General features: G+C 68.7%; 53 protein-coding genes (2 of these 53 running past the window's edge). 28 read left to right on the top strand and 25 right to left on the bottom strand.

Annotated elements, in window-relative coordinates; genetic code table 11:
- Positions 1-2,674, top strand: partial view of an urea carboxylase gene (uca, locus tag BDD16_RS18185; protein WP_179635239.1) — the 3' portion only. Its footprint begins 935 nt before the window's first position; 2,674 of the gene's 3,609 nt are visible here — the last part of the coding sequence; its start codon lies beyond the left edge, outside the window; it ends in the stop codon at positions 2,672-2,674.
- Between the two features lie 72 nt (positions 2,675-2,746).
- Here the strand turns inward: uca and BDD16_RS18180 are convergent, their stop codons facing one another.
- The 6 genes from BDD16_RS18180 to BDD16_RS18155 form a co-directional block, all read right to left on the bottom strand.
- A complete protein-coding gene (locus BDD16_RS18180) occupies positions 2,747-3,364 on the bottom strand; it encodes a cold shock and DUF1294 domain-containing protein (protein WP_179635238.1) in 618 nt (205 codons plus the stop codon).
- Between the two features lie 719 nt (positions 3,365-4,083).
- Positions 4,084-6,897: an Hsp70 family protein gene (locus BDD16_RS18175; protein WP_179635237.1), complete on the bottom strand. Its 2,814-nt coding sequence runs from the start codon at positions 6,895-6,897 to the stop codon at positions 4,084-4,086.
- A gap of 10 nt (positions 6,898-6,907) precedes the next feature.
- Positions 6,908-8,776: an Hsp70 family protein gene (locus tag BDD16_RS18170; protein WP_310732891.1), complete on the bottom strand. Its 1,869-nt coding sequence runs from the start codon at positions 8,774-8,776 to the stop codon at positions 6,908-6,910.
- A complete protein-coding gene (locus tag BDD16_RS18165; protein WP_179635236.1) occupies positions 8,773-9,396 on the bottom strand; it encodes a DUF2760 domain-containing protein in 624 nt (207 codons plus the stop codon). Before BDD16_RS18165 ends, BDD16_RS18170 begins: the two co-directional genes overlap by 4 nt.
- 129 nt (positions 9,397-9,525) lie before the next feature.
- Positions 9,526-9,750 (bottom strand): hypothetical protein, encoded by a 225-nt coding sequence (locus BDD16_RS22825; protein ID WP_218897865.1) that lies wholly within the window; start codon positions 9,748-9,750, stop codon positions 9,526-9,528.
- A 152-nt stretch (positions 9,751-9,902) separates the two neighbouring features.
- Positions 9,903-10,496, bottom strand: a complete 594-nt coding sequence (locus BDD16_RS18155) for an IMPACT family protein (protein ID WP_179635234.1) — start codon at positions 10,494-10,496, stop codon at positions 9,903-9,905.
- 172 nt (positions 10,497-10,668) lie between these two features.
- Between BDD16_RS18155 and BDD16_RS18150 the strand changes: the two genes are divergently transcribed.
- Positions 10,669-11,322 (top strand): GNAT family N-acetyltransferase, encoded by a 654-nt coding sequence (locus BDD16_RS18150; protein ID WP_179635233.1) that lies wholly within the window; start codon positions 10,669-10,671, stop codon positions 11,320-11,322.
- Between the two features lie 93 nt (positions 11,323-11,415).
- Positions 11,416-13,656, top strand: a complete 2,241-nt coding sequence (locus BDD16_RS18145) for a hypothetical protein (protein WP_179635232.1) — start codon at positions 11,416-11,418, stop codon at positions 13,654-13,656.
- 22 nt (positions 13,657-13,678) lie between these two features.
- Here the strand turns inward: BDD16_RS18145 and BDD16_RS18140 are convergent, their stop codons facing one another.
- On the bottom strand, positions 13,679-14,665 hold the full coding sequence (locus tag BDD16_RS18140; protein ID WP_179635231.1) for a succinylglutamate desuccinylase/aspartoacylase family protein: 987 nt from the start codon (positions 14,663-14,665) through the stop codon (positions 13,679-13,681).
- Between the two features lie 200 nt (positions 14,666-14,865).
- Positions 14,866-15,885: a helix-turn-helix domain-containing protein gene (locus tag BDD16_RS18135; protein ID WP_179635230.1), complete on the bottom strand. Its 1,020-nt coding sequence runs from the start codon at positions 15,883-15,885 to the stop codon at positions 14,866-14,868.
- A 143-nt stretch (positions 15,886-16,028) separates the two neighbouring features.
- On the opposite strand from BDD16_RS18135, the gene eat reads away from it, so the two are divergent.
- The 8 genes from eat to otnI all read left to right on the top strand — a co-directional run bounded on the left by eat (position 16,029) and on the right by otnI (position 24,113).
- Positions 16,029-17,402 (top strand): ethanolamine permease, encoded by a 1,374-nt coding sequence (gene eat, locus BDD16_RS18130; RefSeq protein ID WP_179635229.1) that lies wholly within the window; start codon positions 16,029-16,031, stop codon positions 17,400-17,402.
- Between the two features lie 34 nt (positions 17,403-17,436).
- Complete coding sequence (locus BDD16_RS18125) at positions 17,437-18,813, top strand: ethanolamine ammonia-lyase subunit EutB (protein WP_179635228.1); 1,377 nt, start codon at positions 17,437-17,439, stop codon at positions 18,811-18,813.
- Positions 18,810-19,580 carry an ethanolamine ammonia-lyase subunit EutC gene (gene eutC, locus BDD16_RS18120; protein ID WP_179635227.1) on the top strand — a complete coding sequence of 257 codons (771 nt, stop codon included), beginning with the start codon at positions 18,810-18,812 and terminating at the stop codon, positions 19,578-19,580. The genes BDD16_RS18125 and eutC overlap by 4 nt, the downstream gene beginning before the upstream one ends.
- 61 nt (positions 19,581-19,641) lie before the next feature.
- Complete coding sequence (locus tag BDD16_RS18115) at positions 19,642-20,235, top strand: malonic semialdehyde reductase (RefSeq protein ID WP_179635226.1); 594 nt, start codon at positions 19,642-19,644, stop codon at positions 20,233-20,235.
- A 97-nt stretch (positions 20,236-20,332) separates the two neighbouring features.
- On the top strand, positions 20,333-21,277 hold the full coding sequence (gene ltnD, locus BDD16_RS18110; RefSeq protein WP_179635225.1) for an L-threonate dehydrogenase: 945 nt from the start codon (positions 20,333-20,335) through the stop codon (positions 21,275-21,277).
- Positions 21,274-22,599, top strand: a complete 1,326-nt coding sequence (otnK, locus tag BDD16_RS18105) for a 3-oxo-tetronate kinase (RefSeq protein ID WP_179635224.1) — start codon at positions 21,274-21,276, stop codon at positions 22,597-22,599. Before ltnD ends, otnK begins: the two co-directional genes overlap by 4 nt.
- Entirely contained in the window at positions 22,596-23,249 is a 654-nt protein-coding gene (locus tag BDD16_RS18100; RefSeq protein ID WP_179635223.1) for a class II aldolase/adducin family protein, read from the top strand. Before otnK ends, BDD16_RS18100 begins: the two co-directional genes overlap by 4 nt.
- A gap of 48 nt (positions 23,250-23,297) precedes the next feature.
- Entirely contained in the window at positions 23,298-24,113 is an 816-nt protein-coding gene (otnI, locus tag BDD16_RS18095) for a 2-oxo-tetronate isomerase (protein WP_179635222.1), read from the top strand.
- Between the two features lie 59 nt (positions 24,114-24,172).
- Here otnI and BDD16_RS18090 read toward each other — a convergent pair whose 3' ends face one another.
- Both BDD16_RS18090 and BDD16_RS18085 read right to left on the bottom strand, forming a co-directional pair.
- Positions 24,173-25,045: a pirin family protein gene (locus BDD16_RS18090; RefSeq protein WP_179635221.1), complete on the bottom strand. Its 873-nt coding sequence runs from the start codon at positions 25,043-25,045 to the stop codon at positions 24,173-24,175.
- 43 nt (positions 25,046-25,088) lie between these two features.
- Positions 25,089-25,688: an FMN-dependent NADH-azoreductase gene (locus tag BDD16_RS18085; RefSeq protein ID WP_179635220.1), complete on the bottom strand. Its 600-nt coding sequence runs from the start codon at positions 25,686-25,688 to the stop codon at positions 25,089-25,091.
- Between the two features lie 111 nt (positions 25,689-25,799).
- On the opposite strand from BDD16_RS18085, the gene BDD16_RS18080 reads away from it, so the two are divergent.
- On the top strand, positions 25,800-26,765 hold the full coding sequence (locus BDD16_RS18080) for a LysR family transcriptional regulator (protein ID WP_179635219.1): 966 nt from the start codon (positions 25,800-25,802) through the stop codon (positions 26,763-26,765).
- On the opposite strand, the gene BDD16_RS18075 is transcribed toward BDD16_RS18080, so the two are convergent.
- Entirely contained in the window at positions 26,725-27,231 is a 507-nt protein-coding gene (locus BDD16_RS18075) for a CreA family protein (RefSeq protein WP_179635218.1), read from the bottom strand. The two genes, BDD16_RS18080 and BDD16_RS18075, sit on opposite strands and share 41 nt — an antisense overlap.
- Before the next feature lie 32 nt (positions 27,232-27,263).
- Here BDD16_RS18075 and BDD16_RS18070 point away from each other — a divergent pair, with 32 nt between their 5' ends.
- Entirely contained in the window at positions 27,264-28,265 is a 1,002-nt protein-coding gene (locus BDD16_RS18070; protein WP_179635217.1) for a hydroxymethylglutaryl-CoA lyase, read from the top strand.
- Here BDD16_RS18070 and BDD16_RS18065 read toward each other — a convergent pair.
- The 4 genes from BDD16_RS18065 to BDD16_RS18050 form a co-directional block, all read right to left on the bottom strand.
- On the bottom strand, positions 28,243-28,812 hold the full coding sequence (locus tag BDD16_RS18065; RefSeq protein ID WP_179635216.1) for a TMEM165/GDT1 family protein: 570 nt from the start codon (positions 28,810-28,812) through the stop codon (positions 28,243-28,245). The two genes, BDD16_RS18070 and BDD16_RS18065, sit on opposite strands and share 23 nt — an antisense overlap.
- A gap of 149 nt (positions 28,813-28,961) precedes the next feature.
- Positions 28,962-30,041, bottom strand: coding sequence for an IS5 family transposase (locus tag BDD16_RS18060; RefSeq protein WP_179632875.1), 1,080 nt, complete (start codon positions 30,039-30,041; stop codon positions 28,962-28,964).
- Positions 30,042-30,167: 126 nt separating this feature from the next.
- A complete protein-coding gene (locus BDD16_RS18055) occupies positions 30,168-30,509 on the bottom strand; it encodes a YegP family protein (RefSeq protein ID WP_179635215.1) in 342 nt (113 codons plus the stop codon).
- Positions 30,510-30,639: 130 nt separating this feature from the next.
- On the bottom strand, positions 30,640-31,722 hold the full coding sequence (locus tag BDD16_RS18050) for a MerR family transcriptional regulator (RefSeq protein WP_179635214.1): 1,083 nt from the start codon (positions 31,720-31,722) through the stop codon (positions 30,640-30,642).
- A 104-nt stretch (positions 31,723-31,826) separates the two neighbouring features.
- On the opposite strand from BDD16_RS18050, the gene BDD16_RS18045 reads away from it, so the two are divergent.
- The 3 genes from BDD16_RS18045 to BDD16_RS18035 are packed head-to-tail and all read left to right on the top strand — an operon-like array spanning position 31,827 to position 34,869.
- Entirely contained in the window at positions 31,827-32,900 is a 1,074-nt protein-coding gene (locus BDD16_RS18045) for an NAD(P)/FAD-dependent oxidoreductase (RefSeq protein ID WP_179635213.1), read from the top strand.
- Between the two features lie 15 nt (positions 32,901-32,915).
- Complete coding sequence (locus tag BDD16_RS18040) at positions 32,916-34,181, top strand: FAD-binding domain-containing protein (protein WP_179635212.1); 1,266 nt, start codon at positions 32,916-32,918, stop codon at positions 34,179-34,181.
- Positions 34,117-34,869, top strand: coding sequence for an SDR family NAD(P)-dependent oxidoreductase (locus BDD16_RS18035; protein WP_179635211.1), 753 nt, complete (start codon positions 34,117-34,119; stop codon positions 34,867-34,869). Before BDD16_RS18040 ends, BDD16_RS18035 begins: the two co-directional genes overlap by 65 nt.
- Here BDD16_RS18035 and BDD16_RS18030 read toward each other — a convergent pair whose 3' ends face one another.
- Entirely contained in the window at positions 34,870-35,199 is a 330-nt protein-coding gene (locus BDD16_RS18030; RefSeq protein ID WP_179635210.1) for a hypothetical protein, read from the bottom strand.
- Positions 35,200-35,502: 303 nt separating this feature from the next.
- Between BDD16_RS18030 and BDD16_RS18025 the strand changes: the two genes are divergently transcribed.
- Positions 35,503-35,853 (top strand): hypothetical protein, encoded by a 351-nt coding sequence (locus tag BDD16_RS18025; protein WP_179635209.1) that lies wholly within the window; start codon positions 35,503-35,505, stop codon positions 35,851-35,853.
- Here the strand turns inward: BDD16_RS18025 and BDD16_RS23425 are convergent.
- Positions 35,754-36,005, bottom strand: coding sequence for a DUF2934 domain-containing protein (locus BDD16_RS23425; RefSeq protein ID WP_375139101.1), 252 nt, complete (start codon positions 36,003-36,005; stop codon positions 35,754-35,756). The two genes, BDD16_RS18025 and BDD16_RS23425, sit on opposite strands and share 100 nt — an antisense overlap.
- A 407-nt stretch (positions 36,006-36,412) precedes the next feature.
- On the opposite strand from BDD16_RS23425, the gene BDD16_RS18015 reads away from it, so the two are divergent.
- Both BDD16_RS18015 and BDD16_RS18010 read left to right on the top strand, forming a co-directional pair.
- The gene (locus BDD16_RS18015; RefSeq protein ID WP_179635207.1) at positions 36,413-36,838 is read left to right on the top strand and encodes an Hsp20/alpha crystallin family protein; all 426 of its coding nucleotides are present in this window, start codon (positions 36,413-36,415) and stop codon (positions 36,836-36,838) included.
- Positions 36,839-36,851: 13 nt separating this feature from the next.
- On the top strand, positions 36,852-37,541 hold the full coding sequence (locus tag BDD16_RS18010) for a lipid-binding SYLF domain-containing protein (protein WP_179635206.1): 690 nt from the start codon (positions 36,852-36,854) through the stop codon (positions 37,539-37,541).
- Between the two features lie 6 nt (positions 37,542-37,547).
- Here the strand turns inward: BDD16_RS18010 and BDD16_RS18005 are convergent, their stop codons facing one another.
- Together BDD16_RS18005 and BDD16_RS18000 are read right to left on the bottom strand one after the other, a co-directional pair.
- Complete coding sequence (locus BDD16_RS18005) at positions 37,548-38,219, bottom strand: phosphoribosyltransferase (protein ID WP_179635205.1); 672 nt, start codon at positions 38,217-38,219, stop codon at positions 37,548-37,550.
- Between the two features lie 24 nt (positions 38,220-38,243).
- Positions 38,244-38,705: a CBS domain-containing protein gene (locus BDD16_RS18000; protein WP_246332597.1), complete on the bottom strand. Its 462-nt coding sequence runs from the start codon at positions 38,703-38,705 to the stop codon at positions 38,244-38,246.
- Between the two features lie 152 nt (positions 38,706-38,857).
- Between BDD16_RS18000 and BDD16_RS17995 the strand changes: the two genes are divergently transcribed.
- The 5 genes from BDD16_RS17995 to BDD16_RS17975 all read left to right on the top strand — a co-directional run bounded on the left by BDD16_RS17995 (position 38,858) and on the right by BDD16_RS17975 (position 42,671).
- The gene (locus BDD16_RS17995) at positions 38,858-39,352 is read left to right on the top strand and encodes a host attachment protein (protein WP_179635204.1); all 495 of its coding nucleotides are present in this window, start codon (positions 38,858-38,860) and stop codon (positions 39,350-39,352) included.
- Between the two features lie 16 nt (positions 39,353-39,368).
- Entirely contained in the window at positions 39,369-39,650 is a 282-nt protein-coding gene (locus tag BDD16_RS17990) for a hypothetical protein (protein WP_179635203.1), read from the top strand.
- A complete protein-coding gene (locus tag BDD16_RS17985; protein WP_179635202.1) occupies positions 39,651-40,541 on the top strand; it encodes a CHAD domain-containing protein in 891 nt (296 codons plus the stop codon).
- A gap of 440 nt (positions 40,542-40,981) precedes the next feature.
- The gene (locus BDD16_RS17980; protein ID WP_218897860.1) at positions 40,982-42,256 is read left to right on the top strand and encodes a C1 family peptidase; all 1,275 of its coding nucleotides are present in this window, start codon (positions 40,982-40,984) and stop codon (positions 42,254-42,256) included.
- 91 nt (positions 42,257-42,347) lie between these two features.
- Positions 42,348-42,671, top strand: a complete 324-nt coding sequence (locus BDD16_RS17975; protein ID WP_179635200.1) for a protease inhibitor I42 family protein — start codon at positions 42,348-42,350, stop codon at positions 42,669-42,671.
- A gap of 19 nt (positions 42,672-42,690) precedes the next feature.
- On the opposite strand, the gene BDD16_RS17970 is transcribed toward BDD16_RS17975, so the two are convergent.
- Genes BDD16_RS17970 through puuE form a run of 3 tightly spaced genes read right to left on the bottom strand, consistent with a single transcriptional unit; the run spans position 42,691 to position 46,689 of the window.
- Complete coding sequence (locus BDD16_RS17970; protein ID WP_179635199.1) at positions 42,691-43,950, bottom strand: M20 family metallopeptidase; 1,260 nt, start codon at positions 43,948-43,950, stop codon at positions 42,691-42,693.
- A complete protein-coding gene (gene uraD, locus BDD16_RS17965; RefSeq protein WP_179635198.1) occupies positions 43,947-45,731 on the bottom strand; it encodes a 2-oxo-4-hydroxy-4-carboxy-5-ureidoimidazoline decarboxylase in 1,785 nt (594 codons plus the stop codon). The genes BDD16_RS17970 and uraD overlap by 4 nt, the downstream gene beginning before the upstream one ends.
- Positions 45,732-45,735: 4 nt before the next feature.
- Entirely contained in the window at positions 45,736-46,689 is a 954-nt protein-coding gene (gene puuE, locus BDD16_RS17960) for an allantoinase PuuE (RefSeq protein WP_179635197.1), read from the bottom strand.
- 88 nt (positions 46,690-46,777) lie between these two features.
- Between puuE and uraH the strand changes: the two genes are divergently transcribed.
- From uraH to BDD16_RS17940, 4 genes are all read left to right on the top strand, one after another.
- On the top strand, positions 46,778-47,134 hold the full coding sequence (gene uraH, locus BDD16_RS17955) for a hydroxyisourate hydrolase (RefSeq protein WP_179635196.1): 357 nt from the start codon (positions 46,778-46,780) through the stop codon (positions 47,132-47,134).
- Between the two features lie 91 nt (positions 47,135-47,225).
- A complete protein-coding gene (locus BDD16_RS17950) occupies positions 47,226-48,212 on the top strand; it encodes a porin (protein WP_179635195.1) in 987 nt (328 codons plus the stop codon).
- Between the two features lie 190 nt (positions 48,213-48,402).
- Entirely contained in the window at positions 48,403-49,605 is a 1,203-nt protein-coding gene (locus tag BDD16_RS17945; protein WP_179635194.1) for a urate hydroxylase PuuD, read from the top strand.
- Positions 49,606-49,690: 85 nt separating this feature from the next.
- Entirely contained in the window at positions 49,691-51,169 is a 1,479-nt protein-coding gene (locus BDD16_RS17940) for a nucleobase:cation symporter-2 family protein (RefSeq protein WP_179635193.1), read from the top strand.
- A 214-nt stretch (positions 51,170-51,383) separates the two neighbouring features.
- On the opposite strand, the gene BDD16_RS17935 is transcribed toward BDD16_RS17940, so the two are convergent.
- The 3 genes in view from BDD16_RS17935 to BDD16_RS17925 are tightly spaced (each overlapping or abutting the next) and all read right to left on the bottom strand, a layout consistent with a single transcriptional unit that may run on beyond the window.
- Positions 51,384-53,456 carry an AIPR family protein gene (locus BDD16_RS17935; RefSeq protein WP_179635192.1) on the bottom strand — a complete coding sequence of 691 codons (2,073 nt, stop codon included), beginning with the start codon at positions 53,454-53,456 and terminating at the stop codon, positions 51,384-51,386.
- On the bottom strand, positions 53,443-54,426 hold the full coding sequence (locus BDD16_RS17930) for a PD-(D/E)XK motif protein (protein WP_179635191.1): 984 nt from the start codon (positions 54,424-54,426) through the stop codon (positions 53,443-53,445). Before BDD16_RS17930 ends, BDD16_RS17935 begins: the two co-directional genes overlap by 14 nt.
- Positions 54,413-55,140: the final stretch of a Z1 domain-containing protein gene (locus BDD16_RS17925; RefSeq protein ID WP_218897858.1), read on the bottom strand. Its footprint extends 1,963 nt past the window's final position; only the last 728 of its 2,691 coding nucleotides appear in the window; the start codon falls outside the window, past its right edge — the gene reads right to left on this strand; it ends in the stop codon at positions 54,413-54,415. The genes BDD16_RS17930 and BDD16_RS17925 overlap by 14 nt, the downstream gene beginning before the upstream one ends.

Genomic DNA, 55,140 nt, shown 5'->3' with positions numbered 1-55,140 from the left:
GGTGCGGCTGGCGCGGGGCGAGGCCTTCGAGCTGGCCGCGCCCGAGCCTCGGGGGGCCGCCATCCAGGTGCGCCTCTACGCCGAAGACCCGGCGCGCCAGTTCCAGCCGTCGGCGGGCCTGCTGACCGAGGTGGTCTGGCCGGAGGGCGTGCGGGTGGACGGCTGGGTGGCGCGCGGCACCGACGTGCCCCCGCACTACGACCCGATGCTCGCCAAGCTGATCGCCACCGGCACCGACCGCGCCGACGCCGTGGCGCGGCTGCAGCGGGCGCTGGCCGACACGCGCCTGGGCGGGATCGCCACCAACCTCGACTACCTGCGCGCCCTCAGCCACGCGCCGGTGTTCACCGAAGGCCGCGTGGTCACGGCGACGCTGGCGGATTTCCGGCCGGCGCCGCGGGCGGTCGAGGTGCTGGAGCCGGGCGTGCAGACCAGCGTGCAGGACTGGCCGGGGCGGCTCGGCCACTGGGACGTGGGCGTGCCGCCGTCCGGGCCGATGGACGACCTGGGCCACCGGCTGGCGAACCGGCTGGTGGGCAACCCGGCGGAGGCGGCCACGCTCGAATGCACGCTGTCCGGGCCGACGCTGCGCTTTCACCGGGCGGCCGTGGTCGCGCTGGCCGGTGCGCCGATGCCGGCGACGCTGGAGGCGCCCGACGGCACACGCCAGCCGCTCACCCACGCCGCGGCGCACGCCGTGCCGGCGGGGTCGGTGCTGCGGCTGGGGGCGCTGGCGACGGGGGTGCGCAGCTACCTGGCGGTGCGCGGCGGGCTGGACGTGCCGCATTACCTGGGCAGCCGCGCCACCTTCACGCTCGGCCAGTTCGGCGGTCATGGCGGGCGCACGCTGCTGGCGGGGGACCTGCTGCCGCTGGGGGACGAGGCCGGCTGTGGCGCGCCGACCTTCACGCCGCTGCCGGACACGGTGCAGCCGGTGCCGACCCGCGCCTGGCGCATCGGCGTGCTGCACGGCCCGCACGCCGCGCCCGACTTCTTCACCGCCGACGACATCGCCACCTTCTACGCCACCGACTGGCAGGTCCACCACCACGCCAGCCGCACCGGCGTGCGCCTCATCGGCCCGAAGCCGACCTGGGCGCGCCCGGACGGCGGCGAGGCGGGGCTGCACCCGTCGAACCTGCACGACAACGCCTACGCCATCGGCGCGGTCGACTTCACCGGCGACATGCCCGTCATCCTCGGCCCGGACGGCCCGAGCCTGGGCGGCTTCGTGTGCCCGGCGGTGGTGGTGGCGGGCGAGCGCTGGAAGCTCGGCCAGCTCCGCCCCGGCGACACGCTGCGCTTCGTCCCGATCGCGCACGCCGACGCGCTGCGGCGCACCGAGGCGCTGGACGCGGCCGTCGCGACGCTGGACACGCCCGCCAGCGCGGCGCTGCCCGAGGAATGCGCGGTGCCGGACAGCCCCATGCTGGTGCAGCGCGGCGACCTCGTGATCCGGCAGGCGGGCGACCGCTACGTGCTGCTCGAAGTCGGGCCGCTGGTGCTGGACATCGCGCTACGGCTGCGGGTGCATGTGCTGATGCAGGCCTTGCAGGCACGCGCCCTGCCCGGCGTGGTCGACCTGACACCGGGCATCCGCTCGCTGCAGGTGCATTTCGAGCCGCGCCAGCTCGACCGCGCGGTGCTGGTCGACACGCTGCTCGACCTGGCCGCCACGCTGCCCGACGACGCCGAGCTGGTGGTGGCCTCGCGCACGGTCTGGCTGCCGCTGTCGTGGGACGACCCGAGCACGCGGCTGGCGATCGAGAAGTACCAGCAGTCGGTGCGGCCGGATGCGCCTTGGTGCCCGAGCAACATCGAGTTCATCCGGCGCATCAACGGGCTGGGGTCGGTCGACGACGTGTTCCGCACGGTGTTCGAGGCGCGTTACCTGGTGCTGGGGCTGGGCGATGTCTACCTCGGCGCGCCGGTGGCCACGCCGCTGGACCCGCGCCACCGGCTGGTGACCACCAAGTACAACCCGGCGCGCACCTGGACGCCGGAGAACGCGGTCGGCATCGGCGGCGCGTACCTGTGTGTCTACGGGATGGAAGGTCCGGGCGGTTACCAGTTCGTCGGCCGCACGCTGCAGATGTGGAACCGCTGGCACGACGCCCGCGATGGCGCGACCGATTTCGAGGTGGGCAAGCCTTGGCTGCTGCGCTTCTTCGACCAGATCCGCTTCTACCCGGTGAGCGAGGCCGAGCTGGCGCAGATCCGCCGCGACTTCCCCGTCGGCCGCCACCGGCTGCGCACCGAGGCGGGCACGTTCTCGCTGCGCGACCACGAGGCGTTCCTGGCCCGCGAGGCCGCGTCGATCGAGGCGTTCCGCACCACGCAGCGCCAGGCCTTCGCCGAGGAGCGCACCCGCTGGCAGGTGGCGGGCCAGGCCGATTACGTCGCCGAGCCGGACGGCGCGCCGGCGCAAGGGGCGGACGACGCGTGGCCGGACGCGGCGGTGCGGGTGGCGACGCAGGTGCCCGGGAGCGTCTGGAAGGTGCTCGTCACGCCCGGCGCAGTGGTGCGGGCCGGCGACACGCTGGTCGTGATCGAGAGCATGAAGATGGAGTTTGCGGTCGTGGCGCCGGTGGGCGGCGTGGTGCTGGCCGTCAATTGCGGGGAAGGGAGTTCGGTGCGGGCGGGGCAGTCAGTGGTGGTGCTGATCTCTGAGTGACACCGGAGCGTGGCCACCTGCAGCACACACCGCGCCCGCCTGGCCGCTCAGTTGGACGACGACCCCATTCGCTCAAACTCTGCTGAGTTGCTGCGCATAGGGGCTGGCCAGATACACGAACCCCAGCACGTTCAGCACCACTGTGGTCCAAAAAACCGAGCGAAATTCTTGCTTTGCAGACTTGTGCCTGAGAAATTGCTGGGCGAGCAGCGCACCAGGCCAGCCGCAGAAGAGTGCCAGCATATGAAGCGTTTGCTCGGGGGTTCGCCAAGCACCATTTTTGGCGGCTGATTTGTCCGAGGCGTAGGCAAGAAACGTGATGGCACTGACGCCCAGATAGGCCCACAGCAGCCAGCGCGGCGGGTGCCCCAGGACATAGCCGAGCAGCAAAACGAGGCCGAAGACAGGGATGACAAACAGGGTGGCTTTGCCCCGTTGCGCAACGCTGTTCTGACGGGCTGGTGGCGGGGGCGTTCGCTTGCTGCCGACCAAACCGGCGTTGATCGCTCGCGGCTTGCCTTGCTGACCCTGTTCGACTTCAAAGCTGACCCGTTGACCGGGTTGGGGTCGCTCGCGCAGTCCGCTGAACGCCTTGATGTGCACGAAGATTTCCTGCCCGCCTTGGGTGGGCTCGATGAAGCCGAATCCGCGTTCATCGTTCCAGGATTTTATTGTTCCGTCCAAACGCATAGCTATGAGTTGTCTAACGTTTTAAATCACCAGAATGCGCGGTTTTTTTGCGCAGGTCCGGTGGATGGATTGATTAGCGGCACTTATTTCTGCGCGAGCAAGTGCAGGCGTTTGGTAGTGAAGACACATACTACCCCGCCGTTCGTGTGAATGACCTGGTGAGTGAAGTCGCAGTATGCCGCAGCGGCCATGAGTGGCAATTGTTCATTGCCGAACGTCGCAGGGCGAAAGAATGAAAGTTGGCCAGACTTGCACTGCTTTGCTTGCTCGTCCGTTGAATAGGTGCACAAATTTTCTTGATCAATAGAAGCTGTGTTGGAGCCCCCGCATCCAGAAATAAGAAGTGCGATCAGGAGCAGGTACTTAGAGTTCACGTTGGTCTTCCTTGTGTAACGATTATGGTTGGCATACTGCGTCGCCCAGAAGGGATTTTGCAGTGGCAGTTGACATTTAGTTCAATCTACAAGATTACCTCAATCACTTGTCGCCATTGAATTTTTTGCTCTGCTTGCCGCATTACTTTCCCCTAAAAATAACTCAAAAATCTGCAACAACTCAGTCTAGACGCCACACTGCCTCAACTGCCCACTACGTCACACAATTCACCAGAAATGAAAAAGCGGCGTGAATTTCTCCACGCCGCCAAGGCAAATATTCACCAAGTACCAGTAATTACCGCGAGCCCCGCCTATCCGCAAGCCCGGAAAGTGTCCGGCGCCTTATTCGACCAGCACCAGCCCCACCGGCAGCGACTCCCCGAACAGCGCCTGCTCGTCCGCCGCGTCGAGCTGCACCACCTCGCGCACCATCGCCGACCAGCTCGGCGCCGCGCCGCAGGCGGCCAGCCGTGCCAGCACCTGGGTGCGGCGGTCGGGATCGAGGTCGCGCACGCGGTCGCCGGTCATGCGGGCCAGTTGCGCCGCGGCGAAGGCGGCCATGCGGCGGCGTTTCCAGTCGAGCGCGAGCAGCGTGTCGATCCAGCGCGCCGCGACCTCCGCCGACACCACGCCGTGCGCGCTGCCGTGGAAGGGCTGGCGCGCCCCAAGCCGGCCGACCGCCCACAGGCGCAGCTCGTCGCGCTCGGGCGTGGCGTTCGCGATGACCGCGCCATCCGTGGTGAAAGGTTGCAGCAGCCAGTCGCCGACCTCGGCCTTGTGCTCGGGCGGGATGCGCTCCAGCGCGGCGCCCAGGCGGACCATGTCGTCGTGGCCGCCCTTGACGAGGCCCGGCGGCTTCGGGGGCAGCGGCGCGCCGGGGTGTTCCGCAGCCTGCAGGTTGTAGCCGAAGTCGTCGAGCAGCCGCAGCTGCGCCGCCTCGGGCAGGCCACCCGCCACGCGCCGCCACAGCGTCCACCATTGCGCGGCGACCTGCGGATCGGCGCGGTGTTCTGCGCCGGCGTCGAAGATCGTCCAGACCTGCTCCACCCGCCAAGCATCCAGCGGATCGCCGAAACCGGGCCGCAGGCACCAGCCCGCCAGGTTCAACCACAACCGCTCGTGGTCGGCGGAGCGTCGGCGACCGCGGGCGCGCTGCCACAGCACGTCGAACAGCCGGCGCGCCAGCGGGCGGGACCAGCGGTCGCGGTGGCCGAGCAGGTGTTCGAGCTGCACGCGCAAGCCCTTGATGTCCTTGGACGCGAGCTTCTGCGTCTTGGCACCGAAGACGCGGTCGAGCAGCGCGATCGCCTCGGGCAGGCGCGGGGCGATCTGCGCGTCCGTCTGCACCGAGGCGAGCACCGGCGCATCGCCGGCCGCACCGGCGGCGGGACGGAGCTGGAATTCGAGCTGCCAGTGCTGCGCCGGGTCATCGACGCTGACGCAGCGCACGTCGAGCGTGCCGACCTCGGCGAGCGTGGCTTCCAGCCGGACGGGCAGGTCGCGGCGGCCCGCGGTGGCGGCGGTCGGGGGGATGACGGTGGCGATGGGCGGCAGGGTGTGCAGCGTGTCGGCGTCGAGCGTGCAGACCTCGCCGGCGGCGGGGGGCGCGCCGATGTCGGTGGTCGAGGTCGCGAGGTGGAAGCGCACAGGCTGGCCCAGGCGCAGCGCAAAGGTGCGCTCGGCCAGCGCCAGCGTGCGGCCCGGCTCGCTGCCGCGGGGCAGCAGGCAGACGGCGCGGATGGGGCCGGCCTCGTCGGGCATGGCCTCGTCGAGCAGCAGGAACACGCTGCGCGCCGCCCCACCGCCGATGCGCGGCGCCCTGCCCTGCCGCGCCAGCGCGTGCGCCACCGCGCCGCGGGCGACTGCCACGTCCGGGTTGTCGTTGTGCAGCAGCCGTGGCGCCACGCCGCCGCGCCAGTCGGCCAGCGTCTGCAGCAGCCGCTCGGCCAGTGCGTCGGCGCGGAAGACGCCGCCGTTGAGCAGTACGGTGTCCGGCAGCGCAGTGTCCGGGCGTTCGGCGTCCGGCGCCAGGTGCTGCTGCAGGAAGCTGGCGAGCTGGCGCGTGATGGCCGCGTCGCTCGCGTAGGGCAGGCCGAACTCGACCAAGCCGCCACGCGCCCGCCGCGCCGTCTCGTGCAGCCCGACCCGCGGAAAGAAGCCATCGACCAGAAGTGCCCGCACCTCATCGCGCGACAGGTCGACCGATTGCGCCTTGCCGATCAGCCGCGAGCCGCCGCCGAGCAGCGTCACCGTCACGCGCTCCGGCGCGTCCGCGGCGAGCAACTGCTCCTTGGCGACGCGGCACCGGGCGATGAGCTGCGACAGCCGCGCGCTCGACAGCGGTGTCGCCTTGCCACCCGACGTTGCCCCGCCCGCCGCCTCGGCCAGCCGCCGCTCGACAAGGTGCGCCAGCGCCAGGTCCATGTTGTCGCCGCCGAGCATCAGGTGCTGGCCGACGGCGCTGCGGCGCAACGTCGGCAGGCCGCCGGGCTGGTCCGGCGCGCCGACGTCGATCAGCGAGAAGTCGGTCGTCCCGCCACCCACATCGCACACCAGCACGCGCCGAACGCCGTCCAGCGCCGTGGCCAGCGTCTCGCGGTGGCGGAACAGCCAGTCCTGGAAGGCGGCCTGCGGCTCCTCCACCAGCGTCAGCGTCGGCAAGCCCGCCAGCCGCGCGGCCTGCAGCGTCAGCGCCCGCGCCGCCTCGTCGAAGGACGCAGGCACGGTGAGCACGACGGTCTGCGCGTCGAGCGGGGCGTCGGGATGGGCGTGGTCCCAGGCCGTGCGGACGTGGGCGAGGTAGGACGCGCTGGCCTCGACCGGCGAGACCTTGGCGACGCTGTCGTCTGCGCCCCAGGGGAGGATGGGCGCGAGGCGGTCGGCGCTGGGGTGCGAGAGCCAGCTCTTGGCGCTGCTGACGAGGCGGCCGGGCACCTGCGCCCCCATCTGGCGGGCGTGGTGGCCGACGAAGGGCGCCTCGTCGAGCGGGTGGAAGCGGACCGAGGGCAGCAGCGGGCGGGCGAACCACTCGCCGGGGCCCGTCCACTGGGGGATCTCGAACAGCGTGATCTCGGCGCCACCCGCGCGGGCGCTGGCGACCACGGTGTGCGTGGTGCCCAGGTCGATGCCGACGAGGAACGGCCCGGAAACTGCCATCACCTCGACATCAAGCCGCCGAGGACTGGCCGCGCATGTCGAACTCGACCTTCCAGCGCTCGGTGCCGCCCACCGGCACGGCGGCGAGTTCGAGCGTGCCGGCCTCGGTGACGCCCGCGTGCAGGGTCACGGCGACAACCTCGCCCGGCGTGCGGCCCTGGGCGGGCAGCGTGGCCTGGATGTCGCCGACGTCGTGCAGCTCGTCCGGCGACCAGAAGTCGAGCAGCGTGCCGGCCACGTCCTGCCGGCGCACCGACGAGCCGAGGAAGCGGAACTGCACCGGCGCCCCCACGACCAGCCCGAACGGCTGCGCGTCGATCGCGACATCGCTGCCCTCCTCCATGCCGAAGGGCGCGACGCAGAGCGCCTGCATCGGTGCCTCGAAGCCGGGCACCGCCGGCATCGACGACTCGACCGCGACGTAATACGCCTGCGCCGTACCGCCCCGGATGCGCACGCCGCGGCCACTGCGGACGTGGCCGTAATACGCCGCACCCCGCGCCACCGCCAGATCGAGATCGGCGCCGTCGAGCTGCCGCGCCGCCGGGGCGCCGTCCTCGGCGAGCCAGGCGTTGAGCGTGTCCAGCGTGCGCTGCGCGAGCGGGCCGGCGCGGAAGACGCCGCCGTTGAACAGCACCGCGGTCGGGTGCAGGAAGCTGGCGTCCTCGGGCTGACGGACGGCGAGGCCTTCCAGCTCGGCCAGCGCGCCGACCTGCCGGGCGAGGAAGGCGGCGAGGTGGCGGCTGATCGCGGCGTCCTGCGCATACGGCAGACCGAGCTGCGTCAGGCCGATGCGCGGCTTCTGCACCGGGCGGGCCGAGGCGGGCACCTGCGGGAAGAAGCCTTCCAGGATGATGGCGCTGACCTCGGCGCGGGTCAGCTCGGTACGGATCGTGCCGCCGATCAGCTTCGAGCCGCGGCTGGGCACGACCAGCGGCTGCGCGGGCGCGTCCGGGTCCGACAGCAGCACTTCCTTGGCGGCGCGGCAGGCCAGCGTCAGGGCGCGCATCTGCCAGGCGTCGAGCGACTTGCCCTCCGCGGCGAGCTTGCGCGCGACGGTGTGCGCCAGCGCCAGGTCCATGTTGTCGCCGCCGAGCAGGATGTGGTCGCCGACCGCCACGCGGGTGAGTTCGAGGTTGCCCTCGCGCTCCAGCACCGCCATCAGCGAGAAGTCGCTCGTGCCGCCGCCGACGTCCACCACCAGGATCACGTCGCCCGGTTTCACCGCCTTGCGCCACGCGCCCTGGCTGGTCTGGATCCAGCTGTAGAGCGCCGATTGCGGCTCCTCCAGCAGCGTCACCGCGCCGTAGCCGGCCTCGCGGGCGGCCTCGGCGGTCAGCTCGCGGGCGGCGGGGTCGAACGACGCGGGGATCGTCACGGTGACGGTCTGTTCGTGGAACGGCGCCTCGGGATGGGCGTGGTTCCAGGCTTCGCGCAGGTGCGCCAGATAGCGCCGCGACGCCTCCAGCGGCGAGACACGGGCGATCTCGGCCGGCGCATCGGCGGGCAGGATCGGGCCGCGGCGGTCCACGCCGGGGTGGCAGAGCCAGCTCTTGGCGCTGGAGACGAGGCGGATCGGCGTCGTCGCGCCGCGCTGGCGGGCCATGGTGCCGACCGAGCCGCCCTGCTCCTGGCCCCACGGCAGGCTGAGGTCGCCCGCGGCGAGTTCGTCGGCATGCGGCAGGTAGAGGAAGGACGGCAGCAGGTCGCGCGACTCGACCGTGCCGGGCGCGGTCACCTGCGGCACCGAGAGGATGCCGTGGACGGTCTGGTCACCATCGCAGGCGGCCAAATCGACCCAGGCCAGCGCGCAGTGGGTGGTGCCCAGGTCGATGCCCAGGCTGTAGCGGGGGGCGTTGTTCGACAGATCGGCGCTCACAGCTCCACCTCCGCCTGCGCGACGATGGCTGCGTCGTGGTGTTCGGCGCGCTGCGGCAGCCGCACCTCGGTGACACGCCAGCCGCGGTGGCTGAGCGTGCCGGTGAAGGGGGCCTGGCCGACGACGTTGCCGGTCAGGCGCACGGCGCTGGCGTCGAAGCCGGCAGGCAGCGTGATGCGGCGGCCTTCTTCCTCGGTGCGCACGGGGGCAAGCGTGAAGTGCGCGGCCAGCACCTTGCGGCAACCTTCATGGACGAGGCGGGCGGCGGCGCCGACATCGGCGTCGGCGTGGCCGGTCAGGTCTTCCTGTACGAAGTCGATCAGGCGGGCCTCGCGCTGGAGCAGGCCGAGCAGCTGCAGCGCGGCGTCGGGCGTGGCTTCTTTCAGCGTGATGATCTGCGGTGGTGGCGGTGGTGGCGGTGGTGGCGGCGGAGCAATGGGGGCCGGCGCGGGCACCGGGGCCGGTGCAGGTGGCGTGACCGGCTCGGGTGCAGCCGCCACGGGCGCGTCGGCCGCGAGGTAGCGCTGCGCCAGCTCGCCGCTGAACAGCACGCTGAACGCCATCGACAGGCGGCGCAGGAAGGACGGCGGCGGGCTGGAAGAACGGTGGGGACTCGGCATCGGGGCACTCGTCAAAGGACAACCGGCGGATTCTATCGATCCGGGAAAGACGGACCGCGGGTTTCTCCGAGGATCGAACGCCCACCGCGCCGCGCCGCCCTGATCCGGCCCCTCTGCTTCAGCAGGCGCTCAACGGGCGTTGGCGCGCCGTTCCGCACCGAGGCAGGACGGCGCGCAGACGAGTTGCTGGCGGCCCATGATCGCCTTGCTGTGCAGCAACTCGCGCAACCGCACCTTGCCGCAGACCGAACAGGTCCAGACATTCGGGTTGAAGCTGTCCTCCAGCCTCAGGACAGACTCGGGGCGCTGCGGATCGTGTCCCGGCCCCTCGGCGCGGCCTGACAACGGGTTCATGACCGAACCCTCCCGATGCCATTGACCAGCGACACCCACCAGACCAGACTTTTCATGCATGGCATCCTCCGTTGGAATTTGGAAATTGTTCTGTTTGTTGTACTGACATGGAAACGGTCCGTCATTGAGCAGGCTCACCGGACCCGCACCCGTCAGGCATTCCCCGGCAACCAGCCGACCCGTCCTTGCCCCGTGTCAGAGAGCCTGGCGACGAACGCCGCCGCCGACGGCTCGGCCAGACTGAAATCGAACTCCACCTGCGCGCCGTGGCGCACCTCGCCCAGCGCAGCGCCAGCGGCCGACAGTTCACGCCGGACCAGTCCTTCCAGCGCATACGGCACCGTGCAGCGCAGCGGACGCATCCGCTGCAGCGGCACCTTGGTCGCCCCGAGCAGCGCCTGCGCCACGGCATCCGTGTAGGCCCGCACCAGCCCGCCAGCCCCCAGCTTCACCCCCCCGAAATAGCGGACAACCGTCGCCAGAACGCCTTCGAGATCCTGGTGGCGCAGGACCTCCAGCATCGGGCGACCGGCCGTTCCACCGGGCTCGCCATCATCGACCGCCGCCGACTGCCCGCCGGCCATCAGCGCCCAGCAGACATGGCGCGCGCCAGGATGTGCCTGCCAGAGTGCATCGACCACGGCCTGCGCGCTGGCACGGTCCGGAACGGGCTGGACACAGCCGATGAATCGGCTCTTCTTGATGACGAGTTCGCTGTGAACCGGAGTGGCGAGGGTGCTGGGCATGGCACCGACATGGTAGCCCCCGCCGCCAGCAAGCGGTAGTTCCGCACAGGAACGGAGCACCCTTGGCCCTCGGCTGGACAACCCCCCTCACCTGAAGGTGAACTTGAGGGTACCGCGGTGGCTAGGATGGCATCCGATCGATTTCAGTAGTGCCACAAATTTCAAAACCATCATGTTGCTGACCGATGTGACGCGCCCGCTGCCCTTGTCCGACCACCCGGCGCCGGTGCCCCCCCTCGCACGACCGGTCGCCCCCTCGCTGGAAAGACAGGTCGTGATCGAGCCCGCCAGCGTGCGCGACTGGACCCGCATCTGCCAGCTCGTGGCGCACAACTTCCCGCTGCAGACCGAGCAAGACATGGGCTACTGGCTGTGCCACCAGTTGCCGTATTTCCAGGTCGCACGTCTGGACGGTGAGGTGATCGGATTCATGCACGCCCAGCCGCGGCCGGACACCGGCACGCTGTGGGTCAACCTGGTGGCCGTGGATGAACGGTACCGCCACCGCGGTGTGGGGCACCGGCTGGTGACGCATTTCGAGTCGGTCTGCCGGGACTGGCGCTGCGCGCGCATCGAACTGCAGTGCCTGAGCACCAATGCCGCGGGGCTCATGCTGTACAGGCGCCAAGGCTACGCGCGCCTGGTCGAGTCGATCACGCAGCAGCATGGCCTGCAGGTGATCGTCCACCGCAAGTCCCTGCCGGTGACCGATGCGCCAGCGAGCTGCCCGCGTCCGCCGGTGCAGCTGGACGGACGCCTGCAGCGCATCGCTTACCGGCTGTTCTATCTCGCCTGGTTCCGCCGCCACTCGCCAGTGCGCGGCTGAAACGCCGGTTTCGCCACCCTGTGGCGGGTCGCTGGTCCGGCCGTTGTTGTGTAATCTTTCCTTTTCCGGTCAGATTGCGAACAGAGGTCAGGGATGTCGAGTGTGCGGGGACAGGACGCGGGACGAAAAAAGCGCATCGCCGAGGTGGTCGGAGCGCAGATCGAGCCGATCACGCGCTTCAGGACATCCGATCTGAAAGAGCTGTCGTCCGACCTCGAATCGGGCGCAGAGCTGGTCGTCACCACCCGGCAACGTGTCGATCTGGACATCGAGACCGCGGTCTGCACGGGTCGCCTGCCGCACGGCATCTCCGCACGCCCGGACGTCGCCACGATCGAGGCCGAACTGCAACAGCGGCTGGCCACCGCCGAGTCGGCCGCCACGGCCCGCATCCAGCAGTGGGCGACAGAAGAGCCGGGGCGCTACCGGCGCCTGCTGCCCACCGGCACCTTCTTCAGCGACCTGCCGAACGAGACCATCGGCACGGAGTGGGCCTGCGCCACCTGCAGCCAGCGCGGGCGGCTGGCCTGTGCAGGTTGCGCAGGCAGCGGCGCACAGACCTGCCCCGACTGCCAGGGCCGCCGACACGGCGCCTGTCGCCAGTGCCGAGGGCTCGGGCGCCTGGCCTGCGGGGTCTGCGAAGGCCGCGGGCAGGTCCAGGCGACAGCCGGTGCGCCCGGTGCGCCCGAGGCGCTCGTGCCCTGCACCGCCTGCCGCCAGGGCTGGCTGGACTGCGCGGCCTGCGAGGGCCGGGGCGAGCAGGATTGCCCCCGCTGCACCGCGTCCGGCCGGATCGTCTGCCCCGACTGCCAGGGCCAGCAGGAACTGGACTGCCCGGACTGCGCCGCGTCCGGCTGGCACCACCAGTGGGGCCGGCTGCGCGAGCGGCTGGAGGTGGAGGATCTGCTGGAAGTCCATCACCCGGATCCGGCCGTCGCCGCGGCCATCACCGCCCGCCATGCCGACGTCACCACGCTCGACGAGGTCTGCACGCTGGAGCAGGTGCGCTACACCACCGCACCACTGGCCGTCCAGGCGGTGCAGCGCCTGCGGCTGCCCGTGCGGCAGGTGCGGCTGCAGGTCGCAGGGCAGCCGATGCAGTTCACCGCGCTGGGCCCGTCGCTGGAGATCATCGACTACCAGCAGGTGGCCGCGGTGCTGCTGGGACATGACCTGGACACGCTGGAGAAGAACGTGGACGGCAGCGGTCGCCATCTCGGCGAAGCGCTGCAGCGCTTCCTGCAGTCGCCACTGAACCTGGACATCGCCGCACGCAAGCCGCTGGCGGACATCGACCGCCAGTACCCGGGCATGGTCGACGAGGCCTACCGGACGCGCGCGCTGCAATCGGCGCAGCGCGCGGTCGAGCGGCTGTGGCTGCAGCGGGTCCGGCGACCACGGCTGTACGGTCTGGCGGGCATCGGTGCGGTGTCGGCACTGCTGGTGGCGTTCGGCAGCCCGCACTTCGGCGTGGCGAGCGCCTCGGTGCTGGCCACCGGGCTGGGCATCGCGGCCTGGGTGGGCGCGGACTGGCAGGCACGCCGGGCCCTGGCCCTGTCGCTGCAGAGGCCCGGGAGCGACCGGCTGCTGCGGCCCCTGCGCCAGTCGGCTGTCGTGCGGCGCTGGCAGCTCGTCTCGCTGGCTGCTGCCGTGGTCGTGGCGCTGGCAGGGGCGGCGGCCATGACGCGGTTGCCGCATGTCCGGCAACAGGTCGAACAGCGCCAGGCTGACACGGCATTGCAGCAGCAGCTCGCCGTCTGGCTGGGCAGCGACGACAAGGACCACCGGCTGCGGCACTACCCGACCGCGGAGGTGCTGGTGCAGGCGCTGGCACGGCCGCCCGTCGATCCGCGCATCCGGCTGGTGCGCGCGTGGCAGCTGCTGCTGGGTCCGGACGGCGTGACACCCGATCCCCGCGGCGCGGAGCGGCTGCTGGACGGACTGGAGCAGGATCCCGCACTCGCCCATGCGGTCGTGCTGGCGCGGGCCCGGGCCACGCTGTGGCTGCGCAGCCGCTCGGTCAGCGCGCTGCAGGCCACCGCGACAGCGCTGGAGGAACTGCCGCAGCCGCCCTCGCCCGAGGCGCTCTACACGCTGGCCCTGGTGCAGCTGACGCCGGCCCTGGCCGCACGCACCGGCGGCCTGTCCGCTGGCATCGCCACGCTGCAGCAGGCCGCTGACACAGGCCACGCCAGCGCGTGTTTCGAGCTGGGCCGCCGGCTCGGGGCCGGGGCCGGCCTGCGCCGCGATCTCGCCGCGGCCCGCCGCTATCTGGGCTACGCCGAGTCGAAAGGCGTCCCCGGTGCCGCGAAGGAGCTGGCCGCGCTGCGCTGAACAGCCCGGTGCACCGCGCGCCTCAGAGCGTCCGGTCGCTGGCCCGCGCCAGGTAGAACCACTCCTGCCCGACCTGCGCCCGCGGGTTGGGGAAGACGATCCAGCCGGTCGTCTCGGCCACCACGGGCCGGCCGTCGTCCCGGTGACCGATCACCTCACCCGCCTGGACCGGATCGAAACTCGACCATTCACGGCTGAAGCGGTCGCCGACATGCGCGCAGTCGATCACGTCGAACAGGCACATCAGCGTGTGCTGCACCGGCAGGAGCGGCGCGTCGGCCGCGCCCTCCGGCGCCTCCAGCATGTCCAGCAGGCGCAAGGTGCGCAGCACGGCCAGCCGGGCCACTTCCGGCGCCCGGGGATCGTCGTGCTGGCCGCATTCGAGCGTGACCCCGTAGCCGCCACAGGCGCGGATGTACTCGGTCGTGCCCACGCCGAACTGCGGATCCGGCGCCGGCCTGCCCAGCGCAGCCGCCACCGCCCGGCGGCGCTCGACCCCGCGGGCATAGGTTTCCAGCCAGCCCTCCACCAGCAGCGCAGGACCGAGCGCGGCCGCCAGCGCGACTTCGGCCTGCGCATGCGCAAAGGGTTCCAGATCGCCGGTGTTGTCGTGCGGGCCGACCATCACGAAGGGCGCGCCGGCCGTGTGGAAGGAATGCAGGTCCAGCAGCACGTCGTGCGCCTGCAGCAGCGGGCACAGCACCCGCGCCACCCGGTCCTCGAAATCCTGCGGAATGGCGGGCGGCACCAGCTTGCGGTTCAGGTTGCGCTCGCCTTCGCGGGCGTGGCGGGCATGGGCCAGCGCGTTGGTGACCGGCACCACGGTGAGTTGCCCCCGGCGCAGGCGCAACTGCCCCGTGTCGAAGGCCTCCAGCAGGCCCTGCAGCGCCTGCGGGCCGCAGGTTTCGTTGCCGTGGACCGCGCCGAGCACGATCAGCCGGGGGCCGGGCTGCAAGCCGAGGTACTGGTGAACACGCAGGCTGGTCGGGTGGGCGGGAGAGCGGGTCATGGGCGTGAGCATAGCCTCGGCCACGGCCTTGCACGGCTCCACATCTTCCCTTGGTCGGTGCGCATCCGTGGTGATCCGCGGGCAGCAGTTATCCACGGAGCCTGTGGACAACCCTGGGGACAAGCTGTGGTGGACGGCGCCAAGTGCCTGTCACAGTGTGACTTTTGCTGGAATGCTCGCGCTTTGAGCAGCGGGCGGATTCAGTGGGCCGTGGTGTCGCTGCCCCCACGCAGCCGCCGCCAGGTCTGCGAGGGCAGTTCACCGAAGAGGCGCCGGTAGTCCTGGGCGAAGTGGCCGAAGTGCCAGAACCCCCACTGCGCGGCCGCCTCGGTGACGGTCGGTGCCTCGCGCAGCGCCCGGCGCGCACCGGCCAGCCGCTCGGCCCGCAGGTACGCGGCGGGGGCCATGCCCAGCACGTCCTGGAACGCCGCCTGCAGCGTGCGCCGGCTGACCCGCAGGCCGGCACACAGCGCCGCCACCGTCACCGGGGTTTCCGGGTCCTGGCTCACCTGCGCACGGGCCTGCTGGACCAGTGCCCAGTGGCGCTGCGGCGCGACCGGCGCTTCCTCGTCCGCATGCGCAGCACTGACCAGCATCTCCAGCGCATTCGACTGCGCCGCGTGGCGCAACTGGCTGCGCACGGCCGGGTTGTCGAGCAGGCCCGGCTCGCGCGCCAGCATCTCGAAAGCGCCGCGCATGAAGTCGCGCAGGCCGTTGACGCGGTCGTGCGAAGCACGGTGCAGCGCCGCGGTAGAGCCGACGCGGGCAATCAGCGCCTGCTCGTCCGGCGTGGCCAGGCGCATCAACTCGTCGCGGTCGATCTCCATGCCCGCCATCTGCAGGCCTTCCGGCGTGAAAAATTCGAAGCCCTGTGCGCCCGAGAAGGTGCAGAAGCGCCCGGTGCGCACGTCGCCCGCCCAGTCCGAGGCCCCGCAGAACACGGCAGGCCCCACCACCGGCGCCAGCGGCAGGCCCAGCGCCAGCCGGTCGCCGGGCAAGGCGCCATGCTGGTGCAGCCGGCGGCTGGTGCCCTCGACGAAGAGGTGCACGCCATCCAGCCACGCCTCGGCGATGCGCCCCTCGAAGGCACCGGCCGAGAGCTGCGCGTAGGACTGGTTCCAGCCCGTCAGCAGCGCGGCCTGCTCGTCGATGTCGCGGGTGGCGGCCTGGTGCACCGAGGCGGGGCGGACCGACGACGAAGGGGCGGAAAGTGTGAACATGTCACAGCATCCAGCAAAAACCGCGCCCGCGTCATTGGTTCCTGCCCTGATGACGCGGTGCCAAAACTGGATAGCCAGCCCCCTCTGCCGCTCCGTATGGTTCGCACGGTTCGTGACGTTCATCAACCTTGGAGCGACCTTTCATGCAGCAGACACTCAAGCCCACGCTCAACGCGTGGCACCTGTGGGGCCTCGCGGTGGGCCTCGTGATCTCGGGCGAGTATTTCGGCTGGAGCTACGGCTGGGCCAGTGCGGGCACGCTGGGCTTCCTGGTCACCTCGCTGATGGTGGCGGTGATGTACACCACCTTCATCTTCAGCTTCACCGAGCTGACCACCGCGATTCCCCACGCCGGCGGCCCCTTCGCCTACGCCTCGCGCGCCCTCGGCCCGACGGGCGGCTTCATCGCCGGCTTCGCCACGCTGGTCGAGTTCGTGTTCGCGCCGCCAGCCATCGCGCTGGCGATCGGCGCCTACCTGAACGTGCAGTTCCCCGGCGTCGATCCGAAGCTGATGGCCGTGGGCGCCTACGTGGTGTTCATGACGCTCAACATCGTCGGCGTGAAGACGGCGGTGACCTTCGAGCTGCTCATCACGCTGCTGGCCATCGCCGAGCTGCTGGTGTTCATGGGGGTCGTGGCACCCGCCTTCTCGTTCGCCAACTTCGCCGCCAAGGGCTGGGCCGGCTCGGACACCTTCTCGATGGGGTCGATCTCGGGCATGTTTGCGGCGATTCCTTTTGCCATCTGGTTTTTCCTCGCCATCGAGGGCGTGGCGATGGCCGCCGAAGAAGCCAAGGATCCCAAGGTCACCATCCCGCGCGCCTACATCGGCGGCATCCTGACGCTGCTGGTGCTGGCCATCGGCGTGATGGTGTTCGCGGGTGGTGTCGGCGACTGGACCAAGCTGTCCAACATCAACGACCCGCTGCCGCAGGCGATGAAGGCCGTCGTCGGCGAGAACAGCGGCTGGCTGCACATGCTGGTGTGGATCGGCCTGTTCGGGCTGATCGCCTCGTTCCACGGCATCATCCTGGGCTATTCGCGTCAGATCTTCGCGCTGGCACGCGCCGGCTACCTGCCCGGCTGGCTCGCCACGGTGCATCCGAAGTTCGGCACCCCGTGGATCGCGATCCTGGCGGGCGGTGTCATCGGCATCCTGGCCATCTTCAGCGACGAGTGGATCAAGATCGGCGGCCAGACGCTCACCGCCAACATCGTCACCATGTCGGTGCTCGGCGCGATCGTGATGTACATCATGTCCATGTGGAGCCTGTTCGTGCTGCGCAAGACCGAGCCGGCGCTGGAGCGGCCCTTCCCCGCGATCGGCTACCCGGTGCTGCCGGCGATCGCGCTGGGGCTGGCGGTGGTCTGCCTGCTGACGATGGTGTGGTTCAACCCGCTGGTGTCGGGGCTGTTCGCTGGCTTCATGGCGGTGGCGTATGGCTACTTCAGAATGACGGCCGGCCGCCGCGCTGACCTGGCCACCCCGGGCCTGCTGCGCGCAGCCCAGCCCTGAAACGCCCCTGCCCCTTCACGCACTCCGGAGCGCCATGCCCTACGCACACACCCTCGGCGGCCATGTCTGGCAGTTCGCCGATCTGGCCACCCTGATGGCGCGGGCGACGCCGCTGCGCTCCGGCGACGTGCTGGCCGGTGTCGCCGCCCGCACGTCGGCCGAGCGCATGGCCGCCCGCATGGCGCTGGCGGAGTTGCCACTGAAGACCTTCCTGAACGAGGCGCTGATCCCGTATGAAACCGACGAGGTCACGCGCCTGATCCTCGACAGCCACGACGCCGCCGCCTTCGCAGAAATCGCCCACCTCACCGTGGGCGACTTCCGCGACTGGCTGCTCGGCGACGCGGCGGACGAGGCGACGCTGGCCCGCGTGCGGCGCGGCATCACGCCCGAAATGGCCGCCGCGGTCAGCAAGCTGATGCGCAACCAGGACCTGATCCTCGTCGCGCGCAAATGCCGCGTCATCACCCGGTTCCGCAACACGCTCGGCCTGCCCGGGCGGCTGGCGATGCGGCTGCAGCCCAACCACCCGACCGATGACCCCCGCGCCATCGCCGTCTCGATGCTCGACGGCCTGCTCTACGGCGCCGGCGACGCGGTGATCGGCATCAACCCGGCCGGCGACGGGCTGGGGCCGCTGACGGACATGGTGCGGCTGGTGGACGAGGTGATCCAGCGCTTCGAGATCCCGACCCAGTCCTGTGTGCTGACCCATGTCACCAACCAGATCCAGGCGATCGAGCACGGTGCGCCGGTCGATCTGGTGTTCCAGTCGATCGCCGGCACCGAGGCGGCGAACCGCAGCTTCGGCATCGACCTGGCCGTGCTGCGCGAGGCGCGCGAGGCGGCGCTGAGCCTGAAGCGCGGCACGATCGGCGACAACGTGATGTATTTCGAGACCGGCCAGGGCTCGGCGCTGTCGGCCAACGCCCACCATGGCCTGGACCAGCAGACCTGCGAGGTGCGCGCCTACGGGGTCGCCCGCGCCTTCGACCCGATGATCTGCAACACGGTCGTCGGCTTCATCGGGCCGGAGTACCTGTTCGACGGCAAGCAGATCATCCGTGCCGGCCTGGAGGACCACTTCTGCGGCAAGCTGCTGGGCCTGCCGATCGGCTGCGACGTCTGCTACACCAACCACGCCGAGGCGGACTCGGACGACATGGACACGCTGATGACGCTGCTCGGCACGGCGGGCGTGACCTTCCTGATCGGCGTGCCCGGCGCGGACGACGTGATGCTCAACTACCAGAGCACGTCTTTCCACGACGCGCTGTACCTGCGCGAGGTGCTCGGCCTGAAGCGGGCGCCGGAGTTCGAGGCGTGGCTGCAGCGCATGGGCATCAGCGACGCGGACGGGCGCGTGCTGCCCGTCTCGCACGGCCACGCCTTGCTGGAGCACCTGGGATGAGCGACCTCAAGCCGTCAACCACACCGTTGACCACGCCCGATCCCTGGGCGCACCTGCGAACGCTGACACCGGCCCGCGTCGGACTGGGGCGCAGCGGGTCGAGCCTGCCGACGCGCGAGCTGCTGGCGTTTGGCGCGGCGCATGCGATGGCGCGCGATGCGGTGCATCTGCCGCTGGACGCCGAGGCGCTGTGCGCGGAGATCGAAGCGCTCGGTCTGCCGACGCTGCGTGTGCAGAGCGCTGCAGCGGACCGCGCCACCTATCTGCTGCGCCCCGACCTCGGCCGCCGGCTTGGCCGGGATAGCGCGGTGCAGCTCGATGCCCTCGGCGCGGTCGAGGCGGACCTGGTGCTCGTCGTCGGCGACGGGCTGTCGTCCGCGGCGGTGCAGCGCCAGGCCGTGCCGCTGATCGAGGAATTGCTGCAGCAGCGGCCGGACGGCTGGCGGCTCGGCCCGGTCGTCGTCGCGACACAGGCCCGCGTTGCACTCGGCGACGACATCGGGCAGCGGCTGGCGGCGCCGATGGTCGCGATGCTGATCGGCGAGCGGCCGGGTTTGAGTTCGCCGGACAGCCTGGGCGTCTACCTGACCCACGCGCCGCGCGTCGGCCGCACGGACGCGGAGCGCAACTGCCTGTCGAACGTGCGCGCCGAGGGGCTGCGGCATGCGGAGGCGGCGCGCAAGCTGTGGTGGCTGGTGCAGGCGGCGCGCGCGCTGCAGCTCACCGGGGTCGGATTGAAAGACCGGAGTGACCTGCTGGGTGGGTAGCCGCATGCAGAATCAGCAGCGCCCGATGTCCGGGTTGACTGCCGATGAAAGCCGCACACCCATGAACGCTCCCCTGAACGACGCCGCCCTCGACCAGCTCCTGCGCAGCGCGCGCACCTTCAACAAGTTCACCGACCGCCCCGTCGACGACACCACGCTGCAGCAGCTCTACGACCTGTTCAAGTGGGGCCCGACCTCGATGAACTGCCAGCCGGCCCGCATCGTCTTCGTGCGCAGCGCCGAGGCCAAGGCGCAGCTCAAGGCGACGCTCGCCCCGGGCAACGTGGACAAGACCATGGGCGCGCCGGTCACGGCCATCATTGCCCAGGACACCGCCTTCTTCGACCACCTGCCGACGCAGTTCCCGGTGATGCCGACCGCCCGCGACATGTTCGCCGGCAACGCCGGACTGGCCGCGGACACCGCCTTCCGCAACAGCTCGCTGCAAGGCGCCTACCTGATCCTGGCCGCCCGCGCGCTCGGCCTGGACGCTGGCCCGATGAGCGGCTTCAACCCGGCCGCGGTCAACGAGGCCTTCTTCCCGGACGGCCGGTTCAAGGTCAACTTCCTGGTCAACCTCGGCTGGGGAGATGCGTCGGGCAACTACCCGCGCGGGCCGCGGCTGGCGTTCGAGGACGTGGTGCGGATCGCCTGATCCCGGGCGCGCCCCTGGGTAAGTCCGGCTGACGCACGGCGCGGGGTGTCGCTAAGGTCGCCGGACTCTTGAACTTGTACGACGACCGATGTCACCCATGCCCGCTCCAGTACCCACCCCCGCACACCCCCACCCGGACGCCGAGGGCCTCCCCATCGGGATCATCGGCCTCGGCGCCATGGGCCACGGCATGGCGAGTTCCCTGCGCCGAGCGGGCTACCGGGTCCACGTCTGCGATGTGCGGCTGGAGGCGGCGCAGGCCTTCGCGGCCGGCGGCGGCGTGGCGTGTGCCACCCCCTCCGAGCTGGCCGCGCACTGCGAGGTGATCGTCAGCGTCGTGGTCAACGCCGCGCAGACCGAGGCCGTGCTGTTCGGCGAACATGGGGCTGCCGCGGCGATGCGGCCGGGCAGCGTCTTCGTGATGTGCTCCACCGTCGACCCGAACTGGTCGATCGCGCTGGAGGCCCGGCTGGCCGCACTGGGCGTGCTGTACCTGGACGCGCCGATCTCGGGTGGCGCGGCCAAGGCGGCGTCCGGCCAGATGACGATGATGACCGCCGGCCACCCCGAGGCGTATGCCAAGGTCGGCGACGCGCTCGACGCGATGGCCGCCAAGGTCTACCGGCTCGGCGACCAGGCGGGCAATGGCAGCAAGGTGAAGATCATCAACCAGCTCCTGGCCGGCGTTCACATCGCGGCAGCAGCCGAGGCGATGGCGCTCGGCCTGCGCGAAGGGGTGGACGCCGCGGCGCTCTACGAGGTGATCACGCACAGCGCCGGCAACAGCTGGATGTTCGAGAACCGGATGGCGCATGTGCTGGCCGCCGACTACACGCCGCTGTCCGCGGTGGACATCTTCGTGAAAGACCTCGGCCTCGTGCTCGACACGGCGCGCGCGACCAAGTTCCCGCTGCCGCTCTCCGCCACGGCGCACCAGATGTTCATGCAGGCCTCGACCGCCGGCTTCGGCCGCGAGGACGACTCCGCCGTGATCAAGATCTTCCCCGGCATCACGCTGCCGCAAGCCGAGCCCAAGCCATGACCCCGCCCCTGAGCCGCCGCCCCCTGCTCGGCTGCATCGCCGACGACTTCACCGGCGCGACCGACCTCGCCAACAACCTCGTGCGCAGCGGCATGCGCACCGTGCAGACCATCGGCGTGCCCGCGGACGCCGACGCAGCGGTGGACGCCGACGCCATCGTGGTCGCGCTGAAGTCCCGCACCATCCCCGCGGACGACGCCGTCGCGCAGTCGCTCGCGGCGCTGCGCTGGCTGCAGGCGCAGGGGGTCGAGCAGGTGGTTTTCAAATACTGCTCCACCTTCGACTCGACCCCGGCTGGCAACATTGGCCAAGTCACCGACGCGCTGCTCGACGCGCTGCACGGCCCCGGCCAGGGCTTCACGATCGCCTGCCCCGCCTTCCCGGACAACCAGCGCACGGTGTTCAAGGGCCACCTCTTCGTCGGCGACGTGCTGCTGTCCGACAGCGGCATGCGCCACCACCCGCTCACGCCGATGACCGACGCCAACCTCGTGCGCGTGCTGCAGGCACAGACGCAGCGGCGTGTCGGGCTGGTCGATCAGGCCGTCGTTTCGCGCGGCGCCGAAGCCATCGCACAGCGGTTCCGCGACCTGCAGGCCGACGGCGTGGGCGTCGCCGTGGTGGACGCGGTGAGCAACGGCGACCTGTTCCTGATCGGCCGAGCGCTGGCCGGGATGCCGCTGGTGACTGCCGGTTCCGGTATCGCAATCGGCCTGCCGCAGAACTGGCAGGCCACCGGCGCGCTCGCCCCCAGCAGCGTGGCGGACCGCCTGCCAGCCGCCAGCGGCCTGCGCGCCGTGGTGTCTGGCAGTTGCTCGGTGGCGACCAATGCGCAAGTGCTGCATTTCCGCCAGCACGGCGGCGAGGCCTTCGCGGTGAACCCGCTGGACATCGCGGCGGGTGAAGACGTTGCCGCTCAAGCGCTGGCCTGGGCCACGCCGCGGCTGGCGCACGGACCGGTGCTGGTCTATGCCACCGCGGAAGCGGAAGCTGTCCGCGCAGTGCAGGCCAGGCTGGGCGTCGCCGAAGCGGGCGAGCTGGTGGAGCGCACGCTGTCGCGCATCGCGGCGGGCCTCGTGCAGGCCGGCGTGCGGCAACTGGTCGTCGCGGGCGGGGAAACCTCCGGCGCGGTCGTGCAGGCGCTGGGCGTGACGCAGATGGCGATCGGGCCGCAGATCGACCCGGGCGTGCCGTGGACGGCGGTGACCTCGCCGGTCTACCCGGGCGAGACCGTGCATGTGGCGCTCAAGTCCGGCAACTTTGGCAGCACGGACTTCTTCACCAAAGCCTTCGCAAGGCTGGCCTCGGAGACCCGCGCATGAACGACGCGACCCTGCGCGCCGAGGTTTGCCGCGTCGGCGCCTCGCTGTTCCACCGGGGCTACGTCCACGCCAGCGCCGGCAACATCAGCGTGCGCACCGAGGACGGCGGTTTCCTGATCACGCCAACCGACGCCTGCCTCGGCACGCTGGTGCCCGAACGCCTGGCCGCGGTCAATGCCGACGGCGTGCAGACCGGCGGCGACCGCGCCTCGAAGACGCTCGTGCTGCACCGCCGCATCTACGCCGCCGACCCCGAGGCGCGCTGCGTCATCCACACGCACTCGACGCACCTCGTCGCGCTGACGCTGGCCGGCGTCGCGGATCCCGACGACCTCCTCCCGCCCATCACCCCGTACTTCGTGATGAAGGTCGGCCATGTTCCGCTGATCCCTTACCACCGCCCCGGCGACCCCGCCGTCGCCGACCTCGTCGCGGCGCGGATCGCGGCCAGCCACACCGCCGGCACCCCACTGCGCGCCGTCATGCTCGACCGCCTCGGCCCCAACGTCTGGCACCGCAGCCCGGCCGAGGCCAGCGCCGTGCTGGAAGAGCTGGAAGAGACGGCGCGGCTGTGGCTGCTGACCCGCCCCGCCCCGCTGACCGAGGCGCAGATCGACGAGTTGCGGCAACATTTCGGCGCCCGCTGGTGACGTCGAGCCCACCAGCGCCAGCCCCCATCCCCTGAACCCGGACCTCCCATGCCCCGTTTCGCCGCCAACCTGACGATGCTCTACAACGAGCACGCCTTCCTCGACCGCTTTGCCGCCGCCGCCGCGGACGGTTTCCAGGCGGTCGAGTACCTGTTCCCCTACGCCTTCGAGGCGGGTGAGATCGCCCGGCACCTGAAGGACCACGGCCTGCAGCAGGTGCTGTTCAACGCGCCACCCGGTGACTGGGACGCGGGCGACCGCGGCATCGCCTGCCTGCCGGGGCGCGAAGCCGAGTTCCGCGACGGTTTCGCGCGGGCGCTGGACTACGCCGAAGCGCTCGGCTGTCCGCGGGTCCACGTGATGGCGGGCCTCGCGCCGCAGGGCGCCGACCGCGCTCAACTGCAGGCCACCTACGAAGGCAACATCGCCTGGGCCGCCGAGCGCGCCGCAGCAGCCGGACGGAACGTGCTGATCGAGCCGATCAACCTGCGCGACATGCCCGGCTATTTCCTGAACCGCCAGGACGAGGCGCACCGCATCGTGCAGGCCATCGGCGCGCCGAACCTGCAGGTCCAGTTCGACCTCTACCACTGCCAGATCGTCGAAGGCGACGTGGCGATGAAGCTGCGCCAGTACCTGCCGACCGGGCGCGTCGGGCACCTGCAGATCGCAGGCGTGCCAATGCGGCATGAGCCAGACCTGGGCGAAGTGAACTACCCGTACCTGTTCGACGTGATCGACGAGGTGTCGGCGGCGTGTGGCTGGCAGGGCTGGATCGGCTGCGAATACCGCCCGGCGCGCGGCGCGGTGGCGGGTGGCACGTCGGACGGGCTGGGCTGGCTACGGCGCGCCACGGCGACCTGACATCCCCGCCCACACCCCGTCATGCCCGCGAACGCGGGCACCCACCCCAAGCACCGCCATCACTCCCCCAGCCGCCCATCCCGGAAATCGCTCAGCGCCTGGTAGATCTCCTGCTGGCTGTTCATCACGAACGGCCCGTACTGGACGATCGGCTCCTTCAGCGGCTCGCCGGCGATCAGCAGCACGCGGGCTTCGGCATCGGCCTCGATGACCACGCCATCGGCCTCTGCCTCGTTGGCCAGCAGGGCCATGCGCTGCACTGGCACCGCCTGCCCGTTGATCGTCACCGCACCGCGATAGACATAGACAAACGCGTTGCGGCTGGCCGGCAGCGGCTGCACGAAGCGGCTGCCCGCCGGCAGGTGCAGATCGAGGTAAAGCGGCGCCGTGGCGTCCCGCGTCACCGCCCCCGTCACACCGTGGCTCTCGCCCGCGATCACCGTCACCGCCACGCCTTCGGGCGTCACGAACTTCGGCAGGTCTTCGGCCTTGAAATCGCGGTACCAGGGCGCGTTCATCTTGTCGCGCCCGGGCAGGTTCAGCCAGAGCTGGAAGCCTTCCATCACGCCGTGTTCCTGCTGCGGAATCTCGGAGTGGATGACCCCGCGCGCGGCGGTCATCCACTGCACGCCGCCGTTCTCCAGCAGGCCTTCATGCCCGGCGCTGTCGCGGTGGCGCATCCGCCCGGCGATCATGTAGGTCACCGTCTCGAAGCCGCGGTGCGGGTGGTCGGGGAAGCCGGCGATGTAGTCGTCCGGCTGGTCGCTGCCGAAGGCGTCGAGCATCAGGAAGGGATCGAGCCGGCGCTGCAGCGACTGCGTCAGCACGCGGGTCAGCTTGACGCCCGCCCCATCGGAGGTGGCCATGCCGGTGACCAGCCGCTCCACGCGGCGCGGGTGGCGGATCGTGGCGGGGGTGGTCGTGTCGGTCATGGTCGTCTCCGTGGAAGGCTGACCGTGGTCAGCGGTGCGCCGCTCAGGCCAGCGCGGCGTTCAGGTCGGCTTCGGCTTGCGCAAAGCCCTTGGCGGCGGCGTCGGGGCCCATCGCCAGACCTTCGGCGTAGATGAAACGCACGTCGGTCAGGCCCAGGAAACCCAGCACGCTCTTCAGATAGGGCACCTGCGAGTCGTTCGGAGTATCGCGGTAGAGACCGCCGCGGGCCAGTGCGACATACACCGTCTTGCCCGTCAGCAGGCCTTCCGGGCCGGTGGCGGTATAGCGGAAGGTGACGCCGGCGCGGGCGATAGCGTCGATCCAGCTCTTGAGTTGCACCGGCACGCCGAAGTTGTACATCGGCACGCCCAGCACGACCGTGTCATGGGCCTGGATCTCGGCGATCAGCGCATCGTCGAGCGCGACGCGAGCGGCCTGTTCGGGGCTGCGGGCGTCGGCCGGGGTGAACAGCGCGCCCAGCGCGGCTTCGTCCAGCAGCGGGTGCGGCGTCACGGCCAGGTCGCGCAGCGTCAGCGTCGCGCCGGAGTTGGCGGCCTGCAGGCGGGCGGTGATCTGGTCGGCCACACGGGTCGAGTTGGCGCCGTCGCGGCGGGCACTGGCGTTGATCTGGAGGATGTGCATGGCGGTGTCCTGGGCGTTTGCAGAGATCTGCAGAGGTGGAAGGAATGACTGCACTGTAGACACCACCAATCCACGCCGGAATCCCTCCGAATGGATATGATTGTTCCACCCATGGAACAATCTGAACTTCCAATCGACCCGAACGACCTGCTCATCTTCGCCCGCGTGGCGGAGCTGGGCAGCTTCAGCCGCGCCGCCGAGCAGCTCGGCTGGCCCAAGTCGACCGTCTCGCGCCGGCTGGCGGCACTGGAACAACGGCTCGGCGAACGCCTGCTGCTGCGCACCACGCGGCGGCAGACACTCACCGAGTTCGGCGAGCAACTGCTCGAACACGCCCAGCTGGTGGCCGCCGAGGTCGATGCCGTGGCCGCGCTGAGCGCACACCGCCAGGCAGCACCGAGCGGCCGGCTGCGGGTGTCGATGCCCAGCGACTTCGCCAACCTGCTGCTGGTTGACGCGCTGGCGGCCTTCGTCGCGCTGCACCCGGCGATCTCGCTGGAGCTGGACCTCTCGCCTCGGCGCGTCGACCTGCTCGGCGAAGGCTTCGATCTGGCGGTGCGGATCGGCGACCTGCCGGACGACAACCTGCTCGCGGCGCGGCGCCTCACCGCGTTCAATGCCGGCCTGTACGCCGCGCCGGGCTATCTGGCCGAGCGCGGCGAGCCGCAGCAACCCGCCGATCTGGCCACGCACGACGCCGTGCGCCAGTTGGGCAGCAACGGCGACCCGGTCCCCTGGACACTGCTGCGCGGCGATGACCGCTGGCAGGGCGTGCCACCGGGGCGGATCGGCGCCAATTCACCGGAGGCGCTGATCCGCCTGGCGCGGGCCGGCGCGGGCATCGTCGCCGTGCCCGACTACTTCGCGCAGGCCGGCGTGCGCCAGGGCCGGCTGCGGCGGGTGTTGCCCGCGTGGTGCCTGCCGAGTCCGACGGCGTGGGCGGTGTTCCCGGGCCGGCGGCTGATGCCGGCCAAGACGCGGGTGTTTCTGGACATGCTGCTGTGCGCGCTGGGGCACTCCCCGGCGGCCTTGCCCGTCACTTCACCGGAATCGGCTTGCCCACCGGCACCGCGGTGATGCTGTTCTTGGGCGAGCCTTCGATGAGCTTTTCCGAGTAGGTCATGTAGACCAGCGACTGCCGCTTCGCATCGACCACGCGCACGATGCGCAGGCGCTTGAACAGGATCGACAGGCGCTCGCTGAACACGTCCTCCTGCTGCGGCAGTGGCTGCTTGATCTTGATCTCGCCCACCTGGCGACAGGCGATCGAGGCGTCCGACTTGTCGGTGGCCAGCCCGACCGCGCCCGTGATGCCGCCGGTCTTGGCGCGCGAGACGAAGCAGGTGACACCTTCGACCAGCGGGTCGTCGTAGGCCTCGATGACGATCTTGTGGTTCGGGCCGATCAGCTTGAAGACGGTGCTGACTTCGCCGAGGGTCTCGGCGCGGGCCGGCAAGGCCACCACGGCCGCCAGGACCAGACCGGACAGGGCCAGGCCCGCACGAAGGGAAGCGAGAAGGGGGGATCGGGTGTGTGTCTGCATGGGCCGTGATGATGAACGAAAATCGTGATGCCATGCACGAGCCAACCGAATCCCCTGCCCCGCCGGCCACCCCGGCCGTCCTCATCAGCGAAGTGGGACCGCGCGATGGCCTGCAGAGCGTCTCCGCCGTGATGTCCACCCGGCACAAGCGCGCCTGGATCGACGCCCTGCACGCCAGCGGCCTGCGCGAGATCGAGGTCGGCTCCTTCGTGCCCGCCCGCATGCTGCCGCAGATGGCCGATGTGGCCGAGATCGTGCGCCACGCGACCGCCCTGCCCGGCTGGACCGTGATGGCGCTGGTGCCCAATCTGCGCGGCGCCCTGGCCGCGCTGGAGGCCGGCGTCCACAAGCTGACCGTCCCCGTCTCGGCCAGCGAGGCGCACTCGCTCGCCAACGTGCGCCGCAGCCGCATCGACATGGTCGCGGTGGTGCGCGAGATCGTCGCGCTGCGGGACGCGACGGCGCCGGGCGTGCCGGTCGAGATCGGCATGTCCACGGCGTTCGGCTGCACGCTCCAGGGCGCAGTCCCCGAGGACGAGGTGGTCTGGCTGGCCGGGCAGCTGGTCGCCGCCGGGGTCGACGAGATCGGCCTGTCGGACACCACCGGCATGGCCAATCCGGCGCAGGTGCGGCGGCTGTTCGGGCGCGTGCGGGCCGCCATTGGCGACAAGACCGGCTCGGCGCACCTGCACAACACGCGCGGGCTCGGGCTGGCGAACTGCCTGGCGGCGTGGGACGTGGGCGTGCGGACCTTCGATGCCTCGCTCGGCGGACTGGGCGGCTGCCCCTACGCGCCCGGCGCGTCCGGCAATGTCGTGACCGAGGACCTGGTCTTCATGTTCGAGGCGATGGGCGTGGACACCGGGGTCGATCTGGCACGACTGATCGCAGCGCGGGAAACCCTGCGGGCCGGACTGCCCGGCGAGCCGCTCTACGGCATGGTGCCGGACGCTGGTGTGCCTGCAGGATTCCCGGACCGCCGCCCGGGCGGACCGGAACGATCAGGTCAGATCAGAACAGACGACCGACATTGAACAGGGTCAGCACGCCGAGCACCGCGAAGATGCCGGCCGCAATGGCGTGGACCAGCTTCATCGGGATCGCGCGGGCCGCCCGGTCGCCCAGCAGCACGGCAGGCACGTTCGCCAGCATCATGCCGACGGTGGTACCGGCGACCACCTGGAACAGGTCGCTGTAGCGCGCCGCCAGTGCCACGGTGGCGATCTGCGTCTTGTCGCCCATCTCGGCGAGGAAGAAGGCGATGACCGTGGTGCCGAAGACGCCGAAGCGCTGCGTGCCGCCTTCGGCGTCGTCGATCTCGTCAGGCACCAGCATCCAGGCGGCCATCGCGAGGAAGGACACGCCGATCACCCAGCGCAGCAGGTCCGGGCCGAGAAAGCGCGCCACGGTCTCTCCGACCACGCCCGCCAGCGCATGGTTGAGCACGGTGGCCACGAAGATGCCGAGGATGATCGGCACCGGCCTGCGAAAGCGCGCGGCCAGCAGCAGGGCCAGCAGCTGGGTCTTGTCGCCGATTTCGCCGAGGGCGACGACACCAGTGGAGATGAGAAAGGGTTCCATGCGCACATTCTAGAGGGCACTTCTAGAAACCGGCCCTGCAGCCCTGAACCTGGTCTGAGCCTGCACAAATCCAGCTCAGACGAGCAGTGGATGACGGCGGCGAGCCCCTGTCCCCACCGTCGCGGTACCCCGCGACGGGGTTTTGCCCCTCACGCGGGCTGTGCGGACGGACCTGCGCTCTTGACCAGCCACACCAGCCTGCGTGCGTTGTAGGCCGCGCACTGCAGCGTGATCGCCAGCGCATTGCGCGCCAGCGTCATCGCCCGCACGCACTTGCCGCCCTGCTGGCTCAGCGCCGCAAAGACGTGCTCGACCCGCGCCCGCGTGCGGTTGATCGTCTTGTTGCGCTGCTTGAGTCGAACCTTGGCCGTCTGCCCTGGCTTGGCGCGACGTGCGATGCCGTCGGCCAGTCCGTGCTGCTGCAGCGTCTGGCGGTTGGCCGCGCTGTCGTAGCCCCGGTCGGCCAGCAGCCGCTTGCGCGTATTCGCCACCTGCAGCACGTCGGGCAGTTGCTGTCCGTCGTCGGCGTTGGCCGCCGTGATCTTCATCTGGCGGATCAGCTTGTAGCGTGCGTCCACGTTGCCGTGCAGCTTGTAGCCGTAGTACGACTTGCCGTGCTTTTGCGTCCAGCGCGCGTCCCGGTCGGTGTGCGCCAGGCGCTTCTTGCTCCAGCCCTCGGGCGCCTCCCCCTTGTTCAGCGCCTCGCGCTCCCGGGCGTTGGCCTGCGTGATCGGCGCCTGCACGATGCTGGCGTCCACGATCTGCCCGCCCCTCGGGATGAAGCCGTGCCGCTGCAACTGCTGGCTCAACGCCTCGAAAATCGCCCGGCCGCCCAGCCCGCCTTCGGCCAGCCGCTGCCGGAAGTTCCACAGCGTGCGTGCGTCCGGAATGTTCAGCGCGCCGTCCAGCCGGCAGAAGCGCTGGAAGCTCAGCCTGTCCAGCACCTGGTGCTCGCACTGCTCGTCCGACAGGTTGTACAGCCCCTGCAGGAACACCATGCGCACCAGCGCCTCGGTCGGGTACGGCGGGCGTCCGCCCTTGCTGCGGTCAGCGCGAGGGCAGGCCTTGTCCACCGCCGAGGCCATCGCTGCGAAGTCGATCAGTTCGTCCATCGCCGCCAGCGTCTGCACGTAGCCCTCCAGCTTGGCCTTGCGCTGCTGCACCACGAACAGGTCGTCCGCGGCCTCCTCAGGAAAGAAGCTCGATGGCTTGGTGCGGGGTGTGATCATGGGGCGGCATCTTGCCGCAGCGCGCGGCTCAGGTGGCGGTCAGGGTCGGTTTCTAGAAGTGCCCTAGAAACCCAATCTGTCGGCCAGCCGTCGCCGTGGCGGCGACGTGGGCCTGTGCCTCGGCGTTCAGACCTCGGCGGTCAGGTCCTTGAGCACGGCATCCGCACCATTGCGGGTGACGGACTGGATGCCGTTTTCCATCGCCGCGGCGGACGAGTACATCTCGCTCTGGCCGATGATCTGGCCATTGCCGGCCGTGAGCACGAAATACGGCTCGCCGGCCTTGGAGGTGCGGCGGTCGAAGCGTGCCTCCAGCTGGCTGTTGGTGCGCACCGACTCGATGCCATTCAGCGCCGACACCTTGCTGGCGTAGGACTGGCTGGTGAGGATGGTCTGGTGATTGCCCGCTTTCAGCGAGAAGCGGAACTGGTCCTGGCCAGCGGCCTTGAGCTCGAACGTACCTGCCATGTGGCGACTCCTTCGTTAGTTTTTGGACACCATCGTGGTGCCTGGCTGCGACGCTGCGAGCGCGTCGCGGCTGAAGAATAGACGAGGAATCCGATGTCGCCGTTCGGAGGAACCCGGGGTTCAGCTGGCGTCAAGATTGGCGCGGCCGACCCCCGGCCAGCGACCAGCCCTCCTCGGCGGCCAGCCGGCGCAGCGCCTGCTCGAATTCGCCCCGCGCATGGCGCGCCGCAGCGCCCAGGTCGTCGTGCAGCTGGCGGTCGGCGGGCGAATCGACGGCGCACTGGTCGCTGTAGTCCTCGAAGTCGCCCAGCAGCTGGATCAGCTCGGCCAGGTGGCGCGGACACTCGCACAGCACCCGGCTGGTCGAGCGTGCCGCCAGCGCCAGCGCCTCGGGCGACAGGCGTGGCACCTCCGGTTCGGCCGATGTCGCCGCGGTGTACGTGGTGGCCACGCCCAGCACCGTGCGCAACAGCAGCCCCATCTCCGCCCGCCCCATCGGCCCGCGCCAGACCGTGATGCCCTGGCGGCGCAGGTGCTGCACCACCGCGTCCGAACCGAATCCGTACACGACCAGCGTCTGCCGCGCCGACACCCGGCTGCGCAGCGCCAGCAGGCGGTCGGCGTGGTCGGCATTGAGCGTGTCGAGTTCGACCGCGAGCACGTCCAGCGTCTGCCCCGGCCCGGTCAGCGCCGCCTCGGCCTGGGCGAGTTCGGACCAGGTCTGCAGCTGCGGCGTGCCGGCGAGCCGGCTGGCCTGCTCGACCACCGCGGCAGGCAGCGTGCGGCCGAGCGCCCAGATGCCCAGATCCGGCACGTCGGGCAGCGCCGCGCGGGTGTGTCCGTGCGGCCCGTCGGCCGGGCCGGTCTCCTCGGGCGACAGGGTGGCGCGCTCCACGGGGACGGCCGTCATCAGCAGGCGCTGCAGCGCGGCATCGTCCAGCGGCGCCAGGGTGCCGATGGCGTGGCCGCGGTCGATCAAGGCCCGGATCAGACCGAGCCGGCGCACGTTCGCCGACGAATACAGCCGGTGCCCGGTGGCCGACTGCGGCGGCGCGACGACGCGGTAACGCCGCTCCCACACCCGCAGCGTGGCCACCGCGATGCCCGTCATGCGGGCGACGGCGGCGCTGCGGAAGCGCGGGCTGCGGTCTTCGGCGGGATCCGGCACGGGGGAGGATGCGGTGGACGGCGTGGCTGGGGTGCGGAGTTTCATGGGAAGGCCTCACTGGTTTGACGCCATCTTGACGCCGATTACCGCTTCACACCATGCCGACATGCATTTGACCCGGCACAAAAAGAGGACATGATGGCGTCACCATGCAGACCGCCACACCACTCCATCCCACCCGTGCCACCCCCCGGATCGCCATCGTCGGCGCAGGCCTGGCCGGTGCCGCCTGCGCCCGCACGCTGGCCAGCAGCGGCGCGCAGGTGACGCTGTTCGACAAGTCGCGCGGCATCGGCGGGCGCCTGTCCACGCGGCGCACGGTCTGGACCGATGCGCTCGGCGTGGAACAGCCGGTGCAGTTCGACCACGGCGCGGTCGGCTTCGAGGCGCACAGCCTGGCGTTCCAGGCCGTCGTGCAGCAGGGGCTGGCCGATGGCTGGATCGCGCACTGGGCGGCAGCGGGCGGCGACCATTTCGTCGCCGTGCCGGGCATGCCGGCGCTGTGCCATGCCCTGATCGGGTCGCTGGACGTCCACGTCCACACCGGCGAGCCGGTCACCGGCCTGCACCGGATCCGCGGCGGCTGGCAGATCGAGCGCAACAGCGGTCTCTGGCCGGGGCGCTTCGACCAGGTGGTGCTGGCCCTGCCCCCCGCCCAGGCGGCACCGCTGCTGCGCCCGCACGCCACCGGCTGGAGCGAAGCCGCAGCGCAGGTGCCGATGCAGGCCTGCTGGACGCTGATGGCGGTGACCGACACGCCGCCGGGGCCGGCGTTCGATCTGCTGCAGCCGACCCGCGGGCCGCTGGCCAGCATTGTCCGCAATGACCGCAAGCCGGGCCGCCAGACCACGCCCGGCCACGCGGTCTGGGTGGCACAGGCCAGCGCGGCGTGGTCCGCCAGCCACCTGGAGGACCATCCGGCCGGCGTGTCCAAGGCGCTGCGCGATGCCTTGCGGGCAGCGATCAACCCGGGCGGCGAGGTGCGCTGGTGCCACAGCACGGTCCACCGCTGGCTCTACGCCCGCCCTGCCCGCGTGCCGCTGGGCACGCCCGGCTGCTGGTGGGATGCCGCCAGGGGGCTGGGTGTCTGCGGGGATTTTCTGGTGGGGGCCCACGCGGAAGCGGCCTTTCTCTCCGGGCTGGACATGGCACACGCGGTCCTGTCGGCACCCGCCACACGGCGCACGGCCGGCAGCGGCGCGGCCCGCTTTGCCCGGACGTGAGCGGACACCGTGCCCATGGTTGCTCCCACCCTCGCCGCGGCCCAGGCACGTCTGGCCGCCGTCGATGCCCGGGCCTACGCCCGGACACGCAACGCGCTGGACGGTGCCGTCACCGGTCTGTCGCCCTGGATCACCCACGGTGTGCTCACCTTGCCGCAGGTGCTCGCCGGCATCGCTGCGGCCCAGCCGGCGGACCAGCGCATCGATGGCCAGCACAAGCTGGTGTTCGAGCTCGGCTGGCGCGGCTACTTCCAGCACGTCTGGTCGCACCGCGGTGATGCCATCCTGCGCTCGCTGCACGAAGGTCCGCTGCCGGATGGCGCCTATGCCCGCGGTGTGCCGCTGGACGTGCGCGAGGCGCGCACCGGCCTGCCGGTGATCGACCAGGCCGTGCGCACGCTCTACGCGACCGGCACCCTGCACAACCACGCCCGCCTCTGGCTGGCCAGCTACCTCGTGCACCTGCGCAAGGTCCACTGGCGCAGCGGCGCGGAATGGCTGATCGGCCACCTGCTCGACGGCGACGTGGCCAGCAACCACCTGAGCTGGCAGTGGGTCGCCGGCACCAGCAGCCACAAGCCCTACCTGTTCAACGCGGACAACGTCGCCTGCCACGCGCCACCGGCCTGGCACAGCCCGGGGACGGTGCTCGATGTGCCCTACGAGCTGCTCGACCGCATCGCGCGCCTGCCCCGGCCGGTGCCGACCCAGCCCCTGCCGCAGGGCGTCGAAGAGCCGCCGCTGCTGTCCTCGCCACCCGCGGCGCTGGAATTCACCTCGCCCGATGCCGCCCTGTTGCAAGGCCGGGACATCTGGCTGGTCCACCCCTGGGCGCTGGGCGATTTGCCGGCCGAGTTGCCGGCGGACACGGTCGTGCTCGGCCTGGTGGTGAACGAAGTGCACAACCTGCGGCCGTGGAGCGCGGCCCGCTGGCAGTTCGTCGGCCAGCGCATGGCCGAGCTGACGCCGCACCGCTGGCGGGCCACGGCGCGGGACTGGCGCCAGGTGCTGCAGGGCGCACGCTCGGTGCAGACCACCGGCAACCTGCACCTGCAGCGCACCCTCGACACCTTCGCCACCAGCCGGCCAGCCGAAGCGCTGTTTCCCGAAGTGGACCGACCCTGCACCTCGTTTTCGCAGTGGTGGACGCGCGTGTCGCGTGCACCCTCCCCGGCCCTGCTGGCCGCCTTGGCCCCACCCCGTTCAGGAGAACCCCATGAATCCATCGACCACCCCCCCGCTCGCCCTGGTGACCGGCGCCCGCGGTGGCATCGGCCGTGAGCTGTGCCGCCAGTTGCGCGCGGCCGGTCACACCGTGGCGGCGGTCGGCCGGGGTGGCGACGCGCTGCTCGCGGTCGATGCCGACCTGCACATCGCCGCCGACACGACCACGCCCGAGGGTGCCGCGCTGGCCATCGCCGCCTGCCGCGAAACCTTCGGCCGCACGCCGACGCGGCTGGCGCACTGCGTCGGCAGCACGCTGATCGCACCGCTGCACCGCACGAAGCCGGAGCAGTACCGCGAGGTGCTGCGCGTGAACCTGGACAGCGCCTTTTTCATGCTCGGCGCCTGGGTCGAGGCGCTGCGGGCGTCGGGCGAGCCGGGGGCGGCGGTGTTCGCCAGCTCGGTCGTCTCGCGCATCGGCGTGGCCAACCATGAAGCGATCGCGGCGGCCAAGGGCGGCGTCGAAGCGCTGGTGCGCAGCGCCGCGGCCACCTACGCCGCCGCCGGCCTGCGCATCAACGCCGTCGCCCCGGGCATGACCGACACGCCGATGACCGCCGGCATGCTCAAGCTCGACGCGATGCGCGAGGGCGCCGGCCGCCAGTACCCGCTCGGCGGGGTGCAGACCGCCACCGAGGTGGCCGACGTGATGGCCTGGCTGCTCGGGCCGCAGTCCGCCCGGCTCACCGGGCAGGTGATCGCAGTGGACGGCGGCTTCACGCAGATCCGGCCACTGGTGAAGTGATCAGTAGCGCCGGATCAGCGCATAGGTCATGTAGTTGGCCTGCAGCGCCTGCGAATACTGGCAACCGGCCGCATCCCCCTGCGCGCACTTGCCGTTGAAGTAGTTCAGACCGTTGTAATAGGTCTCGCAGTCGCGGTAATAGGCATTGAGCGCACAGCCATAGCCACCGACGTCGGTGCGCAGGTAAAGCTGGTAGTCGGCCATCTCGGCCGCCGTCAGGTTCTGCCCGCCCGGCGGGGGTGTCGCGGTGTCATCGGAGCCTCCGCCCCCACACGCCTGCAGCAACAGCAGGGACAGGACGGCCAGGCACCTCGCGGCGGAATGTCTCATTTCTTGTAGAACTCGCAAGCAGTGGAATCGCTGCCCGCAGGACTGCCCGGGCAAAATCGCCGTGGAAAATATCTCAAGAAATGTGAAGTTGATGTAATTTTTTGTTCTTTCCTGCTCTTTCCGGCAGTGGGACGCCGGGAACACCCGCACACCTCGATTGAGTGCAAGCAATGCAGATCGCACATTTCCGGGCACGCTATGCCGACGCTGGAGGTCCACATGGCAACAAGTGAAGATTTGCAAGAACGCAACGGCATTCTGAGTTTTCGGGTTTCGGTGGGTGGCGAAGAGATCACGGCCTTCATGTCCCGGGCCACCTGTCTGGCGCGGGATGACCACGCGGACGGTGCCTGCAGCCTGATCGACTTCTATCTGGAGCAGCGCGCGACCCTCGACGGCATCGTGGTCGGCAAGGTCCGGGCGGGTGCCCGCCAGCCGGTGGTGGTGATGGCGGAGGACCTGTGGAACGCGGCCCCGTCCGCGCCACGCCGTCCGAAGCTGCGGGCCAAGGCCAATCCGGCGGGCCACCAGGCACCGCGCCCGCCGGACACCAATCAATGGCTGGGCTGGGTCGGCCGGTCCTCCACCGGCGCGGACAACGGCTGCGCGTGGGCCCACTGGGCTTCCGCGATCAGCCAGTCGTCCACATCGTGACCATCGACGCGGCCGCGGGCCTCGTACAGGGCGTAAGCCGACTGGCGAATGCGCTCTTCGCGGCCGACATCAGGAACTGCGCTGTTCCCGGCCCTGGTCGGGATGATGGCCAGCGGGGGTTTCTGGATCAGGGCGTGCGACGCGCCGTGCATGTCCTGCGGATGATGCTGCTGCTGTTGTGGCTGATGATGCTTCATTGCATGTCTCCTGCGGGTGTCCTGCCGCCGTGGTGCGGACCTGCAGCCAGGGCGGGACACGCCACCACCGTAGCGGGGGCCGTCCGCCCCGGGTTGAGAGCACTCAATCGGCCACCCGGTCCGCCCGCTACATTGAATCGGTCCATGGGCTGGAAGGTCAGACCAGTTTCCAGTGGACAGCACCCGCCAGACGGCCATGTCTGGCGGGTTTTTTTTGATCCGGGGCGACCTGCGGCGTGCTTGCGTGCACTCAATCACGGACGGACCGCCCGCTCCGAACATGCAGGAAGGCGCTGGCGCTTGACCGGCCGCAACCGGCGGACCGGGCTGCCAACGCCGTTCATGCACCAAGGAGTCGCACCATGAATGAACTCAGCCTCTTCGATCCGTTCTCGCTCGATCCGATGGATGACACCTTCCGCAACTTCATGCGCCCCTGGCGCATCGAAACGGCCAACGTGACGCCGCGCATCCGGATCGACGTGTCCGAACTCGACGGCAGCTATCTGGTCAAGGCCGAGATCCCCGGCGTCCGCAAGGAGGACATCGACGTGCGTGTCGATGGCGCGATGGTCACGATCAGCGCCCAGGTCCAGTCGGAAAAGCAGGAGAAGGACAACGGCCGCATCCTGCGCCAGGAGCGCCAGCAGGGCTTCAGCAGCCGCTCGTTCTCGCTGGCATGCCCCGTGGACGAAGCCAGGGCCAACGCCAGCTACAAGGATGGCATCCTGGAGTTGAAGCTGCCCAAGAAGGCCGAAGCCTCGACGAAGCGTCTGGCGATCCAGTGACCGGAGCGTCCCCATGCGCACCGCAAGCAACCGATTCGGCTTCGCCTTGCTGGCGATGACCCTGGCTGCGTGCGGCACCAGCCTGTCGGCCCGCGCGGCCGACAAGGCGGATGCCGAGAGCCTGGTCACCAAGTCCCGCCTGACGATCGAGGCTCTCGCCCGGGATGCCGCCTTCGCCCCGCTGAAGGCTGCCCTGGCGCAGGCCAAGGCCGTCCTGATTTTTCCGCAGATCCTGAAGGCCGGGTTCTTTCTCGGCGGCTCCGGGGGCAGCGGCGTGCTGATGGCCCGCGATGCGGCCACCGGCCAGTGGGCAGGGCCGGCCTTCTACACGATGGGCTCGGCCAGCATCGGCCTGCAGGCAGGGGCGGCCTCGGCCGAGATGGTGATGGTCGTGCACTCGCAGAAGGCGCTCGAATCGCTGTATGCGAACAAGCTCACCCTCGGCTCCGACGCCACCGCCGCCCTGGGCAGCAAGGGCGTCGAGAAAAGCGCCGGGCTGGACGCGGACTTCGTCGTCTATGCCAAGGTGAAAGGCGCCTTTGCCGGGGTATCGGTGGACGGCTCCGTGCTGGACGTTCGCCAGCAACTCAACGCGGCCTACTACGGTGAGGCGGCCACGCCGGTCGACATCCTCGTCCGGCACAGCGTCCGCAACCCGGACGCCACACGCCTGCAGACAACCCTGACCGCGCTGTCGAGGTAGTGCGGCTTACCCCGCGGCGTCCGCCCGGGACACAGGGGCCGCCGCAGTCAGGGCCGCCTGCACTTCCCCGTCCTCCACCTGGTGGAAGTCCAGGTAGTGCAGGCCGACGGCCCGGAACGGCTGCGGCTCGGCGAGACAGATGATCCGGTCGCACTGGCTGCGCAACGCCATCAGGATGTCGTGCGGTGCCACGGGCACCGCCAGAACGATCCGGGCGGCACCGCGCCTGCGCACCGCCTTCAGAGCCGCGCGGACCGTGGTGCCGGTCGCGATGCCGTCATCGACGAGCACCACCGTCGCGCCGGTCAGGGACAGCGGCTGGCGGCCCTGCAGATAGACCTGGCGGCGGCGCTCGATCTCGGCCAGGGCGGCCGCGGCCTCGCGCTCCAGATAGGCGCGGTCGGCACCGGCGTAGGCGCTGAGACCCTCGTCGATCACGACTTCCGGCGCATCGCCATCGACCACCGCAGCCACCGCCAGTTCACGCTGCCAGGGGGCACCGATCTTGCGCACCAGCAGCAGATCCAGCGGTGCGGCCAGCCGGCGCGCGACCTCGGCCGCCACCGGCACGCCACCGCGCGGCAAGGCGAGCACCACCACCGGCGCGACCAGCCGCTCGCTCGCCAGACGTTCCGCGAGCCGCTGGCCCGCCTCGGTGCGGTTCTTGAAGAATGGCATGGTGCAGAGACTCCTCAGGACACTTCAGGGACGCCGCCGATACTCCTCGCGGCGCGTGCTGGCCAGGACCTGCACCAGCAGGCCCACCTCCTCGCCGATCAGGTCGATGATGTCGTCGACGGCCAGCAGGCCTTGCAGCACGCCCCGGGTGTCGACCACCGGCAACCGGCGCGCGCCGACCCGGCGCATCGCGTTCAGCGCGTCCAGCAGCGAATCGGACTCGCGGACCACGGCCGGATCGCCGTGCATCACGTCCTCGACCCGCAGCGGGCGGACATCCATCGCCGGCGCCACCACCGACGTGACGATGTCGCGGTCGGTCAGCAATCCCGCGGGAACGCGTCCGGCCGGCGTCTCGTCGACGACCACCAGACAGCCGACATGCTGGATGCGCATCAGCCGGGCGGCGTCGTGCAGCGGCAGATCGCGGTGGGCGATCACGACAAAGCGGGTACACAGGTCACCGGCACACAGGGCGTGGTTCAAGGCAGTTTCTCCATTCAGCTTCGGCCAGTCGGAACTCCCGTGGATCTTCCTGCCCGGACGCCGGGGGCGATTGAGCGCACGCAATCGGCGCGGGCCCGGCGCGCCTAGCCTTGCCGGTGTCTGGTGTTCACAGACCAGGTGAAGGAGATTCCATGACCGATCGACCCCACGTTGCGCCCCCCCTCCCGCCACTGGACTGGGTGCTGGTGGCCAATGCCGCCCGGGCCCGTTGCTTCGTGCGCGACCAGCAGAACAACGCCCTGAAGGAGCTGTGCAGCTTCGTGCACCCGGCCAGCCGGCTCAAGGCCAGCGAGCGGGGCAAGGACCGCGGCGGCCAGGTGCGCAAGAGCCAGGCCAGCACCCAGTTCGCACCCCACACCGACCCGCGCGACAAGGAACACGCCGCCTTTGCACGCGAGCTGGCGGGCTATCTGGAAGAGGCTGCACGCGCCAACCGCTACCCCGGCGTGGCGCTGATCGCGTCCAAGTCCTTTCTGGGCGACCTGCGCGAACACCTCGGCGACGCGACCCGGCACCTGCTCACCGCCAGCGCCCCGCTGGACCTCACCACCTGCGAAGGGTCCGATCTGGAACACCGCGTCGCGCAAGCGCTGCGGGACGCCAGGCCGGCCACACCCTCGACCTGACCCGGGATCCACCGCCATGGCTGCCAAGGAACTGCTGTTTCGCGACGAGGCCCGCGCCCGCATGCTGCACAGCGTGGAGTTGCTGGCCGAAGCGGTGAAGTTCACGCTCGGCCCGCGTGGCCGGACCGTGGTCCTCGACCGCGACTTCGGCGCCCCGCAGATCGTCAACTCCGGCGTGCTGCGCATCGTCGCGCGGGCGCTGGAGGAGCCGCTGCGGCGCATGATCGCCAATGCCCCGGTGGCCAAGGCACCAGGCGCCGCGGGCCTGCCCCCGATGGGCGCGGAGCCGGAGTTCTAGATGGCGTCGACCCACACCGTGCAGACCGGGATGACGGTCGAGCAGGCGTTTGCGGCCATCGTCCGTGACAGTTTTGCGCAGTTGCTGCACCACGCCGCGGGCGTGCGCGGCGGCGACGCGCCGGAAAGCGTCCACCAGATGCGCGTCGGCCTGCGCCGGCTGCGTCTGGCGCTGCGCCTGTTCGGGCGGTGGATCGCCGTGCCGCCGAACCTGCTGGCCGAACTCCGCTGGCTGCGGGTCCGGCTGGGTGCGGCACGCGACGCCGATGTGCTGGCGGGCGGCACGCTGGCCGCCCTGGCCGCCACCTGTCCGCCGGAAGACGGGCTCGCGGCCCTGCAGGAGGCCGCGGCCGTCCACGCCCAAGGCATGCGGCAACTGGCCGCCTCGGCAGTGAAATCAGCCCGCTGCGCCCGCCTGATGCGCGACCTGAGCGCCTGGCTGCAGGCCGCGCCCTGGCAGGCCGTGCCGGACGACGCGCTGCAGCGGGCCCTGCGCCAGCCCATCGGCCCGCGGGCCGCACGGATGCTGCACCGGCGCCACGCGCGGCTGGTCGAGATCGGCGAGCGCCTGCATCCCGACCAGTCCGAGGAACGCCACCGGCTGCGGATCGCCGCGAAGAAACTGCGCTATGCCACGGAGTTCTTCCAGGCTGTCCGGCCGTCCGGACACACCCGGCGCTTCCTGCGGCGCCTCGCGGCGCTGCTGGACGTGCTCGGGGGACTCAACGATGCCGTGGTCGCGGACCTGCTGCTGCGCGACCTCGCGCTGCGCGAGCCGGCGCTGGCGGGCAGCACGGCGTTCGCGCGGGGTTATCTGTGCGCCGCCACGGCGCAGGATCTGCCGGCGCTGGTCCGGCACTGGCGCCGGTTCGTAGCGGTGGGGCCGCCTTGATCCGGAAATCCGCGGCGAACTGCAGGCAGACCGATTTTCCAGAAACTCTGTAAATGTGCGCCTGCCATTTTCTCGGGCATTTTTCAGGGCATCGCGTCAATTGAGTTCACTCAACGCACCATGGACCGCTTGAAATACATTGAGCTTCTGCATCGGATTTTCCAGCCCCCATGAAAATTACCCATGGACACAGTGGCTGCAACCAGCCCGGATGAATATCAGGATGCAGACGTTCAACATTTTCAACCACATGCAACGAGCGACCAATGACCAAATCATCAATCACACCATCCACCGATTACGCCAGAAGAGAAGTGGGCGCGTCCGACGAAATCCGGTCTGCCCTCGCCGCACTGCGCGGTGAAGCGGCAACGAAACAATGGTCCTTCGAGGTGGGATATACCGCAGCGATGGACTTCGCCATCGGTCAGATCACCGGCATGAAACCGCCCACGGACTGGCTGGAGAAGGCCCAACAGCAAAATACCCTCGCCAGGGCCCTCGAACAACCCGGACAGACCGCACTGGGGAATTGCGTGGCCACCGCCGCCAGATTCAGCTGGGCCGACCAGGGCAAGGTCACACCCGTCAAGGACCAGGGCGGTTGCGGCAGTTGCTGGGCGTTCGGCACGCACGGCGCGTTCGAAGGCAGCTACGCCATCCTGAACAATGCCCTGATCAACTCGTCGGAGCAGGACACGCTGGATTGCAGCGGCGCTGGCAGTTGTGCCGGGGGTTGGTGGGCCTATGACTATCTGGTCAAGACCGGATCGGCGGAAGAATCCAACTACCCCTACGGCGCGGTGAAGAAGGCGTGCGACACCGGCGCCACGCGCCCCTACAAGGCGGCAGTCTGGGCATACGTCAACAGCGGTGTGCAGATCCCGTCGGTCGCCGAGTTGAAGCGGGCCCTGTGCAACTACGGTCCGCTGGGTGTCGCCGTCGCGGTGACACCTGCGTTCCAGGCCTACAAGAGCGGCGTCTTCAACGAGAGTTCCAGCGCCGACATCAACCATGCCATCACGCTGGTGGGCTGGGACGACAGCAAGCAGGCGTGGCGGATCAAGAACTCCTGGGGGACCGGCTGGGGAGAATCCGGCTACATGTGGATTGCCTATGGCTGCAACAAGGTCGGTTATGGCGCCACGTGGGTCCAGGCCAAGGCGGCACAGCCCCCCGTGTGCAAGGACGGGCCGAGCCTGATGACCTACGACGAGTTCTACTGGGGCAATACCAGCAAGCAGTTCTCCGCGAATGCCAACGTGGCGTCCGTGACCTTCACGCTGACCCGGGAGATGCATGTCTCGGTCGTGGCGGATTCTTCGGCATTTGTCGCCAAGGGCGCAGCGCCGCAGTCCTTCACGACCGGTCTGTACTCGGCGGAAGGGGCTGGCGTGATGTTCACGGCATCGCTGCGCAAGGGTACCTTCCTGGCCGCCAATCAGAATGTCCCGGTCCACAGCACCTATGCGGCCAAGCTGCCTGCCGGAACCTACACGTTCTACTGGAAGATCTGGCTGAGCGGCTACACCATCGGTTTCGATTCCGGAACGCTGACGGTAACGGCCGTGCCCTGCTCGATGGGTGGCAAACTGCAGTCCGCGGCGGGCGGACTGGTCGGCATGATGGCCGAAGGCGAGACGGCGATGATGGCGGTTGCTGGAGGCACGCCGGATCAGCACATCACCATCGCGCGCTCCAGCGGTTCCGACTGACGGAGCCGTGCCACCGCCCAGGCGGTGGCGGCCGGGACGGTCACATGCGGGCTGCGCCAGACACTGGCCGGCCCGCGTCGAAGGAGGATCCATGTCGGACAGGGTAGTCACGCGCAACGATCAGGGTCGAACGATCACCGTCCAGACGGGCGATGCGATCGTCCTGCGGATCGAGGAAAACCTGAGCACCGGCTACAACTGGGACATCGCCGCGGAGAGCGGACCCGTGCTGGCCCTGCAGCACTCGGAACATGTCGCGGCGACGGGTGGCCTCATGGGCTGCAGCGGGATGCGCCTCCTGCACTTCGTCGCGCAGGCGCCGGGCAGCCAGCCCATCCGCCTGCAGTTGCGCCGGCCGTGGGATCCACCGAACCAGGCGATCGACCAGTTCAGCGTCACGGTGGTGGTGAACTGAACCGGTCCGGGCGATCACATCAGCCGCCCAGCATCTCCAGCAAGGTCCGCCCCACCACCTTGGTCGCCCGGCGCAGGTCTTCCAGCACCAGATGCTCGTCGGCCCGCTTGGCGTTGGACTCACGCACCGTGCGCGGCCCGGCGCCGTAGATCACCGCCGGAATGCCGCGCTCGCAGTACAGGCGCACGTCGGTGTAGAGCGGCGTGCCCGACACCGGGATTTCCTCGCCGAAGACCGCGGCGCCATGCTTCGACAGCGCATCCACCAGCGGCTGGTTGCCCGGCAGCGGCTGCAGCGAATGGGCCATCAGCAGGCGGCGGATGTCCACCGACACGCCCGGCCGGGTCGCCGCGGCCTCGGTGATGACGCGGCGGATGTCGGCTTCGACCTCGGCCGAGTTTTCCTCGGGGATCATGCGACGGTCGAGCTTGAGCACCACCTTGCCGGGGATGACGTTGGTGTTGGTGCCGCCCTGGATCAGGCCGACGTTGATGTACGGGTAGTCGATGCCCGGCACCTTGGAGCGGATCGTCGCCTTGTAGCGGGCGTTTTCCGCGTACAGCGCGTTCAGGATCGCCACCGCCCCCTGCAGCGCATCAACGCCGCTCTCCGGGATCGCCGCGTGCGCCATCACGCCGTGGACGGTGACCTCCATCTGCAGGCAGCCGTTGTGCGCCGTGACGATCTGGTAGCTGAAGCCCGCCGCGATCTCGTAATCCGGTTTCGTCAGACCGTGTTTCAGCAGCCAGCCCGGGCCGAGTTCGCCGCCGAATTCCTCATCGTAGGTGAAGTGCAGTTCCACCCCGCCCTTCAGCGCCACGCCCTGCGCCCGCAGCGCTTCGATGGCGCGGGTGGCGAACGTGAAGGTCGCGAAGTCGCACTTGCTCACGGCGGAGGCGCGGCCGTAGAGCTTGCCGTCCACGATCTCGCCGCCATAGGGGTCGTGGGTCCAGCCTTCGCCGGGCGGGACCACGTCGCCGTGGGCGTTCAGCGCGATGACCGGGCCGCCGGCGTCGTAGGCGCGGCGCACGATCAGGTTGGTGATCGACTCCAGCCCGTAGTCGCGGACTTCCTGCTCGGGGACCGCGTGCTTTTCTGCGTCGAACCCGAAGCCGGCCAGCAGCTCGGCCGTGCGCTCGGCGTGCGGGGCGTTGTTGCCGGGCGGGGTGTCGGTGGGCACCTGCACCAGCGCTTGCAGGAAGCGCACCTCGTCATCGAAATGGGCGTCGATCCAGGCGTCGAGCTGGGCGAAGCGGTCGGTGTCGGCGGGGTGGGTCATGCGGAGTGCTCCTGATTGAGTTGTTCGAGCAGGTGGGCGAAGGCGCGCACGCACAGCTCGGTGTCGTCGTTGCTGATGGATTCGAGCGGGTTGTGGCTGATGCCGGCGTTGCCGCCGCGCATGAAGAGCATGGCCTGGGGCATGTGCTCGTGCAGCTTCATCGCGTCGTGGCCGGCGCCGCTGGGGAGGTGGAAGACCGGCAGGCCCTGCGCGCGCACAGCGGCTTCCCAGCGCGCCTGCCACGCGGCGGCGGACGGCGCGGCCGAGGCGACCATGGTTTCCTCCAGCCGCAACTGCACGCGGCGCCGCTCGGCGATGCGCTCGCTCTGGTGCTTGATGTCGGCCACCAGGGCGTTGCGCTGCGCGTTGGTCGGGGCACGCAGGTCGAGGCTGAACTGGCAGCGTGCGGGGACGACGTTGACCGAGCCTTGCGGCACCGCCAGCATGCCGACGGTCGCGACCGAGCCTTCGTCGGCCGACGCGCGCGCCTCGGCGTACAGCGCCAGCTCGGCGGTCGCGGTGGCGGCGTCGCGGCGGCGGTTCATCGGCGTGGTGCCGGCGTGGCTGGCCACACCCGTGAACTCGCCGAGGTAGCGCGCGCTGCCGTTGATCGAGGTGACCACGCCCAGCGGCAGGTCAAGGTCGTCGAGCACCGGACCCTGTTCGATGTGGACCTCGACGAAGCCGAGGTAACGCGCCGGGTCGCGGCGCAGCGCAGCGATGGCCTCCAGCGTCGCGGGCAGCCCGGCCGCCTGCATCGCGGCGCGCATGGTGACGCCGTCCGCATCCTGCTGGTCGAGCCACGCGGGGTTGAACTGGCCGATCAGCGCACCGGAGCCGAGGAAGGTGGCCTTGTAGCGCTGGCCCTCTTCTTCCGCGAAGCCGACCACCTCGAACCCAAACGGCAGCCGCCGCCCCGCCTGGTGCAGCTGGCGCACGCAGGCCATCGGCACGAGGATGCCCAGCCGGCCGTCGTACTTGCCACCGTTGCGCACGGTGTCGTAGTGGCTGCCGGTGAGCAGGCGCGGTGCAGCCGGATCGCTGCCGTGGTACACGCCGACCACGTTGCCGACCGCATCGATGCCGACCTCGTCGAAGCCGCACTCGGTCATCCACGCCTGCAGCTGCTGTGCACAGGCGCGGTGCGCGTCGGTCAGGTAGGTGACGGTCAGTTCGCCGCGCTCGGCGTAACCGGGTTCGCTGTGGGCGGCCAGCGCTTCGGCCCAGTCCCAGACCAGGTTGCCCTGCACCGGCACCTCGGCAAACTTCTCGCCCAGCCGGATCTCGGCGATGCGGTGGATGTTGCGCAGGCACTCGGCGAACTCGAACTCGCGCGTGCCGTGCAGCCGGCGCTCGAAGGTGGCGATGATCTGGTGGCGGTTCAGCCCCAGCCCGCGCGGGCCGCGCACGGCGAGGATGAACGGGAAGCCGAACTTGGCGTTGTAGTCGGCGTTGAGTTGCTGCAAGTGCGCGAACTCGGCGGGCGTGCAGTCGGTGAGGCCCGCTTTGCCCTGTTCGTTGGTGGACTCGGCGGTGAGCGTCTTCGACACCATCGCCTTGCCCGCGAGTTCCGGGTGGGCGCGGATGAGCGCCAGCTGCGGCGCCTCGCCGGCCGCGCGCACCACGGTGACGAGGGCGTGTTTCAGGTGCGCGAGGCTCGTGAACGGACGCAGCGCGGCGGCGCGTTCGGCGATCCACGGCGAGTGCTCGTAGGTGCCGTCCAGCAGCGCGACGAAGGCGTCGGGGGTAGCGGCGTTGAGTTGGTCGATCGTCAAGGACATGGCGTCATTCCCACACGAAGGCGGTGTCGGCGTTGAAGGGGTGGGTCTGCTGCCAGTGGCGGGCGATGTCGATGCGGCGGCACACCCAGACCCGGTCGTGCTGCTGCACGTGGTCCAGGAAGCGCTGCAGCGCCAGCATCCGGCCCGGTCGCCCGAGGATGCGGCAGTGCATGCCGATGCTCATCATCGAGGGCCGTTCGTCGCCTTCCGCGTAGTGGACATCGAAGGCGTCGCGCAGGTACTCGAAGAACTCGTCGCCGTGGCTGTAGCCCTGCGGCAGCGCAAAGCGCATGTCGTTGCAGTCCAGCGTGTAGGGCACGACAAGGTGCGGGGCGAGTGCGCCGTCGGTCTTCTTCACCTGCAGCCAGAACGGCAGGTCGTCGCCGTAGTAGTCGCTGTCGTAGGCGAAGCCACCGTGGTCGGCGACGAGGCGGCGCGTGTTGGGGCTGTCGCGGCCGGTGTACCAGCCGAGCGCGCGCTCGCCGGTCAGCCGCTCGATGATCGCCATCGCCTCGTCCAGGTGGGCGCGCTCGGTGGCCTCGTCGATGTTCTGGTAGTGGATCCACTTCAGGCCGTGGCAGGCGATCTCGTGGCCCAGCTCGCGGAAGGCCGCCGTCACCTCGGGCGAACGCTGCAGCGCGCTGGACACGCCGAAGATCGTCAGCGGCAGGCCGCGCCGCTCGAACTCCCGCAGGATGCGCCAGACGCCGACGCGCGAGCCGTATTCGTAGATGCCCTCCATGCTCAGGTGGCGCGCCGGGAACGCGGGCGGGTTGAACATCTCGGAGAGGAACTGCTCGCTGCCGGCGTCGCCGTGCAGCACCGAGTTCTCGCCGCCCTCCTCGTAGTTCAGCACGAACTGCACGGCGACCCGGGCCTGCCCCGGCCACTGCGCGTGCGGTGGATTGCGGCCGTAGCCGATCAGGTCGCGGGGATAGCGGGGCATGGCAGTGTTCATGGCGGCAGCGGGTTGACGTGTATTCCAAAGTGTATACACTTTGCCCGCCACTGCAAATACCCTCACCTACTGCCTCGAAAGGACACGCATGGGCCACCTCAGCACCCACGTACTCGACACGATGAACGGCTGCCCCGCCGCCGGCATGGCCGTGCGCCTGGAGCGTGTGCATGCCGACCGCGTCGAGACGGTCAAGACCCTGCAGCTGAACCACGACGGCCGCAACGACGGCGGCCCGCTGCTGAACGCGCAGGAGATGGCCGTCGGCCGCTACCGGCTGGTGTTCGCGGTGGCGGCGTATTTCCGGGCGCGGGGCGTGGTGCTGCCGGAGCCGGCCTTCCTTGACGAGGTGCCGATCGACTTCGGCATCGCCGACGCGGCCGGGCACTACCACGTGCCGCTGCTGGCCAGTCCCTGGGCGTATTCGACCTACCGGGGTTCCTGAACCAGAAACATGTGCAGGCACGGTGTTTGCGTAGGCAGCCGGGACACCGGATTGCCCTGTCTTCAGCCTTGACCCTCTCAGAAAGCCCCGAATGAACCATTTCCTGCTCCGCACCACGATCGCCAGTGCCGCCTTGCTGTGTGGCACCACGACCGCCTCGGCCCAGTCGACCGTGAACCTGTACGGCCTCATCGACCTCAGCATCGGCTCGAACAAGGCCCCCGGCGGCACCCGGTTGCGCGACGTCGACAGCGGCAAGATGACCACGAGCTACCTGGGCTTCAGCGCCACCGAAGACCTGGGCAGCGGCCTGTCCGCCGTGGTCAAGATGGAGCACTTCCTGCGTGCGGATACCGGCGAGGCCGGCCGGTTCGGCGGCGACACGTTCTGGGCCCGCACCGCCCACGTCGGTCTGTCCAGCAAGGCCGCCGGCACGGTGACCCTCGGCCGCAACACCACGCCGCTGTTCGTCGCGACCCTGCGGATGAACGCCTTCGGTGACTCCTTCGGCTACTCGCCCAGCATCCGCCACTTCTTCACCAGCGGCACGGTCACGGGCGACACCGGCTGGAGCGACTCCATCCTGTACACGAGCCCGCGCTGGGGCGGTTTCAGCTTCGGGCTGATCGGTGCCCTCGCCGAAGGCAGCAACGGCCGCAACTGGGGCATGAACGCCGGCTACGCCGACGGTCCGGTCGCTGCGACCGTGACCCTGCAGAGCGTCAAGAAGGACGGCACCGCCGCAGTGGCCGACACCCGCACCTGGCAACTCGGCGGCAGCTATGACTTCGGTGCCGCCAAGCTGTTCGGCCAGTACGGCCGGGTGAAGAACGAGACGGTCGTCAACCAGTACCGCATCACCGAAATCGGCGCCAAGGTCCCGGTGGGCGCGGGTGCCGTGCTGGCGCAATGGGGCCAGATCAAGCCGGACACGGGCGCGAAGCGCGACACGCTGTCGCTGGGCTATGACCACAACCTCAGCAAGCGCACGGACGTGTACGCCGTCGCCATGCGCGACCATGTGGCCGGCCTGTCCACCGGCCTGGGCTACGCGCTGGGCGTGCGCCACCGCTTCTGATCGGTGCAGCCGGTCGGGTGTCGGGTAACTCCGCATCCAATTGGTGCACAGAGCTGTATACAGTTTGCCCACGTCGCCGCGGAGCCCCGCTTTCATGCGCGGTTGCGACGTTTTCTCCTCACAGAGCCCGCTGTGGTGAGGGGATGGTCCGGTGCCTTGGCGCCGGGCCGTCCGACCTCATGGAGATGTGATGGAAGCCTACCTGCTCGACTGGGCCAACCTGCTGCTGCGCTGGGTCCACGTCATCACGGCGATCGCCTGGATCGGCTCGTCGTTCTACTTCGTCTTTCTCGACAACAGCCTGACCCCGCCCGAAGACCCCGCCCTGCGCGACAAGGGCGTCGGCGGTGAACTCTGGGCCGTGCACGGCGGCGGGTTCTACCACCCGCAGAAATACCTCGTCTCGCCGAAGAAGCTGCCCGAGCACCTGCACTGGTTCTACTGGGAGAGCTACTCCACCTGGCTCACCGGCTTCGGGCTGTTCACGGCGCTCTACCTGTTCAACGCCGGCACCTTCCTGATCGACAAGAGCGTGTTCGACTGGTCGCCCCCGGCCGCCATCGGGGCCGCGCTCGGGTTCCTGGCCGCGTTCTGGGTCGTCTACGACGTGATCTGCCGCGCCTTCGGACAGAAGAAGAACGGCGACCTGATCGTCGGTGCGGGCGTGTTCGTGTTCGTGGTGTTCGCGTCGTGGCTGGCGTGCCAGCTCTTCGCGGGGCGCGCCGCCTTCCTGCTGGTCGGCGCGATGATGGCCACCTCCATGAGCGCCAACGTGTTCTTCTGGATCATCCCCGGCCAGCGCACCGTCGTCGCGCAACTGCGGGCCGGCGAGAAGCCCGAGGCCATCCACGGCCAGCGCGCCAAGCAGCGCAGCGTGCACAACACCTACTTCACGCTGCCGGTGCTGATCGCGATGCTGTCCAACCACTACGGCTGGCTGTACCAGGCGCCGCACAACTGGCTGGTGCTGGTGCTGTTCATGCTGGCCGGCGCGCTGATCCGCCACAGCTTCGTCGCCCGCCACAAGCAGCTCGCGCAAGGCAAGCCGGTGTCGTGGGCCCACGCCATCGCCGGCACGCTGATCCTGGTCGTGCTGGCCGTGTGGCTGGCGCCGAAGCCGTCCGCGGTCAGTGCGCAGCCGGTCGCCGCGGTCACCTTCGCCGAGGTCAAGGCGGTGGTCGACCAGCGCTGCACGATGTGCCACAACGCGCAGGTGCAGAGCAAGAACGTCGCGCTGCACACCCCCGCGCTGATCCAGCAGCACGCCCAGGCGATGTACCAGCAGGCCGTCGTGCTCAAGGTCATGCCGATGAACAACGCCACGCAGATCACCGACGCCGAGCGCGCGGTGCTCAAGCGCTGGTTCGAAGCGGGCGCCCCCACCGCGCCCTGACTCCCCTGCCCTTTTTCTGACCGACCGGCGCTTCGGGCAACCGGTCGACGCCGCTGCATTGCCCGAACAACACGAGGAGACAAGCATGTCGACAACCACCGTCCATCCCGTGGACGAACAACTGCCCACCGGCCGGCTCGCCGCGCTGGGCCTGCAACACGTGCTGGTGATGTACGCGGGCGCGGTCGCCGTGCCGCTGATCGTCGGGCGTGCGCTCAAGCTCACGCCGGAGCAGGTCGCGCTGCTGATCTCGGCCGACCTGTTCTGCTGCGGGCTGGTGACGCTGATCCAGTCGCTCGGCTTCGGGCGGCTGTTCGGCATCAAGCTGCCGGTGATGATGGGGGTGACCTTCGCCGCCGTCGGGCCGATGGTGGCGATGGCCAACGCGAACGGCGGCGTGGACGGCGCGCGGGCGATCTTCGGCGCCATCATCGGCGCGGGCGTGATCTCGATGCTGATCGCGCCGCTGATGAGCCGGCTGCTGCGCTATTTCCCGCCGGTCGTCACCGGCACCATCATCGCCATCATCGGCATCAGCCTGATGCGCGTCGGTGTGGGCTGGGCGCTGGGCGGGCCGCCGAACCTGGCACAAAGCGTCGACGTGCCGAAGCTGGTCGCGATGGTCGATGCGGCCAAGGCCACCGCTGAGGCCGCGTCCGCCCCGATCAAGCTCGGGCCTGTCCCGATGACCGACAACCTGAAATACGGTGCGCTCGACAACCTCGCCATTGCCGCCTTCGTGCTGGCGGTGATCCTGGGGCTGGCCAAGTACGCCAAGGGCTTCATCGCCAACATCTCGGTGCTGCTCGGCATCGTCGCGGGGTGTGTCGTCGCGGTCGCGATGGGCAAGATGGGCTTCGAGAAGGTCGCCAAGGCGAACTGGTTCGATGTGGTGCTGCCGTTTTCCTTCGGCATGCCGACCTTCGACCTGCTGTCCATCGCCACCATGACCCTGGTCATGATCGTGGTGATGATCGAGTCCACCGGCATGTTCCTGGCGCTCGGGGACATCACCGGCAAGCGCATCAACCAGAGCCAGCTCTCCGCCGGCCTGCGCACCGACGGTCTGGGCACGCTGATCGGCGGCATCTTCAACACCTTCCCCTACACCAGCTTCTCGCAGAACGTCGGGCTGGTGGGCGTGACGGGCGTGAAGAGCCGCTGGGTGTGCGTGGCCGCGGGCGTGATCATGCTGGTGCTGGGGCTGCTGCCGAAGATGGCGGCGCTGGTCGAATCGGTGCCGACCTTCGTGCTCGGCGGGGCGGGACTGGTGATGTTCGGCATGGTCGCGGCCACCGGCATCCGCATCCTCTCGAACGTCGATTTCAAGCGCAACCAGCACAACCTCTACATCGTGGCGATCTCGATCGGCTTCGGCCTGGTGCCGCTGGTCGCACCGCGCTGGACGCAGCAGATGGCGCACGGCCTGCACCCGCTGCTGGAGTCCGGCATCCTGCTGACCTCGATCGCGGCGGTGGTGCTGAACCTGTACTTCAACGGGGCGCGGGGGGATTCGACGGCGGAGTCGGTGGAGGCGTCGAAGGCGTTCAGCGGAGGGCACTAATGAGATTGATTGGGCGCTACTACTCTTGGTCCAAGCGCCCAATTCACCGTTTCAGCTGCACGACGATAGCCAACGCATCCATGCGGTCGTGCATTTCAGACTTCGGCTTCCAGACCCGTCGCAAGGTCAATACAGAACTAGAACAAGCCGAGCAAAAAGTACGGGTTGACAAGAAGGTTGCATTTCAGCCTCGATACACCCGCAACTCTTACGCTCAGGCCGAAAAGTGAGGCGTGTCGTCCCCCATACGACCAAGTATGACCAGCGCAAGCGCCGCTTGGGACTCTGTTGGAATCCGCTTAGGCATCGAAATGCATGTATTCAAAACGACCACCTCTCTTGGGGTAAGTTTTCTCCCTGCCTGACCCCACTCCAATACCTTTTTCCAAAAATTAGCACCAAGACTCAGAACTTCTGTCTGGGCATCAATACCCTTGGTCATCGCTTGCTTTGCTCGCGCGTCGCGCACCGCCGTTTGCATTGCCTCGACAGAAATTTTGCATTTATCGAAATCAGTTGCATACCTCACCTCGCGACCCTTTAAGCCACTCCAGCAGGCTTGCTGCTTGGCCCATTCCGACATGTTACGTATACCAGTGGGTGGATGTGTAATGATATCGTGAGCAGTTTCAGCAGCCAAAAGTAGAGCACGCTGCAAAGCGGCTGAAACATTTTGAATTTTCCAAACGGAGTCGATATCTAAGACGTTCTTTTCGTCATTGGCATCGTGGAATATTTTCGCCATCGCGTAGGTGACCACATTGGCACGGTAACCGCCACTATACCAATTCTGCTTTGGAACTTCCTCTTCAAGTTTGCGGAAAATAATGGCCTTGGCAATCAAGCGACGGTACCAAAGCTCATCATACTTCGCTGCGCTTTTTGACCAACTATCACCAATCTCCTTCGCATATTCTGAAAAGTTTTTCTGCGCGCCTCGCGAAACGATATGAGGCTGCCCGGCCGCAGAGTTTTCAAACTTCGCAAGGTCTGTCTTTGTGAAAATCTGCGAAGTCGGAAATTCCAGGTCAAAGCTCTTCTGATCTGCTCCTTTCAAGCTACCACGAGCATTTAGAAACTGCCCACAAGTTCTTTCATAGAACCATTTCCTATCATGACGCTCACCTTCGCGTGCAGTAAAAATCACGCGGCGAGAAAGTTGCTGAACACGGATATGAAATGGATGGTTTGAGAAAAAGTCTGCTGCATTTACCTTATTCTGGGTGTTAGCATACTCAGAAATTTTCGGCACGATGCCTTCGGACCGGTCTGCAGGCACGACTGTCAGCTTCATCTGCACGAAAACTTGCGCTAACTGATCCTTGGCAGATTTCAGACCAGCGTGGATAGATCCCGTAGTCTGTGCGCCATTCACGATCTGTAGGTTGTTGATTGACGCAATTGCGAGACCATCGTCCGCTCGTACACAAGTAACCCCCTCGGCAGTTGCAGAGAGTCCATTATTGTATGGAAAAAATAACTCTGGCTCCTCCATGATGGTTTTTTGAATGCCCTTATTTGTCTTGGCCCGTGCTTGCAAGAAGGTTCGGACATTTGCCTCCAACAGGCGAGCACCCCATCGATCGTAGATTGCAGCCAGTTGCTCGCCCGGAACGATCAGCAGATAGCTCTCAAGCGCGGCTCCTACCTGCGAAGCCTTGAGCGCAGGAACTGGAGCACCAAAGTCAGTCGCAAAGTCAATAACCATGTCCTCACGCGCCTGACCAGATTTGTCAAAACGCTCGAACCGAGCCAAGTCCCAGACAGACCAAGTAATCGGAACATCAGCCATCTCCGCCAGTTTCACTGTGTCATCTCGACCGATGTACTGACGATTTGAGACCAAGATTAGCTTCACCTTGGTAACCTGCGACCAAGTGGTGATGATCAAGTCGGAAACCTGGAATCCGGGATTTTCCTCATTCAGGGCATCTCGGAACTCCTTGGTCCGCGCCTGCTTCAAAAATCGGATCAGTGGATTGAGGACGGGTGGGATGTCGCTTTTAGCGAAGGTCTGGACCTCGTCGCTGTCGACGAAGTCGCAGACGATCAGGCCAAGTACCCCTCCACTCTCACGCGGATCGCCCGCATATCCGTCAATTCTGAGTTTTTCTTTCCCCTTACCAATTTGGTAATAAGCCCTATCGGCGGCCTCCAGTTCGCCAGATTCAGTCAACCTCTCGGTCATACGGTCGAAGAATGCTTCGACCATCAGGATGCCGCTTGCATCCGCCTGGCGGCGAATGTCGGCCATCAGATTCTGGTGGTAGTCTTCAAGTGGATTCATGCTGATGCTCCTTGATGAGCCTAAACCGAAATTCTTTCCATTCCCTCAGGAATGGAATACATGCGGACAACGCGAGGGAGTAGGTCAATCCAGATACACCTAGCGGAATAGGGGCAGCGATACGCGGAAATCCTTCGGCAACGATGTAGAGATCAGGGGCCGAAACGATCCAACGCCATGCTGAGTAATCGTGCATCGGATCGTAACCTGCATCGCAAAGATGCCGATCCCAGTCCATTATGGCCGACGGCTCAGTCCGCTCGAAAAACTCAGTTACCTCATCGACATACTCCTTCAATGTCCGCCCGTGGGGAGGGTTAACCTTATCGACGGCGAGAACGCCCAACCATAGGTTGCGATCCGGCACATCCGTCAATTGGTGCTCGCCCGAGATCTTCACGAAGGGTTGCGAGGCCCCGCGCCGTGCCTTTACCTCGATGCAGTCAGCCTTGAGTTCGAAATCCTTCGGGGCACCCGATGGGCCTGTCCATGCCATCAAGGCAGGTTTCGACCCGATATCCGCTATCAGCAGTTTCAGAACCTCAATTTCGCCAATCAGGCCCTTCTGCACCTCCTCCGGCAGGACTTCAAGCTTCCCACCTCTCAGTAGGTAATGCCATCGAAAGGTGCGACCGATAGCTCGTTCCAGTGCCTCGGCCTCGGTTTCCCCGAGTTCACCGGCTGCTATCACGTCACGGCACAGGGTTTCAAACAGCTCTAGTTGTGAGCTGTCCTTGAGCCGGATGTAAAGAATCGGGCCACCAGACAGTGTCTGGAAGCGGACTTCAAGGTTTCTGAGCTTCGGCAGATCTGGCATCGGCTTCGGCAGGTCGGTCAGTTGCAACACCAGTGCGACGTCGGTGTGGGGCATGACCGCCCAGAACCAGTTCCAACTTGCCAACGCATCGACGCGTCGGGTATCGGTTTTGCCGGCCTCTAGTCCGGACCATGGCGTGTCATTCAATATCACCGAGAGCCTCCTCCTCGATTTCTACTTCGCCAAACATTTCGCGCATGCGAATCGTGTTGACGATGTACTCGACAGTGCCGCCGTGAACATTCGAAGGTGGGAAGCAGATGCTCCACGCAAGAACGACCCCAGGCAGCTTCCCGCTCAATCCGGGATCGGCAACGGTAGGGGCAACAAAACGAAGAATAATTAGCGGGCGGCGACCAGGTATCTCGCAGAAGATTCGTGGAGGCAAGGTCTCTGGAACTGGTTTTTCTTCGCGAAGGCGCTCTTCACGGAATGCTTTGGTCGCAGCATCGATCTGGTCTGCTGTTAGGCCCATGCGCTCGTCACCGGGAGAGCCTACCCGTCTGCTGGCTCCGCTTATCGCCAAAATGCCTCGACGTAGGTCATCTACGCCAACCGATCGCCCGAATACATTCATCTTGACATCGCCGAGCGCATCCCCAGTGGCGTCCGCTTTCTGTGCACTGGCAAAAAGGACATCCCATTCTTTCAACTCGTCATCAGCGCGAGCATCAATGTAGTCGCTCACGAGGCGTGGATCAGTCAAAGGATCGGTAGCATCGGCACGGAACACGCTCAGAAAATTGCGCAGCATATCGACGGGGACCGACCTGTAAAGGGTGCCTCTTGTCGGATGATCTGCGACGATTCCACTCGCCTTGATCGCTGCGGCCAATGCCTGTCCAGCTTTCCGGTTGCGATCCAGTT

Source organism: Sphaerotilus montanus, from assembly GCF_013410775.1.
In the GTDB taxonomy this organism is placed as follows: domain Bacteria; phylum Pseudomonadota; class Gammaproteobacteria; order Burkholderiales; family Burkholderiaceae_C; genus Sphaerotilus; species Sphaerotilus montanus.
The sequence above is the reverse complement of the archived record's forward strand: the minus strand, read 5'-3'. Positions and strand labels throughout refer to the sequence as shown.

What these genes read in the sequence shown, in the direction of transcription:
- BDD16_RS18035 (WP_179635211.1), top strand. Translation starts at nt 34,117, where the DNA reads ATGAATCCATCGACCACCCCCCCGCTCGCCCTGGTGACCGGCGCCCGC.
- BDD16_RS17950 (WP_179635195.1), top strand. Translation starts at nt 47,226, where the DNA reads ATGAACCATTTCCTGCTCCGCACCACGATCGCCAGTGCCGCCTTGCTG.
- BDD16_RS18065 (WP_179635216.1), bottom strand. Translation starts at nt 28,812, where the DNA reads ATGGAACCCTTTCTCATCTCCACTGGTGTCGTCGCCCTCGGCGAAATC.
- otnI (WP_179635222.1), top strand. Translation starts at nt 23,298, where the DNA reads ATGCCCCGTTTCGCCGCCAACCTGACGATGCTCTACAACGAGCACGCC.
- BDD16_RS18005 (WP_179635205.1), bottom strand. Translation starts at nt 38,219, where the DNA reads ATGCCATTCTTCAAGAACCGCACCGAGGCGGGCCAGCGGCTCGCGGAA.
- BDD16_RS18025 (WP_179635209.1), top strand. Translation starts at nt 35,503, where the DNA reads ATGTCCCGGGCCACCTGTCTGGCGCGGGATGACCACGCGGACGGTGCC.
- BDD16_RS17980 (WP_218897860.1), top strand. Translation starts at nt 40,982, where the DNA reads ATGAAACCGCCCACGGACTGGCTGGAGAAGGCCCAACAGCAAAATACC.
- BDD16_RS18180 (WP_179635238.1), bottom strand. Translation starts at nt 3,364, where the DNA reads ATGCGTTTGGACGGAACAATAAAATCCTGGAACGATGAACGCGGATTC.
- BDD16_RS18150 (WP_179635233.1), top strand. Translation starts at nt 10,669, where the DNA reads ATGTTGCTGACCGATGTGACGCGCCCGCTGCCCTTGTCCGACCACCCG.
- BDD16_RS18125 (WP_179635228.1), top strand. Translation starts at nt 17,437, where the DNA reads ATGCCCTACGCACACACCCTCGGCGGCCATGTCTGGCAGTTCGCCGAT.
- BDD16_RS17945 (WP_179635194.1), top strand. Translation starts at nt 48,403, where the DNA reads ATGGAAGCCTACCTGCTCGACTGGGCCAACCTGCTGCTGCGCTGGGTC.
- ltnD (WP_179635225.1), top strand. Translation starts at nt 20,333, where the DNA reads ATGCCCGCTCCAGTACCCACCCCCGCACACCCCCACCCGGACGCCGAG.
- BDD16_RS18015 (WP_179635207.1), top strand. Translation starts at nt 36,413, where the DNA reads ATGAATGAACTCAGCCTCTTCGATCCGTTCTCGCTCGATCCGATGGAT.
- BDD16_RS18040 (WP_179635212.1), top strand. Translation starts at nt 32,916, where the DNA reads ATGGTTGCTCCCACCCTCGCCGCGGCCCAGGCACGTCTGGCCGCCGTC.
- puuE (WP_179635197.1), bottom strand. Translation starts at nt 46,689, where the DNA reads ATGAACACTGCCATGCCCCGCTATCCCCGCGACCTGATCGGCTACGGC.
- BDD16_RS18140 (WP_179635231.1), bottom strand. Translation starts at nt 14,665, where the DNA reads ATGACCCGCTCTCCCGCCCACCCGACCAGCCTGCGTGTTCACCAGTAC.
- BDD16_RS18010 (WP_179635206.1), top strand. Translation starts at nt 36,852, where the DNA reads ATGCGCACCGCAAGCAACCGATTCGGCTTCGCCTTGCTGGCGATGACC.
- BDD16_RS18175 (WP_179635237.1), bottom strand. Translation starts at nt 6,897, where the DNA reads ATGGCAGTTTCCGGGCCGTTCCTCGTCGGCATCGACCTGGGCACCACG.
- BDD16_RS17970 (WP_179635199.1), bottom strand. Translation starts at nt 43,950, where the DNA reads ATGACCCACCCCGCCGACACCGACCGCTTCGCCCAGCTCGACGCCTGG.
- BDD16_RS18045 (WP_179635213.1), top strand. Translation starts at nt 31,827, where the DNA reads ATGCAGACCGCCACACCACTCCATCCCACCCGTGCCACCCCCCGGATC.
- BDD16_RS18155 (WP_179635234.1), bottom strand. Translation starts at nt 10,496, where the DNA reads ATGCCCAGCACCCTCGCCACTCCGGTTCACAGCGAACTCGTCATCAAG.
- BDD16_RS23425 (WP_375139101.1), bottom strand. Translation starts at nt 36,005, where the DNA reads ATGCACGGCGCGTCGCACGCCCTGATCCAGAAACCCCCGCTGGCCATC.
- BDD16_RS18050 (WP_179635214.1), bottom strand. Translation starts at nt 31,722, where the DNA reads ATGAAACTCCGCACCCCAGCCACGCCGTCCACCGCATCCTCCCCCGTG.
- uraD (WP_179635198.1), bottom strand. Translation starts at nt 45,731, where the DNA reads ATGTCCTTGACGATCGACCAACTCAACGCCGCTACCCCCGACGCCTTC.
- eat (WP_179635229.1), top strand. Translation starts at nt 16,029, where the DNA reads ATGCAGCAGACACTCAAGCCCACGCTCAACGCGTGGCACCTGTGGGGC.
- BDD16_RS18165 (WP_179635236.1), bottom strand. Translation starts at nt 9,396, where the DNA reads ATGCCGAGTCCCCACCGTTCTTCCAGCCCGCCGCCGTCCTTCCTGCGC.
- BDD16_RS18070 (WP_179635217.1), top strand. Translation starts at nt 27,264, where the DNA reads ATGCACGAGCCAACCGAATCCCCTGCCCCGCCGGCCACCCCGGCCGTC.
- uraH (WP_179635196.1), top strand. Translation starts at nt 46,778, where the DNA reads ATGGGCCACCTCAGCACCCACGTACTCGACACGATGAACGGCTGCCCC.
- eutC (WP_179635227.1), top strand. Translation starts at nt 18,810, where the DNA reads ATGAGCGACCTCAAGCCGTCAACCACACCGTTGACCACGCCCGATCCC.
- BDD16_RS22825 (WP_218897865.1), bottom strand. Translation starts at nt 9,750, where the DNA reads ATGAACCCGTTGTCAGGCCGCGCCGAGGGGCCGGGACACGATCCGCAG.
- otnK (WP_179635224.1), top strand. Translation starts at nt 21,274, where the DNA reads ATGACCCCGCCCCTGAGCCGCCGCCCCCTGCTCGGCTGCATCGCCGAC.
- BDD16_RS18135 (WP_179635230.1), bottom strand. Translation starts at nt 15,885, where the DNA reads ATGTTCACACTTTCCGCCCCTTCGTCGTCGGTCCGCCCCGCCTCGGTG.
- BDD16_RS17935 (WP_179635192.1), bottom strand. Translation starts at nt 53,456, where the DNA reads ATGAATCCACTTGAAGACTACCACCAGAATCTGATGGCCGACATTCGC.
- BDD16_RS18100 (WP_179635223.1), top strand. Translation starts at nt 22,596, where the DNA reads ATGAACGACGCGACCCTGCGCGCCGAGGTTTGCCGCGTCGGCGCCTCG.
- BDD16_RS18060 (WP_179632875.1), bottom strand. Translation starts at nt 30,041, where the DNA reads ATGATCACACCCCGCACCAAGCCATCGAGCTTCTTTCCTGAGGAGGCC.
- BDD16_RS18055 (WP_179635215.1), bottom strand. Translation starts at nt 30,509, where the DNA reads ATGGCAGGTACGTTCGAGCTCAAGGCCGCTGGCCAGGACCAGTTCCGC.
- BDD16_RS17990 (WP_179635203.1), top strand. Translation starts at nt 39,369, where the DNA reads ATGGCTGCCAAGGAACTGCTGTTTCGCGACGAGGCCCGCGCCCGCATG.
- BDD16_RS18085 (WP_179635220.1), bottom strand. Translation starts at nt 25,688, where the DNA reads ATGCACATCCTCCAGATCAACGCCAGTGCCCGCCGCGACGGCGCCAAC.
- BDD16_RS18080 (WP_179635219.1), top strand. Translation starts at nt 25,800, where the DNA reads ATGGAACAATCTGAACTTCCAATCGACCCGAACGACCTGCTCATCTTC.
- BDD16_RS17975 (WP_179635200.1), top strand. Translation starts at nt 42,348, where the DNA reads ATGTCGGACAGGGTAGTCACGCGCAACGATCAGGGTCGAACGATCACC.
- BDD16_RS18090 (WP_179635221.1), bottom strand. Translation starts at nt 25,045, where the DNA reads ATGACCGACACGACCACCCCCGCCACGATCCGCCACCCGCGCCGCGTG.
- BDD16_RS18145 (WP_179635232.1), top strand. Translation starts at nt 11,416, where the DNA reads ATGTCGAGTGTGCGGGGACAGGACGCGGGACGAAAAAAGCGCATCGCC.
- BDD16_RS17995 (WP_179635204.1), top strand. Translation starts at nt 38,858, where the DNA reads ATGACCGATCGACCCCACGTTGCGCCCCCCCTCCCGCCACTGGACTGG.
- BDD16_RS18075 (WP_179635218.1), bottom strand. Translation starts at nt 27,231, where the DNA reads ATGCAGACACACACCCGATCCCCCCTTCTCGCTTCCCTTCGTGCGGGC.
- BDD16_RS17985 (WP_179635202.1), top strand. Translation starts at nt 39,651, where the DNA reads ATGGCGTCGACCCACACCGTGCAGACCGGGATGACGGTCGAGCAGGCG.
- BDD16_RS18030 (WP_179635210.1), bottom strand. Translation starts at nt 35,199, where the DNA reads ATGAGACATTCCGCCGCGAGGTGCCTGGCCGTCCTGTCCCTGCTGTTG.
- BDD16_RS18115 (WP_179635226.1), top strand. Translation starts at nt 19,642, where the DNA reads ATGAACGCTCCCCTGAACGACGCCGCCCTCGACCAGCTCCTGCGCAGC.
- BDD16_RS17940 (WP_179635193.1), top strand. Translation starts at nt 49,691, where the DNA reads ATGTCGACAACCACCGTCCATCCCGTGGACGAACAACTGCCCACCGGC.